At 68.3% G+C, this 57,671-nt stretch carries 44 protein-coding genes and 2 pseudogenes (2 of these 46 only partly in view); 21 read left to right on the top strand and 25 right to left on the bottom strand.

All coding sequences use genetic code 11. The features are described from left to right. On the top strand, positions 1-423 hold the end of the coding sequence (locus AB0B64_RS37295) for a protein kinase (RefSeq protein WP_357953879.1). 894 nt of this gene lie to the left of the window's left edge; only the last 423 of its 1,317 coding nucleotides appear in the window; the start codon falls outside the window, past its left edge; the stop codon is at positions 421-423. 180 nt (positions 424-603) lie between these two features. Here the strand turns inward: AB0B64_RS37295 and AB0B64_RS37290 are convergent, their stop codons facing one another. The 10 genes from AB0B64_RS37290 to AB0B64_RS37245 all read right to left on the bottom strand — a co-directional run bounded on the left by AB0B64_RS37290 (position 604) and on the right by AB0B64_RS37245 (position 9,822). Further along, positions 604-1,044: a hypothetical protein gene (locus AB0B64_RS37290; protein ID WP_358183491.1), complete on the bottom strand. Its 441-nt coding sequence runs from the start codon at positions 1,042-1,044 to the stop codon at positions 604-606. A gap of 41 nt (positions 1,045-1,085) precedes the next feature. Next, positions 1,086-2,267, bottom strand: coding sequence for a hypothetical protein (locus AB0B64_RS37285; RefSeq protein WP_358183488.1), 1,182 nt, complete (start codon positions 2,265-2,267; stop codon positions 1,086-1,088). Beyond that, positions 2,264-5,197 (bottom strand): ATP-binding protein, encoded by a 2,934-nt coding sequence (locus AB0B64_RS37280; RefSeq protein ID WP_357953872.1) that lies wholly within the window; start codon positions 5,195-5,197, stop codon positions 2,264-2,266. Before AB0B64_RS37280 ends, AB0B64_RS37285 begins: the two co-directional genes overlap by 4 nt. A gap of 16 nt (positions 5,198-5,213) precedes the next feature. Next, positions 5,214-6,296 (bottom strand): hypothetical protein, encoded by a 1,083-nt coding sequence (locus AB0B64_RS37275; protein ID WP_357953870.1) that lies wholly within the window; start codon positions 6,294-6,296, stop codon positions 5,214-5,216. Positions 6,297-6,631: 335 nt separating this feature from the next. Then, the gene (locus tag AB0B64_RS37270) at positions 6,632-7,276 is read right to left on the bottom strand and encodes a hypothetical protein (RefSeq protein WP_358183485.1); all 645 of its coding nucleotides are present in this window, start codon (positions 7,274-7,276) and stop codon (positions 6,632-6,634) included. 197 nt (positions 7,277-7,473) lie between these two features. Beyond that, a complete protein-coding gene (locus tag AB0B64_RS37265) occupies positions 7,474-7,605 on the bottom strand; it encodes a hypothetical protein (RefSeq protein WP_357953864.1) in 132 nt (43 codons plus the stop codon). Between the two features lie 220 nt (positions 7,606-7,825). Then, on the bottom strand, positions 7,826-8,443 hold the full coding sequence (locus AB0B64_RS37260) for a response regulator transcription factor (protein ID WP_357953862.1): 618 nt from the start codon (positions 8,441-8,443) through the stop codon (positions 7,826-7,828). Continuing rightward, positions 8,440-8,811, bottom strand: a complete 372-nt coding sequence (locus AB0B64_RS37255) for a hypothetical protein (RefSeq protein ID WP_358183482.1) — start codon at positions 8,809-8,811, stop codon at positions 8,440-8,442. Before AB0B64_RS37255 ends, AB0B64_RS37260 begins: the two co-directional genes overlap by 4 nt. Positions 8,812-8,816: 5 nt before the next feature. Then, positions 8,817-9,473 carry a histidine kinase gene (locus tag AB0B64_RS37250; protein WP_357953858.1) on the bottom strand — a complete coding sequence of 219 codons (657 nt, stop codon included), beginning with the start codon at positions 9,471-9,473 and terminating at the stop codon, positions 8,817-8,819. 103 nt (positions 9,474-9,576) lie between these two features. Continuing rightward, the gene (locus AB0B64_RS37245) at positions 9,577-9,822 is read right to left on the bottom strand and encodes a hypothetical protein (RefSeq protein WP_357953856.1); all 246 of its coding nucleotides are present in this window, start codon (positions 9,820-9,822) and stop codon (positions 9,577-9,579) included. A gap of 65 nt (positions 9,823-9,887) precedes the next feature. Between AB0B64_RS37245 and AB0B64_RS37240 the strand changes: the two genes are divergently transcribed. Together AB0B64_RS37240 and AB0B64_RS37235 are read left to right on the top strand one after the other, a co-directional pair. Further along, positions 9,888-10,223, top strand: a complete 336-nt coding sequence (locus tag AB0B64_RS37240) for a hypothetical protein (protein ID WP_358183479.1) — start codon at positions 9,888-9,890, stop codon at positions 10,221-10,223. Between the two features lie 90 nt (positions 10,224-10,313). Further along, positions 10,314-10,577, top strand: a complete 264-nt coding sequence (locus tag AB0B64_RS37235; protein ID WP_357953852.1) for a hypothetical protein — start codon at positions 10,314-10,316, stop codon at positions 10,575-10,577. Between the two features lie 228 nt (positions 10,578-10,805). Here AB0B64_RS37235 and AB0B64_RS37230 read toward each other — a convergent pair whose 3' ends face one another. After that, positions 10,806-11,027, bottom strand: coding sequence for a hypothetical protein (locus tag AB0B64_RS37230; RefSeq protein ID WP_357953850.1), 222 nt, complete (start codon positions 11,025-11,027; stop codon positions 10,806-10,808). Here AB0B64_RS37230 and AB0B64_RS37225 point away from each other — a divergent pair. Together AB0B64_RS37225 and AB0B64_RS37220 are read left to right on the top strand one after the other, a co-directional pair. Further along, the gene (locus tag AB0B64_RS37225; RefSeq protein WP_358183476.1) at positions 11,017-11,394 is read left to right on the top strand and encodes a hypothetical protein; all 378 of its coding nucleotides are present in this window, start codon (positions 11,017-11,019) and stop codon (positions 11,392-11,394) included. The genes AB0B64_RS37230 and AB0B64_RS37225 overlap by 11 nt on opposite strands. Positions 11,395-11,815: 421 nt before the next feature. Then, the gene (locus AB0B64_RS37220; RefSeq protein ID WP_358183473.1) at positions 11,816-14,212 is read left to right on the top strand and encodes a DUF4132 domain-containing protein; all 2,397 of its coding nucleotides are present in this window, start codon (positions 11,816-11,818) and stop codon (positions 14,210-14,212) included. 414 nt (positions 14,213-14,626) lie between these two features. Here AB0B64_RS37220 and AB0B64_RS37215 read toward each other — a convergent pair whose 3' ends face one another. The 3 genes from AB0B64_RS37215 to AB0B64_RS37205 all read right to left on the bottom strand — a co-directional run bounded on the left by AB0B64_RS37215 (position 14,627) and on the right by AB0B64_RS37205 (position 22,446). Beyond that, complete coding sequence (locus AB0B64_RS37215; protein ID WP_357953844.1) at positions 14,627-14,764, bottom strand: hypothetical protein; 138 nt, start codon at positions 14,762-14,764, stop codon at positions 14,627-14,629. Positions 14,765-16,147: 1,383 nt separating this feature from the next. After that, positions 16,148-20,782: a hypothetical protein gene (locus tag AB0B64_RS37210; protein WP_358183470.1), complete on the bottom strand. Its 4,635-nt coding sequence runs from the start codon at positions 20,780-20,782 to the stop codon at positions 16,148-16,150. Positions 20,783-21,330: 548 nt separating this feature from the next. Further along, positions 21,331-22,446, bottom strand: coding sequence for a hypothetical protein (locus AB0B64_RS37205; RefSeq protein ID WP_358183467.1), 1,116 nt, complete (start codon positions 22,444-22,446; stop codon positions 21,331-21,333). A 201-nt stretch (positions 22,447-22,647) separates the two neighbouring features. Between AB0B64_RS37205 and AB0B64_RS37200 the strand changes: the two genes are divergently transcribed. Both AB0B64_RS37200 and AB0B64_RS37195 read left to right on the top strand, forming a co-directional pair. Then, positions 22,648-23,553, top strand: coding sequence for a bile acid:sodium symporter family protein (locus tag AB0B64_RS37200; protein ID WP_357953951.1), 906 nt, complete (start codon positions 22,648-22,650; stop codon positions 23,551-23,553). A 68-nt stretch (positions 23,554-23,621) separates the two neighbouring features. Next, the gene (locus tag AB0B64_RS37195) at positions 23,622-26,858 is read left to right on the top strand and encodes a BTAD domain-containing putative transcriptional regulator (RefSeq protein WP_358183464.1); all 3,237 of its coding nucleotides are present in this window, start codon (positions 23,622-23,624) and stop codon (positions 26,856-26,858) included. Here AB0B64_RS37195 and AB0B64_RS37190 read toward each other — a convergent pair. Beyond that, positions 26,798-27,040 carry a 2TM domain-containing protein gene (locus AB0B64_RS37190; protein ID WP_358183461.1) on the bottom strand — a complete coding sequence of 81 codons (243 nt, stop codon included), beginning with the start codon at positions 27,038-27,040 and terminating at the stop codon, positions 26,798-26,800. The genes AB0B64_RS37195 and AB0B64_RS37190 overlap by 61 nt on opposite strands. 147 nt (positions 27,041-27,187) lie before the next feature. Between AB0B64_RS37190 and AB0B64_RS37185 the strand changes: the two genes are divergently transcribed. From AB0B64_RS37185 to AB0B64_RS37175, 3 genes are all read left to right on the top strand, one after another. Continuing rightward, entirely contained in the window at positions 27,188-27,985 is a 798-nt protein-coding gene (locus tag AB0B64_RS37185; protein ID WP_358183458.1) for an alpha/beta hydrolase, read from the top strand. A 92-nt stretch (positions 27,986-28,077) separates the two neighbouring features. Then, positions 28,078-29,700: an FAD-dependent oxidoreductase gene (locus tag AB0B64_RS37180; RefSeq protein WP_358183455.1), complete on the top strand. Its 1,623-nt coding sequence runs from the start codon at positions 28,078-28,080 to the stop codon at positions 29,698-29,700. 74 nt (positions 29,701-29,774) lie between these two features. Beyond that, complete coding sequence (locus AB0B64_RS37175) at positions 29,775-30,284, top strand: DUF4188 domain-containing protein (RefSeq protein ID WP_357953830.1); 510 nt, start codon at positions 29,775-29,777, stop codon at positions 30,282-30,284. A 45-nt stretch (positions 30,285-30,329) separates the two neighbouring features. Here AB0B64_RS37175 and AB0B64_RS37170 read toward each other — a convergent pair. Further along, a pseudogene (locus tag AB0B64_RS37170) lies at positions 30,330-30,533 on the bottom strand (glycosyltransferase family 39 protein); the annotation flags it as partial. A 377-nt stretch (positions 30,534-30,910) separates the two neighbouring features. Between AB0B64_RS37170 and AB0B64_RS37165 the strand changes: the two are divergent. The 7 genes from AB0B64_RS37165 (at position 30,911) to AB0B64_RS37135 (ending at position 40,357) form a co-directional block, all read left to right on the top strand. Then, entirely contained in the window at positions 30,911-31,906 is a 996-nt protein-coding gene (locus AB0B64_RS37165) for a LacI family DNA-binding transcriptional regulator (protein WP_357953826.1), read from the top strand. Between the two features lie 504 nt (positions 31,907-32,410). After that, complete coding sequence (locus AB0B64_RS37160; protein ID WP_358183452.1) at positions 32,411-33,577, top strand: hypothetical protein; 1,167 nt, start codon at positions 32,411-32,413, stop codon at positions 33,575-33,577. Between the two features lie 23 nt (positions 33,578-33,600). Then, positions 33,601-34,851 carry an extracellular solute-binding protein gene (locus AB0B64_RS37155; protein ID WP_357953822.1) on the top strand — a complete coding sequence of 417 codons (1,251 nt, stop codon included), beginning with the start codon at positions 33,601-33,603 and terminating at the stop codon, positions 34,849-34,851. 37 nt (positions 34,852-34,888) lie between these two features. Next, positions 34,889-35,950, top strand: coding sequence for a sugar ABC transporter permease (locus tag AB0B64_RS37150; RefSeq protein ID WP_358183449.1), 1,062 nt, complete (start codon positions 34,889-34,891; stop codon positions 35,948-35,950). Beyond that, on the top strand, positions 35,940-36,788 hold the full coding sequence (locus tag AB0B64_RS37145) for a carbohydrate ABC transporter permease (RefSeq protein WP_358183509.1): 849 nt from the start codon (positions 35,940-35,942) through the stop codon (positions 36,786-36,788). The genes AB0B64_RS37150 and AB0B64_RS37145 overlap by 11 nt, the downstream gene beginning before the upstream one ends. Continuing rightward, positions 36,785-38,563: an alpha-galactosidase gene (locus AB0B64_RS37140; RefSeq protein WP_358183446.1), complete on the top strand. Its 1,779-nt coding sequence runs from the start codon at positions 36,785-36,787 to the stop codon at positions 38,561-38,563. Before AB0B64_RS37145 ends, AB0B64_RS37140 begins: the two co-directional genes overlap by 4 nt. A 78-nt stretch (positions 38,564-38,641) precedes the next feature. Next, the gene (locus AB0B64_RS37135; RefSeq protein ID WP_358183444.1) at positions 38,642-40,357 is read left to right on the top strand and encodes a right-handed parallel beta-helix repeat-containing protein; all 1,716 of its coding nucleotides are present in this window, start codon (positions 38,642-38,644) and stop codon (positions 40,355-40,357) included. Positions 40,358-40,391: 34 nt separating this feature from the next. On the opposite strand, the gene AB0B64_RS37130 is transcribed toward AB0B64_RS37135, so the two are convergent. The 3 genes from AB0B64_RS37130 to AB0B64_RS37120 are packed head-to-tail and all read right to left on the bottom strand — an operon-like array spanning position 40,392 to position 47,652. Then, positions 40,392-43,178: a hypothetical protein gene (locus AB0B64_RS37130; RefSeq protein ID WP_358183441.1), complete on the bottom strand. Its 2,787-nt coding sequence runs from the start codon at positions 43,176-43,178 to the stop codon at positions 40,392-40,394. After that, complete coding sequence (locus tag AB0B64_RS37125) at positions 43,175-46,327, bottom strand: DUF6493 family protein (protein ID WP_358183439.1); 3,153 nt, start codon at positions 46,325-46,327, stop codon at positions 43,175-43,177. Before AB0B64_RS37125 ends, AB0B64_RS37130 begins: the two co-directional genes overlap by 4 nt. Continuing rightward, on the bottom strand, positions 46,324-47,652 hold the full coding sequence (locus AB0B64_RS37120) for an SWIM zinc finger family protein (protein WP_357953807.1): 1,329 nt from the start codon (positions 47,650-47,652) through the stop codon (positions 46,324-46,326). Before AB0B64_RS37120 ends, AB0B64_RS37125 begins: the two co-directional genes overlap by 4 nt. A gap of 191 nt (positions 47,653-47,843) precedes the next feature. On the opposite strand from AB0B64_RS37120, the gene AB0B64_RS37115 reads away from it, so the two are divergent. Both AB0B64_RS37115 and AB0B64_RS37110 read left to right on the top strand, forming a co-directional pair. Continuing rightward, a complete protein-coding gene (locus tag AB0B64_RS37115; RefSeq protein ID WP_358183435.1) occupies positions 47,844-49,433 on the top strand; it encodes a flavin monoamine oxidase family protein in 1,590 nt (529 codons plus the stop codon). A gap of 14 nt (positions 49,434-49,447) precedes the next feature. After that, the gene (locus AB0B64_RS37110; protein ID WP_358183432.1) at positions 49,448-50,077 is read left to right on the top strand and encodes a Rid family hydrolase; all 630 of its coding nucleotides are present in this window, start codon (positions 49,448-49,450) and stop codon (positions 50,075-50,077) included. A 75-nt stretch (positions 50,078-50,152) separates the two neighbouring features. Here the strand turns inward: AB0B64_RS37110 and AB0B64_RS37105 are convergent, their stop codons facing one another. The 4 genes and pseudogenes from AB0B64_RS37105 to AB0B64_RS37090 form a co-directional block, all read right to left on the bottom strand. After that, entirely contained in the window at positions 50,153-53,317 is a 3,165-nt protein-coding gene (locus AB0B64_RS37105) for an amidohydrolase family protein (protein WP_358183429.1), read from the bottom strand. 159 nt (positions 53,318-53,476) lie between these two features. Next, complete coding sequence (locus AB0B64_RS37100) at positions 53,477-53,809, bottom strand: iron-containing alcohol dehydrogenase (protein WP_357953949.1); 333 nt, start codon at positions 53,807-53,809, stop codon at positions 53,477-53,479. Between the two features lie 30 nt (positions 53,810-53,839). Beyond that, a pseudogene (locus AB0B64_RS37095) lies at positions 53,840-54,281 on the bottom strand (iron-containing alcohol dehydrogenase); the annotation flags it as partial. Between the two features lie 119 nt (positions 54,282-54,400). Further along, a complete protein-coding gene (locus AB0B64_RS37090; RefSeq protein WP_358183427.1) occupies positions 54,401-55,285 on the bottom strand; it encodes an intradiol ring-cleavage dioxygenase in 885 nt (294 codons plus the stop codon). Positions 55,286-55,369: 84 nt separating this feature from the next. On the opposite strand from AB0B64_RS37090, the gene AB0B64_RS37085 reads away from it, so the two are divergent. Together AB0B64_RS37085 and AB0B64_RS37080 are read left to right on the top strand one after the other, a co-directional pair. Next, positions 55,370-56,017: a TetR/AcrR family transcriptional regulator gene (locus AB0B64_RS37085; RefSeq protein WP_357953798.1), complete on the top strand. Its 648-nt coding sequence runs from the start codon at positions 55,370-55,372 to the stop codon at positions 56,015-56,017. Positions 56,018-56,082: 65 nt separating this feature from the next. Further along, positions 56,083-56,259: an FAD-dependent monooxygenase gene (locus AB0B64_RS37080; protein WP_357953796.1), complete on the top strand. Its 177-nt coding sequence runs from the start codon at positions 56,083-56,085 to the stop codon at positions 56,257-56,259. Positions 56,260-56,309: 50 nt separating this feature from the next. On the opposite strand, the gene AB0B64_RS37075 is transcribed toward AB0B64_RS37080, so the two are convergent. Together AB0B64_RS37075 and rraA are read right to left on the bottom strand one after the other, a co-directional pair. Continuing rightward, positions 56,310-57,260 carry an alpha/beta hydrolase gene (locus tag AB0B64_RS37075; protein ID WP_357953794.1) on the bottom strand — a complete coding sequence of 317 codons (951 nt, stop codon included), beginning with the start codon at positions 57,258-57,260 and terminating at the stop codon, positions 56,310-56,312. 93 nt (positions 57,261-57,353) lie between these two features. Then, positions 57,354-57,671: the 3' portion of a ribonuclease E activity regulator RraA gene (rraA, locus tag AB0B64_RS37070; RefSeq protein ID WP_358183423.1), read on the bottom strand. The gene runs 162 nt beyond the window's last position; the window shows 318 of its 480 coding nt (coding positions 163-480); its start codon lies off the right edge, out of view; it ends in the stop codon at positions 57,354-57,356.

Below are 57,671 nucleotides of genomic sequence, written 5' to 3'. Positions count from 1 at the left end.
ATGAGCCGGCTGAGAGATGCCATCTTCTACTGCGTCGGATGCGGTGAACAGAATATCTACGACATGGATCGGATCAGAGCCCACAACGGCGACGCCGGTCTCTGCTGGTCGTGTCGCGGGCCGCTGCAAGTACCGCCGCGCATGCGGATCGGAAAGAGCGTCGTGATGCTCAACCACGACGCGCGGCTGTTCCGCCACCATATCGACGACTCAAAGGGGTACGACTTCTCCGCGTCCGTGGCGGAGGTCGTCCAGCATCCCAATCGTCCCACGGTCTGGGGCCTGAAGAATCTCTCCACCGAACACTGGGCCACCTTCCCCAAGGACGGCGCGCCCCGACAGGTCAACCCCGGCCAGAGAGTCACGTTGGCCAGTGGCACCCGCATCCATATTGGCGGCACTGACTGCGAGATCCGCGTCTGAGCCTCTCGTGTTTCGCAGTGTGTGCCCAGCAGAGCAGGAGGTGAAGCCGTGACGTAGCGGTGGATCTTGTTCGTAAGCTCGTCGTCGCCTGCCGGTGAAAGTCCGGTCCGGGTAGCCGCCAGGGGGCCCGGTAGCAGGCTGGCGGCCTTGTCTGGAAACGGGCGGGGTCGAAGCCCAGCGTCAAGAGCCCTGAAAGAGGGGGAGCGACGATGCGGTCCGTAGCATCGACTCACATGGTGGTGAAGGCCGCCGGACGTGATTTTCGGCCTTCGCAAGGCTAGTGCCTTCGGTGAAGGGGGGACTGGGAAGGCGCAGAAGTAGGTCTCGCCATTGTTGGAGGGTGGGCAGCAATGCGCGGGCGTCGCCACCAGCATGAATGACGGCATCCAATGTCCTGGCGAGATCGCGCTTCTGTCCAGGAGCGAGCGGCTCTATCGGTTGGGCGTAAATACTCGGAATGATGTGTGCAATCAAACCTGTAATGTGCGGATCATAGTCATCGAGATCATCCCATTCATAGCTTACTAGAGAAGATGGGTTCATGTTGCTGGCTCGGGCAGCGTCGACGAACCAGTAGAGCTGGCCAAAAGTCAATCTATGTAAGCGTATTGTGATGAACATGCTGCTCCTTCTAATAGCAGTATCCGGATCGATCTTCCTCATTATTTAAGGTCGAGGGCGCCGTATCCGGCCTTACGGGCGTGCATCTGCAGGTCGTCGAGAGTGACGTCGGCATCCGGTTCGAGCTGCCGGCAGACGCGTTCGAGGAACGTCGTCACGTTTGTAACGGTGCGGCGAGTCGCCGTGGCGTAGGCCAGGACCCGGTTGAGGACGGCCTTGGTCCGAGTAGGGGCGTCGTCGCACCACAGTTGAAGGACGTGGCTCCGCGGAGCCACATACGAGCCGAGCATCGTCAGGGAGAAGGTGCCTTTCTCCTTTGCCTCGATCGTGCCGTTCACATAGCGGGAGGGCGGAAGGACGAGCCGGAAGCCGTAGTGGTCGACCCAGGAGAGTGCCTGCGGGGCGATTTTTCGTTCGCGCATCCACTCCGCGAAATGGTCGCGTGGCTGCTCGGAGTCGGCGCTCTCCATCACGTGCGTGGCCGTCGGCCAGGAATTGAGGATCCCCTCCAGGTGGCGGTCACGCAGTTCGGCGACGCCGGAGTAGATGAGTGTCCTGAGCCGCTGGCCGTCGTGTGCCCTGATGGCGTAGCAGGGCAGGAATGCCCGGCCCACCTCCAGAACCTCAAGGTTGAGCAGTTCATCGGGCAAGTCGTACTCGCCTCGGTCGGGACGTCGGGCAACTTCTGCGACGGTGCTGGGGCGGAATCCGCAGGCTTCGGGGAGGAGGCGGAAGGTCCGCTGGGCGTATGCGGCGTCCCGGTCGAGGATTCGGACGCCGTGGGCGTAGTGGGCGGTGCGGAGCGGTCCGCATTGCACGCCGTCGAAATACAGGCGCAGCCGCTCCTGCTTCTCGGTGTAGCGGCGGTCGTCGCGGACCGACCGCAGGCCGCGCTCGGTGAGGGAGAGGGCGTTGGCGCTGCCTTGCAGATGGCCGATGCCGCCCAGGAAGCGCAGGACCCGGTCGACCATGTGCTCGGAGACGCCCAGGAACGCGGCGATGTCCTGGAGGCGGGTGAACCCGCCTTCGGCGATGGCGAGGCCGACGTACCGGTCGAGGAGGTCGAACGGGCCGCGTTCCTCGATGGTCGCGGAGAGCTCCGCGGCGTGCAGGGGGAAGGCGAGTGCGTGGATTCGTAGTGGCCGGGTGCCAGGCAGGTCGGCGGCGTGTTCCAGGGCGCGGGTCTGGGCGTAGAGGATCGTGTCGGTTGACGTGCTGTTCATGGGTTCTCCCCGAGGCGTCGCATGATCTCGCGGTAGCCGCGCAGGTCGCCGGAGGTTCGTACGTGGTCGTGCAGTGCTTGTGCCAGGTCGCGGAATCCGGAGTCGGTGGCGTTGAGGAGGGTGGTGAGGTCACCGACGAGGATCAGCCGCTGCTTGGCCCGGGAGAAGGCCACATTGGAGCGGCGAACTTCGCTGAGGAAGCCGACGTTGCGGTACGGGTTGCTGACCGTGAACCCGAAGAGGATCGTGTCGTGCTGGCCGCCCTGGAAGGAGTCGACGGTCGCCACCCGGCGGGCGACGGCGGTCTCGTCGCCGATGCGCTGGGTGAGCAGCGAGGTGACCAGTCCGATCTGGGCCGCGTAAGGGAGAATGACCGCCCAGTCATCGGACTGCGCGTGATAGTGGGCGGCCATGAGCGCCAGCAGTCTGGCCTCGCGCTCGTTGAGGCGGCTGTCTTTGGGCCAGGGTTCGTTCGCGCGGGGTTTGCGGTCGCGCCGCTCGCGCTCCGGGAGCTCCGCAGTGTCGACGAACGCCACGGGAGCGGTGAACAGGTCGTCGTGGTGGACCCGTCTCACGTCGGTTTCCAGGAGACCGCCGTAGAAGTGGCGGGAGATGAAGCGGGCCAGGCTTTCGGGCATCCGGCGCTGGAAGCGCAGCAGCTCCTTGTTCTCCGGGGGCGTCGCGGGGAACAGCAGCTCGAAGGCGCTGTCGGTAATGAGTCGGGCCAGCCCGGAATCGCCGGGGTGCTCCGCCCCCGCCCAGGCCACCAGCCGCTGATCCGGCAGTGGCGGAAGCTGGACGTGGTCGCCGACGAGGACCGCCCTGCGTGCCCGGACCAGCGGAACGAGCAGATCAGCCGTGCTGATCTGGCCGGCCTCGTCGACGATGGCCACGTCGAAGTCGACGTCGTCGAGATGCTCGCTCGTCGCCGTGCCGATGCAGGTCGCGCCGATCACGTCGGCGTATCGGACTAGCTCGCCGTACAGCTGCTCAGTACGCCGTTCGAGTTGTGCTCGCCAGGAGGTCAGGAGATCGAGCCGGCTGCGCATCAGCCCGAGTGCCGAGCCCGCCGCGAGCAGGAACGCGGCCAGCCTCGCCGGGTCGGCACTGATCTCGGGCGTCTCGCCGTTGAGCAGTCCGCGCAAGGACGTGGCGACCTTCGCGGCCCGCTCGGCGCCGGCTCGTTGCCCGGTCAGGTCGCGTTCGTGAGCCCGGCGGGCGGCCACGAGGCCGGGATGCGCGGCACGGACCTGGTCGAGCTCGGCCGCCAGCCGTGCCTGGTCCTGCGCGATCAGGGCCAGCGTCCGGCGGATGCCCTCGGACTCGGCGGCCGTCGCGGACCGCTTCTCTTGGAGGCGAGTGAGCCGCCGCCGGAAGAACCGGCCGACCAGCGGGAGGTCGGCGGCCTTGTGGGCCCTGCCCAGTTCGCGGTCGAGTCGGTCGAGGGCATGGACATGTTCGGCGAGCAGCTCTTCGTGGCGGCGCCCCTCGTGGTCCAGGGCGGCCGTCCGCCCTCGGAGGTCGGCGGTCACGAAATCTTCACGCTCGGCCAGGGCGGCGGCGCTTCGCCGAACGTCCGCACCGGCCTCCTCCAGACGCCGCAGGTCCTGGGTGAGCTGCCGGTACAAGGCATCCGCCGGACCATCCGAAGCCGCCGCGGCGTAGCGCGCGAGGACGGGCTCTGTCCGCTCGGCGATGCGCCGCTGGAGTTCGACCGCCCGCGCCTCGAGCATCAGGTGTTCGCAGCCCGGGGTGATGCCGTCTTCCCTGCCGATCCGCAGGACCAGCAGGTCTTCCGGCAGGTCCTGGAGCACGTTGTCGACCGCTCGGTTGGTGTAGGACGAGATGAGGACCTTGCGCTGCTCCTCGGCGCAGGCCAGGACGACCTGGCGGATGGTGTGCGTCTTGCCGGTGCCGGGCGGGCCTTGGATGAGGGCGAGGTCGGGAACGGCCAGCGCCTTGTGGAAGGCGCTGAGCTGGCTGGCGTCCAGACGCTCCCGGGGACGGCGCCCAAGGGCGGGGGCGAAGGGCTGGAAGCGGCGGTCGACCAGCGCGGTCAGGAGCTGCGGATTGCGGGCGCGGCCCTCCCGAAGGATCTCGATGGCTGCCCGCTTCTTGTCGTAGGCGATCAGGTTGGGCGATTCGGCGAAGGCGCCGCTCTCGGGGATCCGGCCGAAGTCGACGGGCCGTTCGAACCGCACTGTCGCCACGCCCTCGTCGATCCGCTCGATGCGGCCGCGCAGATCGGGCTCGCCGTCGATGTGCACGCGAGTGCCGGCCGTCAGCCGGTTGGCGTCGATGAGCTGGAAGGCGTGCACCGACCGCGCGGAGCGGCGGGTCGCGGCGACCGGGGTGACGCGGTGGTACGGGACGAGTCGGCTGGCGTCCCCAGCCGAGGCCTCGATCCGCCGTCCCTGATCTACCAGTGTGGCGAGTTGGTCGAGAAAAGCGGTGTGGGAGGCCCGTACTGTGGGCGTGGGCACTTGGCCGGGCGGCGAGGTGAAGCCGGTGGCCCAGGTGGTCTGGATTGCCAGCCAGCCGGAGGAGTGCTGCAGCTGGGAGGGATGGTCGAAGACCCGCCATCGCCCGGCGCGCAGCAGCAGGCCGCCGCGCACGATCTGGTCGTGGTCGCTGAAGTGCATCGGATGGATCCCGCCGATCCAGTAGCCGCGCGAGTCCTGGGTGGGGAAGAGCATGAGCGCGTACCGGCCGTCGACATAGATCTTGAGGAAGTCGTCCCGGCCCTCCCGGCCGCGTTCCAGACGAGCGGGGATCAGATTCTGCGATCCGGCCGCCCACAGGTCGTGGCGGATCCCTTCCAGCCCTGGCAGGAGCGGATGACGCTCGCGCTGCCCGACCAGCTTGCCAGGGAAGTTCTTGGACCAGATCAGACCGACCTCGACGCCGAGATCGGCGACCTTTCTCTCCACGGTCTGCTCCTTCGTCTCAGATACGCAGTCCCGCGCCGAGCTCCGCGATGTCTCCCCGCTCAGCCGGATCGGGGGAAAACGCGCGGTCGAGGGCGCGGGCGAAGCGCTCCGGGACGGCGGGGTTCAGCACCGCCGCCGAGACCAGCGGTACGGGCGGGCGTCCGGTTACCGTCACGTGGATCAGCTCGGCCAGACGGCGGACGTCCTCGGCGGGCTCGGTGGGATGGAGGAACGCATCGCCGGCGTCGCGGAGAAAGAGCGCTCCACTTCGGTCAGCCATGATCGAATCAGGTTCGAGGGAGCCATGGGCGAGGCCTTTGGCGTGCAGGGAAGCCAGCCCTGCGCAGAGTCCGGCGGTTCCGGCGGCCAGGACCCGCACGGCCTCGGACTCGCGGCCTCGGCCGGCGTAGAAGTGGGCCAGGGTGGTGAACGAGGGGACCGCGGTGACCAGCATCGCCGTCTCCGCGGTCATGGACGCCGCGACGGGCGGCGGCAGGCCGGGGAGTGCTTCGGTGAGCAGGCCGGCCTCGGCGGCCAGAGCGGCGCGGCATTCCAGGGTCTCGGAATTGGGCCACCTGGCGTTAATCCTGCGGATCCAGACGTGACGGCCGTCCGGCGCGAAAGCGAACGCCCGAGACATGATCGCTCTGCCGTCCGCGGACCTCTCCTCCTCAGGATCGCCCGCGATCCGGTAGGCGACGGCCCCGATCTCTACGATCTTGCCGAGGCCTGTCGGCTCTTCGTCAAGCGGCTTGTCCGGCTCCGGCCGTGCCCGTTCGACGACCACCCACCCCTCATGCTCGGCCTTGATGGCGCGCAGATGCTCATCCGGCCACAGGCCCGGCTCTTTGTCGATGGTCCGGTGGCAGCTCGGGCACAGCAACATGAGGTTGCCGAGGCCATCGACTTCCGCCGGCCTGGCTGCCTCCCGGCGAGGCCCGTCCGGGGAGTTCGGCGCGATATGACCCATCTCGCCGATGTGGTGGGTGCCGCCCTCGATGTCCAAAGATCTGCGGCATATGGTGCACCGTCTGTCGGTCGCGTCGAAGAGCGCTCGTCGGATCTCGTTGGGGATGTGCTTGCGCTGAGTTTGCGCCACCCGAGGATGCTAGCGACTGCCGCTCCCAGACGACGGCTGTCCGCAAAAGTGCGTCGCCTCCGAGCATCCAACTCGCGCCGCGAAGATCATTGAATTGCGTACGGGTTGGAGCACGAGCCGAGCACTGCGACCGTCATCCATGAATGGCGCCAGCATGCCTGGAGCGCGGGGATCCATGCCGAAAGCCGCGATGCAATGATCGAATAGGTTGTCAGCCGTGCTCCATACGTGCTCGCTCGCACCAATCCTGCACACTCCATGATCCATTTGCCACCTCCGACTGCTGCGGGAAGAGCAGCGGCCCCTGCGCCTGCCGAAAATTCCATCCATGCAGGTCAAGCCGCTTGTGAGTGCTCATGGAGGACGCCGCCGAGCCGGTCTCGTCGGCGGATATTCAGGTCGATGATTCGCTCTGGATCCGTGATCGGATCGGGTACGGTGCGCAGCGGGGCCGCTTGGTTCAGAGCTTCGTGGGTGTCGGTGCTGTGTTCGTATTCGCGCAGGGCGTGCCGCAGGTGGTGTTCGTTCCAGATGAGGCAGCGGTCGAGCAGTTCGTGGCGGCAGGACCGCACCCACCGCTCCATGATGGAGTTCATCCGCGGCATCCGGATACCGGTGGGCACCGCCTTGATGCCGGCTTCGGCGAGGATCTCGTTCATGAGCGCCGGGAACTTCCCATCCCGATCTCGGAGCAGAAAGCGCGCCCGGCAACCCGCATCGTCCAGATCCATGACCAGATTCCTGACCGCTTGAATGACCCAGCTCGCGCTCGGGTGAGCGGTGGTGCCGAGCACGCGGACACGTCTGGTGGTGTGCTCGATGCCCGCCAGGATGTACTGGCGTTGCCCGCTGAGAGTGACGGTCTCGATGAAATCACCGGCCAGCATGGCGTCGGCCTGCGAGCGCAGGAAGTCGGCCCACGTGGTGGACGCCCGCTCGGGCGCCGGATCAAGACCTGCCTGCTTGAGGATCTCCCACACTGTGGACGGTGCCACCCTTTTCGGCCGGCAGATACGGGCATGGTGCCGTCGCATCAGGTAGCGGTGCCATCGCAGGACGGTGTCCGGCCGGACGAGGTGCCACAGCCAGCGCAGAACCTCGCGCGGCAGCGACGTCAGGAGCGCGGCAAGAAGGCTCGGTCCTCGGGCGCGAATCTCACTCTGGTGTCGGCGCCGAGTTAGCGTTCAAGGACGGCGATCTGGTGACGCAGGATGAGAATCTCCACGTCCTTGTCCCGGTTGCTCATGGGGAGCAACCGCAGCGCGGCGAATGCGTTCGTGACGATCAGGTAGGCCAAGCGAAGGAGCACAGCGGATCATCCTGCCGTACGTGCTTCAGTCTCTCGGGCGACCGGAGCTCGCGTACGCTACGCGAGGCCCTCGCAGAGTCATGACCTGGGCGGATGTAATTATCGGCAGGCGCAGAGCCCAGGGCCTCCGGCCATATCCGCCCTCGCGGTGCTCAGCAGCCCGGGGCGTCACGAGGCCGAGCGAGTCGCTGCGCAAGCGAGATCACGCCCCAAGGGGGCGTCACAGCCAGCCGCGGTCGCGAGCGGCCCTCGCGGCGTCGTGCCGGGTTGCGGCACTCGTCTTCTGCATCGCGCTCGAGAGATAGTTGCGCACGGTGCCGGGCGCGAGATGCAGCCGCCGTGCGATGTCCTTGACCGAGTAGCCTTCGCGCGTCTCACGGAGGGCGTCGGCCTCGCGATCGGTGAGCGGGGAGTCGTCGACGACGGATGCCTCGAGCACATCGTGCGCGATCCAACGCCGCCCGGTGTGCAGTGTGCGGATGACCTCTGCGATGTCTTCCGGGTCGGCTCCTTTGCTCATGAAGCCCAACACCCCGAGCTTGAGTGCGCGTCGCAGGACACCAGGACGCGCGTGCCGGGTGAGCATCAGCACGCGCTGCTCGGGTCGCTCCGCCCTGATCGCAGCGACCGCCTCGAGGCCGTCCATCCCGGGCATCTCGAGGTCGATGACCAGCACATCGGGTCGGTGTCGCAGCGTCACGGTCACGGCGTCGGCGCCGTTCTCGGCCTGCGCCACGACCTCGATGGTCCCGTCGAGCGGGAGCAGCGCCGAAAGCGCCGCACGCAGCAGATGCTCGTCGTCGGCCAGGACGATCCGGATCGGATCGGCGTTCGTCATCGCGCATCCTCCTTCGCGCGGTCGGCGGGAACCGGATCGATCCGCGCGGCGACGACGAACCTGCCCGGTGGCCACTCGATCCGCAACGTGCCACCGGCGCTCTCCACGCGCTCGCGCAGGCGCGCGAGCCCCCGCAGCGGAGAGCCGGCAGCGTCGATCACACCGTCGTTGGACACCTCCACCGCGCCTGGCGACGCCGTGATCGTGACGATCGTGGGGCGCGCATGGCGAAGCAGATTGGTCGTGGCTTCGCGCAGCACGTGCGCCAGCAGAGGATGCGCAGAGGTGCCGGTCCCGTCATCGAGCCGTGCCTCGACGGCGATGCCTGCGGCCTCGCACAGTCGCTTGGCGTTCTCGAGCTCGGCCACCAGGTTCAGCTCGTAGCGCGCGTACGCCAGCGCCCGCGTCTCGGTGATGGTCTCGTCGGCGAGCCGAGACGGATCTCGCCGAGCTCCGTCTCGGCTCGGTCGGGGTCGGCGCGCACCATGCGGTGGGCGAGCGCGGCTTTGAGTTTGATCACGTGCAGCGAATGGCCCTGGATGTCGTGCAGGTCGCCGGCGAAGCGCATCCGCTCGTGCGCGACAGCGAGCTCGGCCTCCGTCTCCTTCGCACGCTCGAGGCGCCGCACGACCAGCCAGGCCTGCTCGCTGACGAGGATCACCCCGGCGATGAAGAGCGTTCCGACGACTGGGGTGACGAGGTACGCCGCGGCGAGTTCCCAGGTGGCCGGGTGGAAGAAGAACGAGCTCGCGCCAATCGCCGCGACACCCAGCGCGAAGGCTACGATCCACAGCTTCCAACCCTTCGTCCGGGCGAGCAGGAGCGCACCCACCAGCGACACCGGGACGAAGCTGATGGGGTTGGACGTGGTCAGGGCGCCGATGATCCACGCCGCCATGGTGATCATGAGTGCGAGGAGCGCCTGCCGGGGATACCCGTCCAGGCTCCATTCGCGCAGCACGCCGAGGGTGAACAGGAAACTGACCGCCATGGTCAGCCCCTCCCACCAGGACGTCGCCGTGAGCACCACGCCGAGGACGCTCAGCGGCGCGATCGCGGCGACGCGGTGACCATCACCACCCGACGCATCCGTGTATCGGTCGGGGCGTCGTCCTGCGCGTGGTCGTCGATGGTCAGATCCGCTTCTCCGCTTCCCGTCGCTTGATCGCGCGGCCGACGAAGGGCTTCACGATCAGCGCCGCGACGAGGAGGCCGAGCGCCACATAGTGTAGAGCCCCATTGCAGGTGAAGAACCCCGTGATGCTCTCAGGAAGCGTCGTGAAGAGGCCGAAGTCGAAGTAGTACAGCCCGATGTAGGCGAGGAAGACGGTCGCGGACAGGAGGATGACCGCGGTGAGCACCAGGTCGAAGATCTTCATAGTCCCTCCACGATCGCGTCCGTGGCCGGCCGGGGTAGTGACGTGGTGTCACATCATCCGGTGACATGCCGCCACTGCACGCGCGGCGGACGCTGGGATGCGATGGGGGCATGGCATCCCAGTCGGCTCCTATCGAGCACCCCGCACACAAACCGTTCTGGCGCCGACCCTTCCGGGTGATCCGCGAGAACATGCGCGCCTATATCGTCATCAACGCGGCCGCCTACGGCCTCGCCATCATCGGGTTCGTGATCGGACTCGTCTTCCCCGACCTCAGCGCGGCACGGTCTGCGTCCCTGGAGGAGGACGGCACCGGTGAGCTGGTGCGCTGGCTGGTGAACACCCGCCGCTTTTCGCGCTCACGATCCTCGGGGTCAACCTCTTCCGGCTCAGTGCGCTGACCATCGTGCTTCCGTCACTCATCGTGCCCTTCGCGGGGCTCGCGTTCTTCGGCTACTGGTCGGTCGAGACCGGCATCCCCCCAGGGGTGGGTGGCACTCATCCCCCACTCGCTGACCCTCGTCGTCGAGTTCCAGGCGTACGTGCTTCTTCTGCTCGGCGCGTACCTCCTGGGCCGGTACTGGCTGTTCCCCCGCACCATCGGCGCGCAGAACCGACGCCAGGGCTATGTCCGAGGCCTGCAGCGGATCGGCCTGCTGGCGCTGCCGGCACTCGCGCTGCTCATCGTCGGCGCGGTGTGGGAGGCGTACTCACTGCGGTACTTCGTACACCCGCTCAGTCAACTGCTGCTGTGATCCCACCGGCAGACCGGGTGCTCACAGGCCGCCCGCGCACGCCGGTGGCCCTCAGAGGAGTCGCCATATCGGTCACGGCCTGGTTCTCCCAGGGCGTGCCGTGACCGGACCCGGTGTCCGCGACCTTGATCGCGGACACCGGGTCTGACCGGGCGGGGCTCCGCCGTTGGCTGTCCGTACATCACCGGCACTGGTGCATGGTGACGAGCAGGGCGTGGTGCAACACCTTCACTGCCGGAGACCGGTGCGCGAGGACTCTTCGACTCGGGCGATCAGGCGGCTGTTGTAGACGGCGTGGTCGAATCCGGGGCTGTGGTGGGTCCCGTTCGTGATGTCGCGCACCAGGCTGGCATACACCTCGCCCACGTTGCTGGACGCGCCCTTCCAGATCTCGGCGGCGGTTGGGCCGATACCGGTGGGGACGGGGCTGTCGGGCGCGGTGAAGTCCACGCTCGACCACCCCGCGGGCGTTCAGATGATCCGGGACTTCCCGGACGGAAATCGTGCCAGTGTCCACCAGCTTCACCTGCGGCCAGAGGAGTTCCGCGCGCGCATCAATTTCGGAGATGTCACCGAGAACCGCTTCGATGACATCCAGAACGTGGCCCGCCGCGAGCCGGCCCTGCAGGCCGATCGCCGTGTGGAGCGAGCAGGCCGCGTCAGCCATCTCTTCCGTCTGCGCAACGGTCGCGCCCAGCGGAGACTCCGAATAGACGGCCTTGTTCGCCGCGAGGACCGCGAGGACACTGCAGGGCGCGCTTCTCCACCAGCGGAAACTCCAGCGTGGCGGCGCCATGTCGCAGATCGTGCAGCCTGAGCTGGTGGAGCTGGATCCGTCCCAAAGGTGGGGTGAGGTAGAGCCGGATGCGCTGGCGCTGCCCGTCCTGGCGCGTACCTGCACTGCGATGCCAGCTGCCGTTATCTGTTGCCGGCCTTCGCAGGCCAGGGCTGCCGGTCGGTGAGCAAGCCGTACTGGAAGGACTCACCCGGACACTCCGCGAAACTGCCAAGCGCGCATTGGTCAGCTCCACGAGTGAGGCTAAATGTCGGTGCCCGTTGATAACTATGGCCCATCACGTTGACCGACCGACGACGATGGAGCCCCCCCATGGCCACGGCCACCTTCAGAGACGAGAGCGCTACCCGCAGGTGCTCAGCCGAGATCCCCCTTCCCGCTCGGCCCGACGTGAGCCCGGCGCGCGAGCTCGTCCGCCTCGTGCCGCGGACCGGAGGCTGACATGGGCGTCCTCGACAATTTTCCCAAGTCCCAGGGCTACCTGCTCAACTACCGCATCGAGGGGCTGCCGCGTGAGCTGTTCGCTTTGTACGACGCGGGCGGGCGGCCTGGCGCCGACGAGGCCGGACGGAGGGCGTTCGGGATGTGGGCGCAACTGCGGCTCAGCCTGGGTGACAAGGGCGGCCGCGAGTACCCCGAGGAGGTGCTCCAGCTGGTGCGTGAGGTGGCCGATGGCGACATTTCCTGGACGTTCGAGGACACGCGCCTCCTGTGGGAGATCGCCGACGCGCTGTCGAGTTGCGGTCACACCGGCCACGCCGAGCTGTACCGGATTCCGCTGGCCGCCATCGCGACGCTCGGATACCCCGAGCGCCGTCAGATCCTTGATGACGTGCCGCCGTGGCACCCGGCCCACCGCAGCCCGGGCCGGGCGGCGTTACGCAAGGACCTGGAGCGCGTCCTGACCGAACCCCCGGAGCACGGGCCAGCCGGGGTCGTGCGCAGCCTGGTCTGGGACGGCGACCCCATCGCCCGTGCCATGGCAGGAAAGTACGCCGTCCGGCTGACCGACCCCGCCGTGCTGCCGCTGCTGAAACACTGGCGCAAGGCCAAGGCCAACAGGCCCAGCGAGCCCTGGCTCGCCAAGGTCCGCACGCTGCTCACCGACGACGGGGTGGCGGTGCTGCGCGAGATCCTCTCCCGCGTGGCCACCCACCGCGAGAGCCGCGAGCCCGGCGGCAGGGTCTTCCTCGCTCGCCGCACGGCCCTCCCGCTGCGCGGCATGCTGTGGACCTGCGAGGTGATCGACGCGCCCTGGGTGTCCACGCTGCTCGGCGACGTCGCCACGAACTGCGGCATCGGGCGCAACGGCACCGGGGGCGCCGCCGTCTGCCGTAACGAGAGACTGGCCAACGCCGCACTGAACGTGCTGGCCAAGCGGGGCGGCCTCGACAGGGTGGGCGTACTCGCGCGCGTGCGAGCCAGGCTGCGCAGACCGGCCCTGCTGGCGAAGGCGTCCGATGCCCTCGACGCGGTGGCCGTACAAGAGGGGCTGAGCCACGAACAGCTCGTCGACCGGACGGTCCCGGCCTTCGGGCTCGGCCCCGACGGGGTCCGGGAGGAGCAGGCCGGCGACTGCGTCGTCCGGCTTGACGTCGACGGGCCGGTGCTGCGGTTCGTCAACGCGTCCGGGCGCGTCGTCAAGTCGGCGCCCCAGTCCATCCGCGAGGATCCAGTGCTCGCCGATCTCAAGGCCACGCTGAAAGACCTCAAACGCACGCAGGCCGCTGAGCGGCTACGCCTGGAGCAGATGCTCATCGTCGAACGCGAGCTGTCCTGGCAGGAGGTCGAGCAGTACTTCTTCGACCATCCGGTCACCGGCCCCTACACCCGCGCCCTCATCTGGCGGCTCCCCGACGGGTTCGCCGGGCTGCCGGCCAGGGATGGCGGCGGCTGGGCACTGGCCGGCGTGAGCGGCGAATCCGTGCGTCCGGGCGCCGACACGCCCGTCCGGTTGTGGCACCCGATCCTGGAGAGCGCCGAGGGGGTGCGCGGCTGGCGCGACCACCTGCTGGAGCGGGGGATCAGGCAGCCGTTCAAGCAGGCGTTCCGCGAGGTCTACCTGCTCACCCCTGCTGAGGAGCGCACCCGTACCCACTCCGACCGTTTCAAGGGTCACTTCGTGCGCTACGGGCAGGCCAAGGCACTGCTGGAGCAGCGCGGCTGGAGCAAGCTGTCGATCGGTCACTGGGACTACGAGTGCGGCGGCGACATAGGGGCGGCCGTCAAGACGCTCGCCGGCTGGCAGGCGACCTGGGGCATGCGGGTCGCCTCCGACCCCGCGCAGGATGACTGGGGCACGGCCTCCTGCGCCGCCACCGACGCGATTCGGTTCCGCCACGCGGATCGTCCCGGCGACGCGCCGCTCACCGAAGTGCCGCCGCTGGTGTTGTCGGAACTGCTGCGCGACGCCGACCTCGCCGTGGGGGTCGGGTCCTTGGGGCTCGACCAGCAGGCGGCGGCCGGGCACGACGGCTACTGGCAGTCGTACGGGTTCGGCGAGCTGAGCGAGACCGCTCGCACGCGGCGTGACGCGCTGGCCCGGTTGCTGCCCCGGCTGAAGATCGCCGACCGGGTGGAGCTGACCGACCGGTTCCTGCGTGTGCGGGGGCAACTGCGCACCTACCGGATTCATCTGGGGTCGGGCAACATCCTGATGGAGCCGAACGACGCCTACCTGTGCATCGTCCCGGGCCGCGACCGCTCCGCCTCATCGGTGTTCCTGCCGTTCGAGGAGGACGGCGGAATGTTGTCGGTCATCTTGTCGAAGGCGTTCCTGCTGGCGGACGACACCAGGATCAGCGATCCCAGCATCACCCGCCAGCTCGTCCCTACCTAGGCTCGATGCCTTCGAGGGTGAAGGCGCGGTTCCAGTCGCGCACACATTTCGGCCCGAAGCCCTCCGTGGTGTTCAGCGAAGTGGTGCGGACGTCGAACGTGCCCGTGGCCGGGTCGAAGCCGAACGAGTCGGCGTCGTCCCCCTTGGCGTTGAAGGAGCCGAAAGCCGGGGTTGAACGTCTTGACGTTCAACCCGCTGGCGCCGGTGGTGTAGGCGAAGCCGCCGGTGTCGATGCTGACCGAACGCGTCAGCACGCTGTTCACCGGCACGTAGACCGAGTTCGGATTCTGCCAGATCTCGGCGGCGTCGTTGCAGTCCGTGGTGCCGACGGCGGTACAGGCGCGCCCTGCGCGTCGGACGGGACGTACCACTCGCGGATGTGCCGTCGGCATCCCGGTCGCCCCACCAGGAACGTCAGGGCCCGAGCACCGCAGCCAGGGCCTCCCTGTTCACCCCCACCACGATCAGTACAACCACGATGATGACGGTCCGCAGAAAGCGTCCCCAAGGCTCGGGGATGGAGGCCGTGCCGCTGAGTCGAACGGTAATCACGTTCGGTCCTTTCGCCGATTTTTCTTGTGAATTCAGCGCCAACCTGCCAAACGTCCGCAGCGAGCTGGGCTGATAATGCCAAATTGTAAGTTGGCCACTGCAGGGCTGGCAGGTCCGGCTGTCACGACTTGTAAGATCATCGGCGCATTGCCGCGCCGGGGATCTTGTCGTTACAGCCCATGAGATTACTCCATTATCGGCGCGCTTGGAGGCCATTCGCCCAGTCTTTGTCCATCCGTTCGGAATTTGTAGAAACTGGGCTCTGACCTGCGATTATGTGATAAATATTCAATGGTACTACCTCGGTGAGCACGGTTAGCGGCCCCCGATAGATGGTCTCCCATCTAGAAGGTTGGAATACCCGTGGGATTCGGGGTATTCCGAAGAGGGATGATAACTACCCCGCGCTTTTATCGGTGCGGAAACGTCCGGTCGATTAACGTCTGAGTCCCCGGTCCAATTCGCGTAGGGCGAGGGCTGGGGAGTTGGTCTCATCAAACGGTGTGGTTGCGGGTGGCGCATCAAGCCTGGTTTGGTGGCGGATCGGCCACTGCGACCTCCAGTCGTATCCGCCGACAATCCGGAGCGCTCTGCGGGGTCGCGTTGCATCGCCAGATGTAAAGAATGAGGCGTAGACAGTTGCTCATGCTGTGTGTGTTGCCGTAAGTGTAATTGTGAAATGCCAGGTCAGAGGCGCTTTGTACGTGATGGGCCCCGCGTGAGGGTACTCGATCCACCTCGTGGAGACTCGGATCGGGGAGTAGTTTTGCCGATGCCGGAGTGGCGGAGTGGCCGCCCAGGAATCACCAGGTATTCAGCCAGGCTGAAGCCTCGCGTCACGTTGTGTTGCAATCCCTGATCATGCCTGCAATGACGGGTTTTCGGCTGATGGATCGCAGGTCGTTGAGGCCGGTCACGTCGCGGGCGGGCTGCGTTGCGATGTCCGGGGCGCTGTTCCGGGACTGGTGCGGCCGGCGCCCGTTATAGGGAGCAGGTATTCCTGGAGCACGTATGCCAGGTGGTGTTCGCTGACGATCAAGATGCGGTCTCGCAGTTACGCGAGTTGGTGTGCCTCGGACACCTTGTGTAGCCGGTGCCGCACCGCTGCTCGACCTCGGCATCCATCATCATCTGCGCCATCCGCACGACCATCTTGCACAGCACATCGGGCGAGGCCTGCGTCAAGGGCTCGCCGGACCACTCACCCTAAGCAGGCAAAAATGTCCATAGCGGCCACTTCTCGTTCTCCTTCGTTTGCCTTCGACAGCTGTGAAGGATCGCGGAGTGACCGCCCTCATGTCACATTGATCTTCCCTTAAGGGCACGAAGGTGACGAGTAGCTTCAAACAAGTACATCACTCCCGTGGATGCTAACTTGGGAGTTCAAGTCGATTCGTCCAACTCCGGGTCTCCTTCGGCAATGCGGGAGAGGGAGAGAACCTGTCCGTGGCGGCGAACTCCGGTGAGCCGTACCCCGGCGAGCGCTTCGGCTCCCAGTGTGCGCAGCGGGTCGGCGATGAGTCGAAATAGAGGTGCGCACTCCTGCCCGGTGTCCTCCAACCCGGAAACCACAACCAGGATGTACTTCTCCCGCTCCAGGATCGCCCGCTCGAACTCGTAATCGGTGAGCGTGACGGCGTCAGGTTCTATCCCAGAAGCTGATTTGATCTCGTAGTAGACCTGGTCGGAGTCACGGGCGTCGGCTCCAACTCGTCGGGTAGCCCGTAGATCCTCAACAGTCAGCCCCTTGCCTTCCAGGTACGACCTGAGCAGGTGGAAGGCCACTGTCTCGGTCTCACCTGTGGTGAAGCTCGGCGGAACCGCTGTGTAGTTGGGAGCATGTCCGCCGAAGCCGCGGCTGGGGGTCACTAGCGAGGGATTTCCCCCCTGACGGCTAAACGTGGAGTGTGGCGCGGTAGCCGCCTGCGGCTCGGCGGGACCAACGGGCTGGAAAGCGGCGGGATCGATCAATCGACGTTCAGGTGTGTCGTCTGGCGGCGTTGGCCGCGGAGGGGATGGGAATGGGACACCGGACGTCTCTGGAACCGTCTCCATGGTGTTTGCGGACGACTCCTGAAGTGGAGTAACCAGTTCAGGCTCCGTCTCGGGGACCGTTTGGGCTGCAGCGCGCTCGATGCGTTGCGCATGTTGCTCGGCGGCCCGCGACGCCTGTTCGAGCCGCCCGGGCTGGTCCGTCGTCGGCAGAAGTGGGAGCGCTCGAGACGTGGTGTCGTCGGTGACGTCCTGCCAGGCCCCGACCCATGTCGCGGCGATGTTGTAACTCTCCATGGAGAACAACGCGGCGATCGCGGCTCCAACCCCCTTAACGCGGGCGAGCTCGTGTTCGCCGCGTACGTAGAGGATCGGGGATTCGCCGTTGAGGAACGCTGACACGGGCAGCGCCGGAGACATCTGCCCATTCGCCAGGCTGACCTGGATGGCCAGATCGGGGGCGACATAGACCTCGGCTGTCTCGAGCCATTCCCAGCTCACTTCCGGGGCGGGCGGTGGGATAGCCCGGCGTGTCAGTTGGTCGCGGAGGTGCTTGACCGAGAGCTGAAAGAGTCGGGTCTCCGTTGGGGCACTCCACCCATTCCGCACGGAGGCCTCGACCACGACCATGTCGCTCGCTTCCCGCTCGTGCACATGAGCCTGGTGTAGCAGCTCTCGGAACTGGTCGAGACCGATCCCAGGTTGCCAGGTGGGCACGTGCCGGCCCAGCTCTCGGGCGATCCCCTCGTGGGACACCGCGTAGACCGGGCGGCGGGTCGTCCAACTGCTGGTCGTCCGCAGCGGCAGCCTTCGCAGGCTCTTCGCCAGCTCAGGTGAGATCTGTTGGGTCTGGGCCAGGTCGCGCTCCAGCAGCCGTAGACACTCCAGGTGAATTCGTTCGTTCGCTGGCGTGGCAGGCTTCTTGGAGATGGTGCGGAGGATGCGGATAGCGTCGTGGACGGACGGCTGCGGGATCCTCAATGCCTCCCACAGCTCGTCGCATCCGCCGGCCTCCAGGACACAGGGAAGCTGGTCGCCGAAGATCTGCGCTCCTCGACGGACGACTGTGGGACGCCGCCACCCATGCTGGGTGAGTACCAGCTCTCCCGAGACGCTGAGAGCGTTCCTGATGATTTTGACTATCTCCGGTTCGGTGGTTCTGCCGTAGGCGAATGACGAGTTGCTCGTCCTCCGCGCCACCGCGACCACCTCGGCCAGTGCCCGATAGACCAGCAGCGCTTGAGCGGCCGTTTCCTCGGGCACGGGTCCCTGGCCCGTCCCGTTCTGCTCGCGCAGGAACCGCAACCGCTCGATCAGCTTGGGTGTTTCGGCCTTCCCTTGTATCCCCAGTTCAGCGGCGACTTCTGGGCGGGGGAGCATGTTGAGCTCGGGGTGGAGGTATTCCTCGCGTTCCTCACCGAGAACCGCAACATTGCTGGGACTACGCAGGGCGAGGTCCATCGGTCGACAGGGGTCTTCTCGGCAGTTGTCGAGCCAGGCGATGGTGCGAGCTTCCCAGACCCAGAAAGCGGCGACAGCGCCGTCCCGCTGCCAGCCGTTATAGGCATGAGCGACATCGACCTCCCATGGGCTTCGTCGGTCCCAGGACTGCCTGAGAGCGCTTTCTTGGTTCCAGAGCTGGTTGAGGAGTTGCAGGGCCGCGGCAGCGCGACGGCGGCGCCGCGCACTATGTTGTTCGTCCGCAATGTCCGACAGCACACGCTGCAGATCTGGCGAGTGCCGATCGCTGAGCGTGTAGAGAGTCAATCCAGGCTTAAGGTTGCTAATAGCCTTCGCCCTGATGTCGCAGGCTGGGCTGCCTGGGATGTATGCGTTCGCGTAAGTTCGAGCGTCCTTGTATGAGGGACCTCTAGTGGAGGCCAGGGGCAGGAGCCGTGGTGCAGTTTCGGCGCCGAGACTGCGGAGGAACTGGGTGGCGCTCATGCTTTGACGTGGCGTCTCCGACCGGAGGAGTTGCACGTAGCGGGCGTCGATCCAAGCCAACTCCGGTGTGGCAGCCGCAGCGACGGAGAATGCGTTCCGGTCGTACGCGCTGGGCAGATACGCCTTGTGGGGCGTGACAAACACCTCGCTGGTTGCCCCCTCCGGATCGTGGACCTGGGCGCGCAGGGCGATGGCGCGGCCAACATCGGGGGCGAGTTTGTCCCAGTCCGCCGCGGACATGTTGGGAAGCGCACTCCACAAGGCATGGAGTTGCTCATCCGTGACTTGTTGCGGTGCTCGCCCGGTCTGCCTGCCGAGCGCGGCCAGGCGGCGGACTGCCTCCACCGCGGCACCGGTGTCGATTACGGTGCTGACCTCGCGTAGCCAAGACAGCACCTTCCTGGCGTCCCCGGAATCAGCGTTTAATGCCTCATGGAGCCGGACCGACCAGCCGAAGGCATCGGCCAACGGTGCCGGGCACAGCGTGAGAACCGTGCCGTCATTCGCGGACGGAGGGCGAAGCCGGTTATCGTCCGCATCGACGACACAGGGCAGCCGTAGAAGGTGATCTCCGAGTTTCGCGGTCAGGCCGAGCGCGGTCAGCGCGATCACGAACTCGACCGGCCGAGAGGTCTCCTCGAGTAACGGAAGCGCATCAGCGACTTCCACGTCGGGAGAGTATCCCCATTCGTCCTCAATGACGGTGCGCCAGCGACCGCTTGGGTCTCGCGCTTCCAAGGGGAGCATCGCCGCGCGGTCGGCCAGCGCGGCGGTCTCAGCCGGGGTCAGGAGACCTGCCCGCTCCAGTGCACGGGATTCGAGGGCGCTTTCCAAAAGGGAAAGCCGCCCAGCTTCACGGGTGTCGAACGTGACCTTGCCTGGAAGGTCGTCGCGAGAGCGTACGAGCAGGTCCTCCTCGAGTGCATGAACTGCGGCTGCTGTGCTCCTCTCCTCTTCGTCCTTACGCGGAACAAGGGCCCATGTCGCAGCGGGAGCATCGTGGAATCGGTCGGCTACTGCGGCGACCCACATCTCTCCAATCATGGGAACCAAGGCAGCGTTCCAGGGTGTATCGGCCAGGTCCTGCCGGGCACTCACCGGATCGAATGGGGCGCTGACCCTCACGGGGTGGCGGAAGGCGAGAAGAGGGAGCCCCGCATAGAGCATCCCGGCTTCTTCGTGCCCGTCCGCGAGAGCAACTGTGATCGGGACGGTCTCCCCTTTGGCCTTGCCCTGCCGTTCAACGGCGGGCGACGGCGGGGCGCCGTGGTAGAGAATCCAAGTCCGTCCGTCGGGGGCCTGGGCGCGTTTGCGCTCCACCGGGCGTTCTTCACCCGACAGAGCCGCTTGGATGGGCGGGAGGGACTGCAACGCCAGATGGAGGACCGCCACCTGCATGTATTCCTGGTCCAGAACCACTATCCGAGAGACGCTCCGGAGGAAGAGCAGCGCCGAATGATCCCAGCGACGTACCCAGGCGAGGATTTCGTCACCAGTGGCGACATCGTCGGGGAGCGGGATGTGGAAGAAAGTCCACCTGTCATCTCCCATCGCCTCGGGAAAGTCCTGGGGAGGCATCGCCGCGATGCTGAACCCGTCGAGGCAGGCGTGATAGGGGCTGGAGTGCACTTCGCGTATGGAAGAAATGGCCTCCAAGGTCATCAGCCCGATGCCGAACTTGCCAGTCTGATCCGCGTTTGCCGTCTTGGTGCTGCGCCAGGGCGCGACCATCGCCAGCAGATCCGCAAGCCTGACCGGTCGCCCGTTGTGTGAGACGGTCAGACCGTCCGATCCTCGGTAGATCCGGATTTCCGTAGCCCGAACGTCATCGGCGTTCTGGATCATCTCCGAGAGAAACTGAAGCCGGTCGTTGGACAGGTTGGCAGCCCCTAACCGACTGCGGTCAGCCATCTCGTGCGTGATGTTGTCTGCGTTGCGAATGTGCTCGCCAAGGAAGTCGACAGCCCAGGCGGCGGCCTCGCTGTCCTCCGGCAGATACCTTTCGCCGGCAGCGTCCAGATCGTAGACGGCACGTGCGGCCGCCCGGGCGCGATGAAGTTTCGAGTTCTGGTTAGGGTGCACGTGCCTTCCCGCTGAGTCGAGGAGAAGAGGCTTGCGCCTACGACCCAATCGCAGGGCTGATGGTGACCATAGCGTCCATCACTGACATTTCTGGGCCAGGCGGCCCGACGACCGCCGCCACCTGGCAACCGCACAGGAGAGGCTAGGCGGAGCGGCACTCTCGTGCGGCTCCGCGATCTGCCCGGCCGATCAGATGTCCTGCAAGAGCCCGGCGTCGATGATCATGTGAGGCGAGTACCAGAGGCCCTTGTCCGGGCCGCGGAGTTTGGTGATGCCCTTGGGCCCACAGGCGGTTGGGGGCGACCAGTTCGGGGACGGCCCGTGGCGGGTGGGTGGCCTGTCGGCGTCGATCGGCGAGCGGTTTAGCGATCTCTTACATACCAGGTGAGAGCCACTACACGAGTATTGGCACGGCACAGGATAATTTCGGCAGGGGCAATGTCGGTCATGTGAGCTGCCTTGATCGGTACTGCTGGTGGCCGCGCGGGCGGGAGGCCACGACGTACTTAGCGTTCTGGGTTCGCGACTGGTAGACGTTCTCGGTGGAGTCAGCCCCGCATCCGCTCGACCATGAGCACCCGGTCTGCCTCCGCCTCGGTCGCGGCGCGGACTTCCACGAAATCGTTCTCGTGGCGCAGGATGGTGACGATCCCGGTCAACAGCGTGAGCCTGCGGATGCGGTCACGGGTGATGACCTGCCGGTCGACCGAGAACACCTCGGCATGGGCGTTGTCGTCCTTGCCCCACGTCCAGGCGCGTCCGCTGACTCCGGGAGCGGGCCTGAGCAGCACGGTGCGGACACTGGAGGGCTCCAGCCGGTAGGTGGGCGCGTTGTGCGGGTTCAGCTGCCTTCCGATGCGCATGCTCATCTGCAGTTGGACGGCGTATCGATCGAGCTCTGACTGTGGCCAGGATTCGATGTTTGTGGGCAGGTTGCCGAGCATGTCCTTGCGCAGATCGCCCAGCGTCTCCTCGATGCGCTGCCAGGCGTCGACCGTCTCGTGAGGGATGAGGTGATGGCCTCTGACCTCGTCGCGACGGACACGCTTGGGTCGGGTAGGAGGGGAAGGCCGGAAGGGCACCCTGACCGGAGGCTCGGGCGCAGCAGAAAGATGCAGTGCGGGCCACTGCGCCGACTGGGAAAGGGTGGAGTCGGCGGTCAGGGGGAGGACGTCACGCATCCTTTGGGGATCCCATCCGGTCGCCTCCGTTTCCGTGCGTAGAACCGGTTCGGCGGCATCGGCCAGCGGCCAGAAGCGCAGCAGCCACGCCTCCTCGACGGCCTCGGTCACGCTCGCGTCGTAGTCGGCCGGTTGAGTGCGTACGGGCCCGGTGTAGGCGCGCAGGCCGTAGGCGAAGAACGGCGGGCCCAGCAGTAGGGCGTGTCCCGATGGGCTGTCCATGAGACCGCAGAGATGCGCCGCTCCGCCCGGGCTGAGGTAGACGACTTGCCCGGCATCGTTCCAGGGCCCGCCGGGTTCGAGGGGCTCAGCGTCCCATGCCTCCATCCGCACACGCGCCATACGCGCTCGAGTTTGGCTCTGGATCCCGAGTTGCCCGAGCGCGTTCCCGCCGGGCTCGGCCAGCAATGAACCGACCTCGGCCTGCTCCTCGGGCTCCCGGCTGAGCCCGGATCCGTCATGAAGGTCGAAGCGGCCGTACAAGATTGGCACATCGTCCTCGACATCTCGAAGCAGCCCGGCCATTTCGCCCCTCCGAAGTCGATCACGTGCTGGTGGATCGAGACCCTAGCGGCCCAGGGCGACAATCTGCGGCTTGTCCTGGTCTTTTGCATGATCGGCCTGGAACAACGACAAGCCTTTGGTCCCTACCAGGAATTGTCAGTATGCCCGAGAATGTCCGCCATGGGCTCTCCATTGATCTTGGCCAGTCTGCCTTCTGCCATCGGCATCGTCATGCTCGGCCTGGGCCTCAGCCTGACCGTGGACGACTTCTGGCGGGTGGGTCAATATCCGAAGGCGGTCGCGGTCGCGTTGCTGTGCCAAATCGTGCTGCTGCCGGCGATCTGCTTCGGCCTGGTGCTCGCCTTCGGGCTTCCGCCGGAACTGGCAGTCGGGATGTTGCTGGTCGCGGCGTCGCCCGGTGGCCCCACGGCCAATCTGTTCAGCCACCTGTTCGGCGGGAACGTCGCGCTGAATGTCACGCTCACCGCGATCAACTCGGTGCTGGCCGTGATCGCCCTGCCGATCGTGGTGAACCTCTCGGCCGGGTATTTCTTGACCGACTCCGGCGGGGCCGCCCTCGGGCTGCAGTTCGACAAGATGTCGCAGGTCTTCGCGATGGTGCTCGTACCGGTCGCGGTCGGGATGCTCCTGCGCGCGTGGGCGCCTGAGGTGGCGCGGCGGCTCAACCTCCCCGTTCGGGTGCTGTCGGTCGTGGTCCTGGTCGGGGTCATCTACGCCGTGTTGTACGCGGAGCGGGCGAACCTCGTCGACTATTTCGTCTCGGTCGGGTTGGCCGCGTTGGCTTTCAACATCGTGAGCCTGTTGATCGGCTACGGTGTGCCGCGCCTGGCGGGCGTCGATCACCGCGCGGCGACCGCGGCCGGGTTTGAGATCGGCATCCACAACACCGGGCTCGCCATCACGGTCGCGCTGAGCCCGACGCTGCTGAACAGTGCCGAGATGGCGATCCCGGGCGCGGTGTACGGCATTGTCATGTTCTTCACGGCGACCGCGTTCGGCTGGTTGATCAGCCGCCGAGCTCGAAGGTCGGTCGGCCCTTCTGCGGCCAATCCCGGGCCCATATAATCGGTGCACGCTGCGGTGCGAAACGGGTCGTAAGCTGACAAATTTGTCATGTCCATCCGGGAGTCGACGTGACCGGGCCAGCCCATCCCGTTCGGCACGACGGTGAAGGTCCGCCGACCGGTGCTGGTTCGCTGCGACTGCAGATCCTCGGTTCGTTGCGGCTGTGGCGCGATGGCGCCGAACTGGACACCGGCCCCCGACAGCAGGCGCAGCTGCTGGCTCTGCTCCTGGCGCGCGTGGGCCATCCGGTCAGTACGAGAGAATTGATCGACCTGATGTGGGCCGATGACGCCCCCGCCAGCGCGCTCAATCTCATCCAGAAGTACATCGGGGCGTTGCGGCGGGTGCTCGAGCCCGCGGTCCCCGCCCGGGCAGCCGGTACGTACCTGCACCGCCGCGGCAACGCGTACGTGTTCAGCGCCGGCTCCGGCACGCTGGATCTCGTCACGTTCCGGGAACTCCTCAACGGCGCCCAGGCCGCCCACGCCCAGCAAGCTCGCGAAGTGGCGCTCGACGACTACGTCAAGGCGCTCGGCCTCTGGCGTGGCCCCGCGGGGGATGGATTGTCCTATGGATCGACCGCGATGCCGATCTTCGCCGCCCTCGACGACGAGTTCTACGCCGCCTGCGTGGCAGCGGCCGAACTGGCGGTGTCGTTACGCCGACCGGAGCGGGTGATCCCGCCGTTGCAGCTGGCCGCGTCGATGGCACCGTTTCACGAACCCGTACATGCCGGCCTCGTCACCACCCTCGGCGCCGCTGGGCGGCAGGCGGAGGCGCTGTCAGCGTTCCACGCGGTCCGTGACCGCCTCGCCGAGGAACTCGGCATCGACCCCGGTTCGGCGTTGCAGGCCGCGCACCTGCGCGTGCTGACGCAGAGTCCGACGTCGCCGGTGGTGACGAGCACGGAGAGCGAGGGCGACCGCGCACCGGCGAGGCAGCCGGCCGGCCTGGTCGGCCGGGACGAGGAACTCGGCGTGCTGCGGCATGCCATCGAGGCGGCGCTCACCGGCCGCACCGGGCTCGTCATCGTCGAGGGCGAACCGGGCTCGGGTAAGACGCGCCTGCTGGAAGAGGCCGCCGCCGGCGCGGACCGGCGTGGCGCGCTCGTCGTCAGGGCTTCCTGTTTGGAAGGCGACGGAACACCGTCGATGTGGCCATGGGAGCAGGCGCTCGCCGTCGTCCTCGACAGCCTGCCCGTGTTGGCGCGCGAGAAGTGGCTGGCCAGTGAACTCGGGCGCCTCCTCGAATCTCGAGACGATGACGCCGGGCCGCCGGTTTCGGGCGGCCGCGCCCAGTTCCGCCTGTACGAGCAGGTCGTCACCTTCATCGGCCAGGCCTCGGCACAACGGCCGATGCTGCTCGTGATGGATGATCTTCAATGGATCGATGCCACCTCGCTCCAGTTGTTCAGCCATCTGGCGGCCCGGCTACCCACCGGCACCGCGATCATCTGCGCCCTTCGCGACCGCGCACCCACACCCGGCCCCGACCTTTCGCGGGCACTGGCCGCCGCCAGCCGGTTGCCCAGCCACCGCAGGATCCAACTCGGCCCGCTCAGCCTGACCGACGTGGCCGAACTCATCCGCCGCGAGACCGGCCACGAACCCGGCGCGGACATCGCCCGCAACATCCACGTTCGCACCGCCGGCAATCCTTTCTTCGTCCGCGAACTCTCGCGGCTCCTCAGCGATAGCGGCGCGCTCAGCGATCGTGGCGCGCTCAGCGGCGACGACGCATCGGCCCGGGCCGGGGTGCCGTCCACCGTACGAGACGTCGTCCGCGATCGGATGGCGAGCCTCGACGACGGCGCCCGCCACCTGCTGCGCGTCGCCGCGCTGATCGGCCGCGAGGTCGATCTCGGTCTCCTCGCCCGCGCCGCCGGTGCCGACGTCGTCGACTGCCTCGAACGCCTCGAACCGCTGCGCGCGCTCGGCCTGCTCGAAACGGGGCCGGAGAACCCGTTCTCGTGGCGCTTCGCGCACGACCTGGTTCGCGAATCGATCATGGAGACAACGGAACAACTGCGGGCCGTCCGGCTGCACCTGCGTGTCGCGGACGCGCTCGAAGAAAGCCAGGCGGAGGACGAGTCCATCACCGAACGCCTCGCCTTCCACCTGTCGGCCGCCGGCCCCCTCGCCGACCCGGTTCGTACCGTGGAAGCGCTGAAACGCGCCGGTCGTCGCGCGGCGACCAAGCTCGCGTTCGCCGCCGCCGATCGGCACCTGGAATCGGCCGCCCAGATCGCGCGGACCGCCAAGCTTCCCGAACTCGAGCTCTCCGCCCTCTCGCTGCTCGCGATCGCCCCGCGCCGGCAAGCCGGGTTCGGCGGCACGACGTTCGATCTGCTGGAGCGTGCGGAGCACCTGGCCCGCCAACTCGGCCGGGATGTGGACGCCGCCGGCCTCCTCTTCGCTCGCCTGTTCGGGGCCTACACCTTCCTGGAGTGGGACCGCGTTCGGCTGGTCCGCCGGCTGTACGAGCAAGGGGAGGCGTCCGCCGATCCAGTCATCCGTGTGTACGGCCGGCAAGCCTGGGGCCTGCACCAGTGGGACATCGGCGACATCGGCGCGGCATACCGATGCCTCAGCGAGAACAACCCCGCCCTGCTCGACGGGGTCGTCTCCGCGCACAGCGAGACCCCGATCCGGCGTGACGTCTCGGGTGAGTGGCCCGGCTGGCACGCCGTCGTGACGGCATTACATGGTGACGTCGGGACGGCGGAGACCATCATCGACAAGTGGAACGGCCCCGACGACTCGTACGCGGTCGCGACCTGGGCCTACTACACCACGATCATCGCTTCGATGGCCGGTGACGCGGGCTGGGTGATGCGCACGATCGAGCGGTGGATGGCCGTGGGCACCGGCCGCGCGGCCATCCAGCAGGAGCACTACATACGGCTGAACTGGTACTGGGCCCGTGCCCTCGTCGGCGATGACCCGGCCGTCATCGCGGCGGAGGCCGACCAGCTCCTGGCCGGGACGATGGTCGACCCGCCGCGGTGGGGCGTCGCCTACCATCACGCGCTGATCGCCGAGATGTGGCTGGCCGCGGGGATGCCGGACGAGGCGGGCATCGCCCTCGATCGAGCGGACCAGGCCCTCGACGCCTACGGTCAACGCTACGCCGAAGGACTTGTCCTGCTGCTGCGGGCGCGCCTGCTCCACGCCCGCGGCGAGCCCGCGGACGTCGTACGAGCCGCTGCGGAAAAGGCCCGCGACCGGTCCCATGAACGCGGGTCTCACCTGTTCGCCCGCCGTGCCGAGAAGTTCCTTGCGGTATTCGGCCGGGGCGGCGAGTAGACGCTCCAGGTGTGAAAGCCCAGCCCGATGCCCCAAACGACTATCGACCACACCGGCCAGAAGTGGCTTCTCGAGTCGTAGCGAGACCACACCACGACCTGGGCCAGATTGGACAGGACATAAAGAGCCAGGTGAATCCGTAGACCCCACTTCCTGGCCGTCTCGCTCTTCTGTGTGTTCATGCCCGCAGGCTAGATCGACGTACTTGTCAAAGACTGAGGCGTACTTCCCGAAGACTGACCTACCGGGTTCAGCGATCGTCAACTATTCGAGATCTACTCTGACCTGCAATCGAGGTGCCAATCGCAAACCTTTGAAAGGACCACGCTATGACGACGACCCGCCGAGCGGTGCTGGCCGGATCCGCCGCGGTCGCGACCGGTGCCCTGCTGGGGACATCCGAGGCGCAGGCGCAGCCCCGGCCGGGAGCCAAGCCCAAACCCACCGTGGTGCTCGTGCACGGCGCGTTCGCCGATTCCTCCGGCTGGAACGACGTCAGCGCCAGGCTCATCCGCGAGAACTATCCGGTGATCGCCCCGGCGAACCCGCTGCGTAGCGTGGCCGCCGACTCCGCCTACTTGGCCTCCCTTCTCGCCACGCTCAGCGGCCCGATCGTCCTGGCCGCGCACTCATATGGCGGAATCGTCATCACGAACGCCGCGACTGCTAACCCGAACGTGAAAGCGCTGGTCTACGTGGCCGCGTTCGCCCCTGACGAGGGTGAATCGCTGCTGGATCTGCAGAACAAGTATCCGGGAAGCAAGCTCAATGAGGCGGCGCTGGACTTCCGTCCTTATGGTGATGGGCTCGTCGAGGGATACATCAAGAAAGAGGTATTCCACGACGTCTTCGCCAGGGACGTGCCGAGGGCGACCACCAACCTGATGCAGGCCGGCCAGCGGCCCGCTGACACGCGCACGCTCGGAGAGCCGTCCGGCGCCCCGGCGTGGAAGACCATTCCCTCCTATTACCTGATCGCCAGGAACGATCAAGTGCTCCCCGTCGCGGCCCAGCGGTTCATGGCGCGGCGGGCCGGGTCACGGGTCCACGAGGTCGGCGCCTCGCACGTCGCGATGATCTCGCAGCCCTCCATGGCCGCCGACCTCATCAAGAGCGCCGCGCGCTGACGTCTCAAGGGGACGGCGACGTTCGAGCCGGCGGCCGGTCCCAGTGATGTGGCGTGTCCTACTGTTCCGGCCCGGTACGACGGAGGAACTACATGAACGACGGTACGGCGCGGCGCGGGCCGGTCCTGAACGACGAGCAGTTCCGCCGGCTCGCCGCGTACGGGGAGGTGGAACACGCCGAGGCCGGTCGGGATCTGTACGTGTCCGGCGACGACTCCTATGACTTCTTCCTGCTCCTGACGGCGACCGTGGACATCGTCCGGGACGCGACGGCGATCGAGCCGGAACGTCTGATCTTCCACGGTGGCCCCGGCGACTTTCTCGGCGAGCTCAACCTGCTGACCGGTCAGCACGTCTACCTGACCGCTCGGGTGGTGTCCGCCGGGACAATCGTGCGGATCGGGGCGGCGAAGCTGCGCCGGGCCCTCGCCGAACAGGATGACATCGCCGACCTCGTGCTGGCGGCGTTCCGGGAACGGCGCGAGGTCATCCGCTCGGCCGCCGGCGACGTCCTGGAGATCGTCGGTCAGCCGGAAACCGCGGCGACTTTGGAACTGCGCACCTACGCGACGCAGCTGCTCCTGCCCCACACCTGGCGCAGCGCGACCTCGCACCCAGGACGTTCGCTGATGACAGCGGCCGGGCTCACGGCAGACGACCTTCCGGCGGCGATCGTCGGTGGTTCGGTGCTGCGGCGCGCGACGTCAAGAACGCTCGCGGAGCTGCTCGGCCTCATCTACCGGGCCGACGAATATCCGGTCGATCTCGTCGTGGTGGGCGCCGGCCCGGCGGGGCTGGCCGCCGCCGTGTACGGGGCGTCCGAAGGCCTCGTCACCGTGCTGCTGGATCGAAGCGGGCTCGGCGGCCAGGCCGCCAAGAGCGCCCGGATCGAGAACTACCTGGGCTTTCCTCACGGTGTCAGCGGTGCGAACCTGACCCGCCTGGCGATGATTCAGGCACTCAAGTTCGGTGTACGGATCCACTCGCCGTGCGCGGTGACCGGTCTCGATCTCTCCGACGATCGACGGCCGACCGTCCTGCTGGAGGACGGCGTACGCATTCCGTGCCGCGCGGTGATCGCGGCGACCGGAGCCCATTACCGTCGTCTCGACATTCCCCAGTGGGCGAGGTTCGAGAAGTCCGGCTGCATCCGGTATGCGGCGACCGAGCTGGACGTCCGCGAGTACGAGCATCACCCGGTGGCGGTCGTCGGGGGCGCCAACTCGGCCGGGCAGGCAGCCCTGTCCCTCGCCGCCCACGGCGCGACGGTGGATTTGATCGTGCGCGGCGCCGATCTCGAGGCTGGGATGTCTGCCTACCTGACCGACCGAGTCCGTGCCCATTCGCGGATCCGCACCCACACTGATAGCACGGTCCGCGAACTGGCCGGAGATGGCACCCTCACGTCGATTGTCGTCGAGAGGCCGGGCGAGCGGCCGGAACGGCTGGCTTGTCACGCGTTGTTCTGCTTCATCGGAGCCGACCCCGTGTCGGGCTGGCTGTCCGGCGTCGCCAAGGCCGACGACGGCTTCGTCCTCACGGACAGTCGGCTTCCCACCGGCTCGTCCGGCCCGCGGCTTCCGTTCCAGACGAGCGCTCCCCGGGTCTTCGCGGTCGGCGACCTCCGCTCGGGCTCGACGAAACGAGTGGCCACGGCCGTCGGCGACGGCGCGAGCGCGGTCTCCTCCGTACACGTGGCGCTCACCGGCGACTGACATGTCCATCGCCCGTCCTGACCTCCATTGAACCGACCAGCCCATGCGCGACCTGCGCCCTTAAGGAGCATCAAATGCCAACCCGCGTGAACCGGCAGACCGTCGATCTGTCCGCCTATCCAGACCTCATCGTCCTTTACCTCGGCATGCGAGTGAATCGCCTGTACGGGATCCGGACCTTCTTCAGCTTCGGCCGGAAGATCAGCGGGTCGGTCGCGGGCAAGCCGGACGGGCTGCTGCTGCACGAGCCCGTGTACTACTCGTTCTTCCCGATGAACATGGGGATGCGCCAGTACTGGCGGGACCTGCCGTCGCTGCTCGCCTTCGCCCGGTCCGAGCCGCATCGGGAGTGGTGGCTGGACTTCCTGCGGGACTCGGGCGGCACCGGTTTCTGGCACGAGACGTACTCGGTCAGGGGTGGCATGGAGGCCGTCTATGACGACGTTCCCAAGCCGCTCGGGTTTGGCCGGTTCGCCGGAATCAGGCGCGCTCGTGGACCCATGTTCGGTTCCGCGGCCCGGTTGGGACGCTCCGACGACGGCGGCAACCCGGTCCTGAGCGAGACGGAGCTCTACGAGTCCTAGCCGGCGAACTGTGTCCGGGCCCACCAGCGCCAGGGCGCTCACCAGCGCGTACTGGCGAGCTTCCTGAGCGTAACAACTCACCACCGGCAACAGCGCGTAGATCAAACCGGCGAACAGCCCTGTCGCGGATGAAGCCACCCGACGGCCGAGCGCCGCGAGAACGGCTGTTCCTACAGCGGTGGCGACCGCGGACGGAAACCGCATCGCGGTCTCGCCCGTGCCCGCGAGTGCGGAGACCATGTGGAGCATCACGTAATAGAGGCCATGCGCCAGGTCCATGTGGCGTAGAACTGTGGGCAAGTCTGTCAGGGGACGGCTGGCGATCGACACCGCTACGGCCTCATCGGCCCAGTAAGAGGGACCATTGATCCGCCACAGGCCGAGAACCATGGCGATCACGGCCGGAACAGCGACGACCCACACGGAAGCGCCAGGCGCCCGCACTCTCGACATGTCCCCCGAAGCAGGCTGGCGCCCAGCCGGGCCGACGTCCGTCTGGTCGGCCACCACCCCGTCACGGCAGGTCCAGGACCGACACCATCGCCGCGGTGTTACTCAACTGCCCGCGCGGCAGGTCTGGCCGTATAGTGACATCACGCGTCGTCCGTATCGATCAAAAGGGAGCTATGGCCAAGGTCGGAATCAGTGACGTCGCCGCTCGTGCCGGGGTCAGCGAAGCGACCGTCAGCCGTGTGCTCAACCGTCGGGGCGTGGTCGCCGCCGGCACGCGCCGTGTCGTGGAGGACGCGATCCGCGAGCTGGGATACGACCGCGGCGGACAGAGTCAGCTCGTCATCGTCCTGACTCCGGGCCTCGCCCAGCCCTTCTTCGGGCGGCTCTGCGAGCTGATCGAGTCGGCGTTGGCGCCCCAGGGGTTCAAGGCCGTCGTGTGCTCCACGACGGTGGGCGGGTTGCAGGAGATCGACTTCATCACCTCCACCATGGATCTGGGCATCGCGGGCGCGGTCTTCGCCTCGGCGAGTAACACCCTGATCGGCGTGGACCCGGCGCCATACCGGCTGCTGCAGGAACGCCAGATCCCGTTCGTCTCGATGAACGGCGCGATCGAGGGCCTCCCGGCCCCCAGCTTCTCCACGAATGACAAAGTGGCGGCGGCGCTGGCCGTCGAGCACCTGTGGAACCTCGGCCACCGCGACATCGGCATGATCGTCGGCCCGGTGGGCAACCGGCCCAGCGAGCGGCGCCTCGACGGTTTCGTCGAGGCGATGAGCTCACGTGGCGTGGATGACCCGCGGCGACTCGTCGCGCGCCAGGTCTACAGCGTCGAGGGCGGAATGTCGGCCGCCGAGACCCTGCTCGACCAGGGTGCGACCGCGATCGTCGCCGCGAGCGACTACATGGCTCTGGGTGCGATTCGTACGGCGGGGCGCCGCGGTCTGTCCGTGCCAGGCGACGTGTCCGTCGTCGGCTACGACGACTCCCAGATCATGGGATTCGTCGATCCGCCCCTGACGACGGTCCGGCAGCCGATCGAGCGGATCGCGCAGGCGATCTCCGCCACCATGGTGCATCTGGTCAACAGGCGGCCGGTGCCGGCGGGGGAGCTGATGTTCGACCCCGAGCTGATCATTCGCGGCTCGACGGCCGCCCCACGCGCATAGATAGTCGCCGATCGCGGCTCAGCGGGCTGGTCCGCTGCCGCTCGCTGATCGCCTGATTCACCGGATTCGCCCGATGCCGCCAGTGTGATGGCATCGGCGATCGTACCTGCTCGCGGGGTGTGTCCTCCGCTGATGGCTGCCCAGACCATGGGGGCTGCCTGCCACCATGACGGGCTGCCGAGCCCACGATGGGCCCGCCCTGTCCTTCGCGACGCGGGCTCCTTGAGCGTGTGGCCGTCCTGTAACGCACTGCGTTGCCCTACTGTTGACGTGTTTATGACGTGTATGTAACACTCCCTTTTCATGACGAAGCAGTCACCACCTGCGGCGCATGCCACACGGTCCGGCCAAAATCACCCACCATGGCACCTTCGGGTTGATTCGAGCATGCACGATCTTGTCGAATCTTTCATTTGGGCGTCACGTCGTTCGCGTGAGTGGGTTCAGACCGGACGGGACCCGAGATATCTCCCGAGTTACTGGGCCGGTTTGACGGACCGGCCGATGTTCTATTCGAGAGACCTCGCCCACCAAATGCTCGGCGCGCATCTGCTGGGACTGGACGCGGAGAACCTTTCGATGCTCCGGCATTTCGCCGGATCGTCGAACGGCGCCCGCGGCTGGTATCCGTTGTGGGCCTTCGAGTTCGACGGCACGCCGGCCGCCATCGACTACCACTCGGATGACGACTTCGTACGAGAGGTCCCGGCGCCATTCGAACTCGTCGAGAAGGCGGTCGAGCAATATCGCTGGACGACGGACGACCGATTCCTGCTCACTCCGGAGATCGCGGCGTTCGTACGCAGCACGATGACGTCGTTCGTCGACGCCCATGATCCCCTCGGGACGGGTGTCGCCGGCGAAGGCGGCAGCGGGGACATCTTCCGCGGAACGGCGACCTACAACGAGGGGGAGCGGCCACCGCACCTCCTGGTCGCCGCCGACGGGATCGCCAGCCAATGGGCGGCGCACCTGGCGCTCGGCTCCGTCACCTTCGACGAAGAGTTCGCCGCGTGGAATCGTGCGCGGGCCGAGCAGTTGGCCGAGCACTTCTCGACATCGTGGTGGTTGCCCGGCGACCAGCACTACACCGCGGGCTTCACCGCCGACGGACCGACCGGCGGGTTCCGGCTGGAGAGCACCTGGTTCCCCGCACTCAAGGGGATCATGCGCGACGACCAGCGCTCGAGCGCGCATCTCGACTTCCTGCGATCCGGCCTCGCGGCGACGCCGCCGACCAATATCGAGGCATTCACGTACCTTCCGGAGGCGTTCTTCCGGTACGGATGGGACGACGAGGCGTTGCGCTGGATGCGATACCTCGCGGACTCCAGGGCGGACTATCCCGAGGTCCCCTTCACGCACGTCGCCCATGTCGCGGTCGGCCTGACCGGGCTGGAGCCGGGCGCCCAGGAGGGCGTCGTCCACACCCGCTCGCATCTGCCGGCCGGGGAGTGGATCGAGGTCGGAGATGTTCCGGTCGGTGGTTCCGTCGTCGGGCTGCGGCACGAGGCCAGGGAAGCCACCGAGTTCGAGGTGACCGGCGGACCAGGCGTGACCTGGACCTCCACCTGGGACGACGGGCACGTCACCACGGTCGACGTGCCGAACGGTTCACGCGTACGCGCGGCTGCCGACGGCAGCGTCGTCGTGCTTCGCGGGCAGCGATAGATCACTGACAAAGGAGACCCCCCTTGCACCGAAAGGCACTCGCTGCCGTCACCGCCGCCTCGTTCCTCGCGCTCGCCGCTTGTAGCAGTGAGACCAGTGGTGGAGGAGGCTCGGCCGGGACCACCACGATCAGTTACGCCTTCTGGGGGACCACCGACGAGGCCGCCACCATGAAGGCGATGATCGCGGCGTTCGAGAAGGCCAACCCGACGATCAAGGTCGAGCCCAACTGGATCCAGAGCGACTATGAGCAGAAGCTCCAAACGTCGATCGCCGGCGGCGACGCCCCGACCGTGGCGGAGATCTCAGACACCTCGCTGCCGAGCTTCGCCAACGCCTTCAAGCAGGTCGAGGTCGACAAGAGCGTCTACTACTCCCCGGCCGTCCAGAGGGCGGGGACGTTCGGCGGGGCCGACTACGCGGTGCCCTTCGTCGCGAAGAGCAAGGTCTTGGCCCTCGGCAAAGACGCCTTCGACAAGGCCGGCGTCGCCGTCCCGTCCGGGACGACGCCGATGACGACCGCGGACTTCGTGTCCGCGGCCAAGAAGTTGACGTCGGGATCGGGCGCGAAGAAGGTCTATGGCTCCGCGCCCCTTTGGTACGACGGCTGGCTGATCGCGGAGGGCGGCTCGTACTACAGCGCGGACGGCAAGCAGTGCACCATGGGCAACGCCGACGGGATCCGCGCCGCCCAGACCGTGGTGAACGCCGTGAAGACCGACGGCTTCGCGCCCAACCAGGCCGACGCCCAGGGGCAGGACATGTTCCAGTGGCTCGCCGACGGCAAGGTCGCGATGCTGCCCGACTTCGGCCCGTGGAACATCGCCAAGATCGCCGCGTTGGACTCCTCGAAGTTCCTCATCGTGCCGTTGCCCGGCAAGGGCGAGCCCATGGAGGTCGACAGCCTGGGCATCGCGAAGGACGCGAGCGAGGCGGAGACCGCCGCGGCGAAGACCTTCACGAAGTTCATGAGCTCGAGCCCCGACGCGCAGAACCTCCTGGCGACGACGAAGTCCGCGCTCGGCATCCCCGTCATCGAGGGATCGCTCGACGCCTTCAAATCCATCGCCCCGAAGGTGAACCTGCAGGCCTTCATCGACGCCGTCAAGAACGCGGTCACCACGCCCGCCGTCAAGGACAAGGTGCGGATCGAGAGTGCCTTCTCAGGTGACCTGAACTCACGCACCGCGATCGGGTCCGGCACCGAGGATCCGGCCGTCGTACTGCCGCAGCTTCAGGCCGAATGCCAGAAGTTGCTGGACGCGGCGCAGTGACGGTCACCGAGCGGATCGCGTAGAGGGGGATCGCGGCATGTCAGGCATCGTGGATGGGCTGTCGGGATTCCTCGAACGGCTGCACGTCGACGAGGGGCTCAGGCCCATCCTCTCCCTGGTCATCATCTTGGCCATCGTGTTCGGCCTCATCGGCGCCGGCCTGTGGGGCGCCCTCCGGGCGCGCTGGATCTCGCGGAACACCGCCGCGTTCTGGCTCTTCGTCTCCCCTTGGATCGTCGGCTTCGTGATCTTCACGGGTGGGCCGATGGTGTACTCCCTGGTCCTGTCCTTCATGGACTGGGACCTGATCGATCCGGCGAAGTTCACCGGGCTCGCCAACTACAAGGAAGCGCTCTCGGACCCCGCGCTCGGTCAGGCGATCAAGGTCACCCTGACGTACGCCGTCGTGAGCGTTCCCCTGCAGACGCTGCTCTCCCTGGGTGTCGCGCTCCTGATGAACGTCCGGGTCCGCGGGGTCAACGTGTTCCGGACCATCTGGTACCTGCCCTCGCTCGTGACGGGAGTGGCCCAGGCGGTGCTGTTCATCTGGGTCTTCCACCCCAGTTACGGCCTCGTCAACGGGGTGCTCCGCCTGTTCGGCGTCGACGGACCCAAGTGGCTCTTCGACGCCGACTGGGCCCTGCCCGCGGTGATTCTCATGAGCCTCTGGACGGTCGGCGGGAACATGATCATCTATCTCGCCGGCCTGCAAGATGTGCCGAAGAGCCTCTATGAGGCGGCCTCGATCGACGGCGCCGGGCGCCGGCACTCGTTGTGGCACATCACGCTTCCCCAGGTGAGCCCCGTCATCTTCTTCAACGTGGTCACGGGTCTCATCGGTGCGATGCAGACCTTCACCCAGGGCTACGTGGTCACGCACAACGGGGGCGGCCCGTCCGACTCGCTCCTTTTCTACGTCCTGTACCTGTACCAGAACGCGTTCTCCTTCTTCCAGATGGGATACGCCTCCGCCCTGGCCTGGATCCTGTTCGCCATGATCATGGTGCTCACGGCGCTGGTGTTCCGGGGGAGCGCTTTCTGGGTCTACTACGAATCGCAACGGCCGAGGGAGCGGAGGCGGCGTGTCCATGTCAGCTAGCGCGGAGGGGGCGCGACCTCGGCCGCTCGGGCCCAAGGTCTTCGCGGTCACCCTGCTCGTGGTCGGGTCCGTCGTCTTCGTCTACCCCTTCCTCTGGATGATCGCGACCGCGCTGCGGACGCAGGCGGGCGTGTCGCAGGGCGGGGTGTCGCTCTGGCCCATCCAGTGGCAGTGGTCCAACTTCTCCGACGGTCTCGGGTCGTTTCCCTTCTGGACGTACCTGCGCAACTCGGTGCTGAGCACGCTCGTGCCGGTCGTCGCGGTGGTCTTCTCGTCCTCGCTCATCGGGTTCGCGTTCGCGCGGATCCGGGTCCGGGGCTCCGGGGTGCTGTTCGCGATCGTGCTGTCGACGATGTTGCTTCCCGGAGAGGTGACGATCGTCCCGCAGTTCATTCTTTTCAAGAATCTCGACATGATCGACACGCTGTGGCCGATCATCGTCCCGACCTTTTTCGGCTCCTCGTTCTTCATCTTCCTCTACCGGCAGTTCTATCTGCGATTGCCGGACGCGCTGACGGATGCCGCCCTCATCGACGGCGCGGGCTGGTTCCGTATCTGGTTCTCGATTTACCTGCCGCTTTCCCGGCCCATCGTCATCGCGACCGCGGTGCTGCAGTTCATGTCCTACTGGAACAACTTTTTCCAGGCCGCGATCTATCTTTCGACGGAGCGGTGGAAGACGTTGCCGCTCGCCCTGACGGGTTTCCAGTCCGTACACGGCACGAACACTCCACTGCTGATGGCCACCACCCTGGTGGTGACCTTTCCCTGCGTTCTTCTTTTCTTCTTCGCGCAGCGTCACATCATCGGCGGAATATCATTCACGGGGATCAAATGACGGAAATAGAAACGCCTGCCACGGGTGCCTCCTGGCTACCGGGGTGGACCCACTCGGAGCCTGAGGCGCCTGTCCCGCTGGGCGCCGATCACTCCGGCGCGGGGCTCCTGCTGCGGGCGACGCGGCCGGGTGGCGTGCGCGAACTGCGGGGCGGAGTCTTCGAGGTCGTGTTCCGCACGCTGGGCGAGCCGCTCAGTCTTACCGTGACGATCCCCGCGACCGACGCGGGCGCGTGGTGGCGTCCGGGCAGCACCGAGCCGCACGCGACAATCCCGCCGTCGTGGGGGGCGCCGGTCGACGCGACCGCCCTGCGGGGCCTTCCGCTCGGGGCTCTGCTCGGCTCGCGCGACATCACCCGTCTGGTCTACGCGGTCGACACCGGCTGTAGCGAGACCCAGGTGCTGGCCGGCCTGGTGGAGGAGACCGCCGACTTCGTGATCAAGATCGCTGTCGGCGGCTCTGGTACGCCGGGCGACGTGCGGCTTCTCCTGGACGTGTCCGGCGGCACCTTCGCGCAAGCCGTTCCCGATGCGGGGCGCTGGCTCCAGGGGGAGGAAGGCCATCGCGTGGCGCCGGGGGCCGCGGACCCGGTCCTGTGCACCTGGTATTTCGCGCACCAGCACGTCACGGCCGCCACCGTACTCGCGCAGGCCGATCGCGCGGCCGCGATGGGGTTCGGCACCGTGATCGTCGATGACGGCTGGCAGACGAACTCGCACGGCCGCGGATACGGATCGTGCGGCGACTGGGAGGTCGCGGAGGACAAGTTCCCCGATGCGGCCGGCCTGGTCGAAGCGTTGCGCGCCCGAGGGCTGCGTACCGTGTGGTGGATCGGCACACCGTTCCTGGGCTATCGGGCGAAGGCCCGCGACCTGGGGCTTTCGACGCTGCGCGACAAACCCGAACTGGAGGCGGAGGTCCTCGACCCGCGAGACCCCCTCACCCGCGCCTACCTGGTCGGGCGGATGGAAGAGATCATCGCGCGGACGGGGGCCGACGGCCTGAAGCTCGACTTCCTGGAGGAGTTCCAGGACCAGGGGGCGCCGGGGTCCGTGGCCGCGGCCGTCGACACCGTGTCCGAGATCGTCGACAGGCTACGAGGGCTCGGAGCCGAGCCGTTGATCGAGTTCCGGGAGCCGTACATTCATCCGGAGCCAGCCCGGTACGCCTCGATGATCCGCGTCGGCGACTGCCCGCTGAACGCCGTCCAGAACCGCGTCGGCATCCTCGACCTGCGCCTGAGCCGGCCCGGCACGCCGATCCACAGCGACCCGATCATGTGGGCCGAGGGCGACAGCCCGGAGCGGGTCGCCCATCATCTGATCAACTCACTGCTGGGCGTACCGCAGGTCTCCGTGGACCTGACGCGGCTTCCCGATGGCCAGTCCGAGGCGCTCACTTTCTGGCTCAGTGTCTGGCGGGAGCACCGCGACCTGCTGCTGCACGGCCGGCTGGTGCCCGAGCGCCCCGAACTGATGTACCCGGTGGCCCGCGTTCACGACGGCGGGCGGCACTTCGTCGCGAGGTACGCGCCGCACGCCATCCAGATTCCGGCCGGCGACTGGACGGAACTGCTGGTCGCGAACGCCGACGACAGCTCCCCGATCCTGCTGAACGAGGGGGACGAGGTCAGCGCCGGCTTGGAGATCTGGGACGCCAGGGGGCGGCGGGTCGTCGACGGGGACATCGTTCTGGCCGCCGGACCCCACGCGCTGGCCATTCCCTCCGGCGGGCTCGCCCGGTTGCGCCGGGCCCGTTCGATGCCCTCGACATGACGGAGGCGACCTGCGGGCCGGGAGCCAGGCCGCACGCACGGCTGGTGCTCGATTTCGTCGGCGAGGGGGTCTAGCTCGGTGCTGGCGACGCTGGACGTCACCGACTTCGGGGCGGCTCCCGGCAGCCGCTCCGATGCCGCGCCCGCGGTCGCGGCCGCGCTCCGGGCCGCCAGTGCCGTGGCGGGGCCGGTGGTCCTCCGATTCCCTCCGGGCGACTATCACTTCTGGCCGGACGGCGCTCAACGACGCGAGCTGTACGTCTCCAACACGGTCGGGGACGATCCGCGGTACCGCGAGAAGACGATCGCCGTACTCGTCGAGGCGATGGACGATCTCGTCATCTCGGGGGAGGGCGCCCGCATCCTGCTTCATGGGCTCCAGACGACCTTCGCCGTCATCGACTCGCGGCGGGTGCGCGTCGAGGGACTCGAGTTCGATTTCGCGGTGCCGACGATCGTCGACGCCACAGTTGTGGACGCGGGCGTCGAGGCGGGGCGGGCGTACCGGGTGATTCGGGTGCCCGAGGTCACGCTGTTCTCCGTCGAAGGGCGCTCGATCCGCTGGCACGGTGAGGCCCTCGGCTCGGGCGCCGTCGCCTGGGAGGGCCGTGACGCGCTCGAGTACACGCAGATCCATGATCCGTCCGCCCACAGGACGCGGCGCGGCCCGAACCCGCTCTTCGACGACGTCCGGTCGATCAAGGCGGTGGGGGACCGCGAGATCCGCATCGACTACGACCGCGGCGAGGAACCGGCCGACCTCGGTGTCGTCTATGAGATGCGCCTGACGACACGTGATCATCCCGGCGCGCTCGTGCTCGACAGCTCCGGCGTGAGGTTGTCCGGGCTGCGTTTCCGGTTCCTGCACGGCTTCGGCGTCGTGGCACAGGCCAGCCGTGACGTCACGATCGAGGGCTGCGAGTTCAGAAGCCCACCGGACAGCGGGCGGCACACGGCGGGTTTCGCCGACTTCGTCCAGTTCGGCGGATGCTCGGGAGTGGCGGCCGTTCGCGACTGCCTCTTTGACGGGCCGCACGACGACCCGATCAATGTGCACGGCACCTACCTCCGCGTCGCCGATCAGCCTGATCGCCGCACGCTGGTGCTCGAGTACGCGCATCCGGAGACGGCCGGGCTCCCGCAGTTCTCGCCCGGCGACCTGGTCGAGATCGTCGAGCGGGAGACGCTCCAGCCGATCGCGACCGCGACGGTGGAGCGCGTACGGCAGCCGAGCGGGCGGGACCGCGCCCACCCGCTCAGGGTCATCGTCCTGACCGTCGGCTCCGAGCTGCCCGGCGACCTCACCGGGCGGGCCGCGGTGGAGAACGTGACCCGGACGCCGGCCGTACACATCGCCCGCAACGTCTTCCGAAACGTGCCCACGCGCGCCGTGCTCGTGACCACGCGGCGTCCGGTGGTCATCGAGGACAACCGGTTCGAACGCCCGGGAATGGCCGCGGTCTACGTCTCGGGCGACGCCGCCGAATGGTGGGAGTCCGGGCCGGTACGCGATCTGATCGTCCGCGGAAACGAGTTCGTCGACCCGGGTGGGCCGGCGATCTTCGTCGATCCGCGGACCGACTCCGCGTACCCGGTTCACCGTGGCGTGGTCGTCGAAGGAAATCGTTTCGTGCTCCGTGACGTCCCGGCACTCGACGCCAAGAGCACCCAGGGCATTCGCTTCAGGGACAACAGCATCGCGCGCTCCGGGCCGGAGGCATGGGACGTCGTCCTCCGATCGTGCACGGACGCGGACATCGATGAGCCGACGCTGAGGGTCACCGATCTTGGATGAGCGACACCAGCGGCCACCGCCGTCGCTGAGCCGATCAGGCCTCCCGGGTCAGGAACTGGTGGAGGCTCCGGCAGGCCCGGGTCAGCGAGGTCGAACCGCGTTTCCTCGCGTGAGCCGTCACCTCGGGGATCTCGCCCCGCGCGCCGGCCCACATGGCGATGTCGGTGGCCAGCACGACGGCGTCGGTGTGCGGACGCTGGGCCCGCTCGCCCTCACCCGGGAGGAAGGAGGCCAGGAAGTGGCGCAAGATCGTCCATACCTCGGCGTGCGCGCCCTGCTTGGCGGCCAGTTCCAGTGAGGGCAGCGCGGGGCCGGCCTCGTAGCGGGTGCGGCGGCCCAACAGGCCCAGCAGGCGGCCCGTCTCGGCGGCGGGGAGCGCGCCCTTGGCCGCCAGCTGAAGCAGTGAGGGCACCGCGTCGTCGCCCTCCACGGTGAGGAAGTAGGCCAGCACCAGGGCCGTCGCCGGTCCGGACGCGCCTTCGGCCAGGGTCAGGTCGCGGAGGTCGTCGATCGCGATGTCAGGCGGGTCGAAACGGTCGATCAGGCCGAACGCCAGATGGGCCGCCGCGAGCTCCCGGTGGTGGGGCGTGATGCCGGGCCAGAAGTCACGTGACAGGCGCCGAAAAGGGCGCATCTCGGGCGCGGTCAGCAGGGCGTCAATGTGGGCGAGACCGGTGGGCTCCACTGGTCGCCAGCTCACGTTGGCGATGCCGCGCTGGTCGAGGACACGGTCGTCGTAGGGCACGACGTGGGAGCCGAGGTCGAGGGTCCAGGCCAGCTCCACCTCCGGGGGTGGGGGCGCGCCGCGCTCGAACCAGCGGGCCACCACCGCGGCGGCCGCCGAGCCGATGCCCTGCGCGCGTACGGCCAGGTCGGGGGCGGGATCGGGTGGGAGGCGTAACAGAGCCTGTTCCAGATCGAGCGGGAGCGGTTCGCAGCCGGAGTGCGCGCACATGGCCAGGCGGTCGAGCAAGGTCTCGGGATCGAGGTGGCCGTCGGCACGGGTGGGGGTGGCCAGCAGGACCGGGGGCAGGGCTCCGGCCTTCGCCGCGCGCAGGAGTTCGTCGAGGCGGGACAGGAGGAAGGCGTGGGGGCGGGCGCACTCCCGCAGGCGGGGGAGGCGGTTCCAGGGGGCGGGCGCGGGTCGCGCCGTCGGGTCGTAGAGGTCGGTCTGGACGTCGACCGTCCGCAGCATCTCCTGGAAATAGTCGGGCATCTCGTGGAGCGGGACGACCGTGCGGAGGCCGGGGAACAGCTGGAAGGCCGTGGCCGCGACGTTCACCATGCTGTCGTACAGGGCCTCCCCGAGACCGCCGGACAGGCCCTGCCCCTCGAAGATCGTTTTTCGGTACGACGGGCGCTGCCTCGGCGGACGAGACATGGGCGGCCCTGGATCTTCGCCGGGGTTGACGAGTTCCCTGGCCAGCGCGGTGCACCAGTCACGCGGGGACTGCCACGTCGGCCAGTCGTAGAGCACCGGCCGCAGGTGTTCGCCGAACCGCCGGGCCAGCGTCTCCTTCAGGGAGTCCGGGTTCGTATGCGCTTCTCGCGTGACCGCCGCCAGCCACGCCTCGACGTCGATCCAGCCGATCTCCTCCGGCGGGCCGCTCTCCAAGCCGGAGGTGGGGAACGGGCCGGGGATGGTGGCCTCCGGCAGGCGGCCGGGGGTGAAATCGCCGGTCCAGCCTTCGGTGAAGCGCTCGAGGAGTTGCCGGGCTGAGGCCGGGGGCAGCAGTTCGGCCGCCTCCAGGATCGGCGCGGGGTCGGTGAGGTGGCCGGCGTGCTTGAGGGTGAGGGTGACCGCGCGGTCGCGTACCTCGTGAGAGGTGTGCGCGTACGCATTGGTCAGCGCGGTGACGTGGTCGGCCAGACGTTCCGGGTGATGGCGGAGGTCGCGGTCGAGCCAGGTCAGGCCCTTCACCGCGAGCTTGGCCTCCTGGCGGAAGGTCATCGCCTCGATGGCCTCGGCGACGTCCGCCGGGTCGAGCCGTGCTTGGCGTACCTGCTGCCAGGCCAGCTCGGCTACCGGGCCCGGCGCGGCGGGCAGCAGACGCAGGTAGTCGCGCAGCCGCCCGGCCGACTCCTCTGGCGTGGGCGCCACGAGCGTGTGCAGCCGGACGAAGAAGCGCAGGTCCCGTACGTCGCCGCCGAGCAGGAAACGGCTCACGCAGCCCGTGATGATCTGCTCGCGCGGCAGCGTGCGGGCGGCCAGGGCCAGCCAGCGGGACGGCTTCGGGGTGAGCGTCTCGTTGACCAGTGCCCGGCCCGCGCCGGCCGCCTCGAAGATCTTCGGAAGCAGGTGGGGCGTCAGCGGGTCCTTGGCCACGCCCACCGCCGACAACCAGGCCGCCACCAGCGGCTCGTGGTCGGGTGGGGTGGCCTCGCCGTCGCGCAGCAGCGCCAAGGCCAGCGGTACGATCCGGTCGTCGGGGCGGCGGATGCGGCGCGCGAGCCGTACGGCCAGATCGGCCCGCCAGGCCACCGGGCGACCGGAGAGCGCCTTCACCAGCCGGTGCGGGCTCGGCGCGCCGGACCAGCGGGGATTGAGGTCGCGCTTCATCAGCCAGGTGGTCGCCCCGGCCGGGCCGGGAATGGTCGCCGCGCCCACCATCATCAGCACCTCGGACCGCCCGGTGACCTGGTCGAAGGCGTCCCAGTCGGACAGCGGGCCCTCGCGGAGCTCGGCGAGCAGGCTCGGCAACTCGGCGGCGACGGTGGCCCGCTCGGCGTCGGTGAGCTTCGGCAGCCGCGACGCCAGGCCCTCGGCGTCGTGGTGCAGCACGAGATTCCTGATCTCGGTCCGGATGTCGTCAGAAGTCATGACGTGGCTCCGGTGAGCTGGGCGTGCAGGCGCTTGCACTCGTGGACGAAGCGGATCGTCCGGCGGCTGCGCGCGAACTCGGCGACGACCGGGATCTCCCCGCGCGCGCCGGTCCAGCGGGCCACGTCGGTGGCGAAGGCGACGAGTTCGGCGTGGGTCACGGTGATGCGCTGCCCCTCGCCCGGCAGTATCCCGGGCAGCAGGGCGCGCAGGATGCGCCACACCTCGTGGTGGCCGCCGGCGTCGGCCAGCTCGGTCAGGGCCGCGACGGCGGAGCGGGTCTCCAGCCAGGTGCGGCGCAGCACCAGTGCGAGCTGGCGGCCGATCGCCTCGGCGGGCAGTTCGCCCCTGGCGGCCATGCTCAGGACCAGCGGGATCATGCTGGGCACGTTGTCGGCCAGGAGGAAGGCGAGGATCACCGCCGTGGACTCGCCCATCGGGCCCTGGGCGATCTCCAGGCCGGTGATCTCCGCCGGAGCCAGCCACATGCCCCAGCCGCCGCGTGGCATGAAGGGCAGGAAGTTGACGGCCACGACCTCGCGGTGCGAGGGCAGCATGGCGGGCCACGCCCTGAGCGAACCGCCGAACTTGTTGTGCGTCCAATCGAACGGCTGGCGCAGCAGCACCTCGTCGATCAGCCGATGGCCGGTCGGGGCCGTCATCCGCAGCACGGGCTGCAGCCTGACCTCGGTGAAGTGTTCCGGTTCGCCGTCACCGAACTCGACCATGGACGCGCCGACCATGTGGCGCCACACGTGGCCGCACTCGGGATCGGCCATGCCGTCACCGGCGAGCCAGCGGGCGGCTGAGCGCGCCGCCTCCGAGTCGACCTTGGCGGCCCGGTCGGCCGCGGCCTGGTGGCTGCCCCGGGGCAACCGCAGCAGCGCCTGCGCCAGATCGGCCGGGAGCGGCTCCACGCCGGCGGCGGCGCAGGTCTCCAGCCGGTCGATCAGTACGTCGGGGTCGAGGTGGCCGCTCATCCAGGTCGGCGTGGCCAGCAGCACCGGCGGCAGGGTGCCGTCGCGGAGGGCCTCGGCGAGTTCCGCGTAGCGGTGCAGCAGGAAGTCGTGGGGCGGGGAGACGTGATTGGGGTCGGGCAGGTGGTTGCGCCGCCGCCACTCGTCGTTCTCGGGCAGCGCCTCGGGCATGAAGGAACGCAGCCGGGGCGGGATGAAGACGACGGTCACCTGCACGAGCGGCTCGTTCGGGCCTGGCGGGGGTACCTGCTCCTCCGCCCGCATCGCCGCGATCCGGGCGGGGTCCACGCCGAGTTCGGCCATGCGCTCGTAGGCGCGGTCGAGGATGAAGGACGGCATGGCCTCCACGGAGTCGTCGTACAAGACGCCGGGCCTCTTCCGCGCCGGACGAAGGTGATTCGGCGGTCCGTCGTCGGCGGGGCAGTCGTACAGGTGGATCCGGCCCTTGGTGAAGGGGATCTGCCGGTCGCCCTCATGGGCCACCGCCCCGTCCGGGCCGTCGTCGCTGGTCCAGGTGATGGAGAAGACGCGCAGTGGGGCGTCGTCGTCGAGGTAGCGGCCAGGCCGGTAGCCGCCCACAATGATCCCCCGGCGCCCCGGCTCCGGGTCGGGCTCCTCGCCACGGGTGAGGGCGCGTACTCTCACGGAGTGGCTTGCGTCGTCCCAGAACTTCTCCGGCTTGATCGGCGGTAGCTTCGGCACGCTGCCGGGGTTCACGAGCTCGGCGGACAGCGCCGACTGCCAGTCGTCGGGGTCGAGACGCACCTTGCTGGACCGCCATTGGCCCCGGTCCTGCTCGACTTGGGGCGTGAGCTTGCGGCGCAGCTCCGCGCGCTCGTCGGCGATCCCGGCGACGAAGGCCGCCAGCCAGTGCTCCTGGCCGATCCAACGCTCGTGGTAGTCAAGGGAGACCGACGGCTCGGGGAACCGTCGCGCCTCCGGCGGCTCGGGCAGCGGCGGGAACTCCTTCCGCTCCAGCACTTCCTCGACCGGAGTCTCCCCGCCGAACCGCTCGGCCAGCTTCGCGCCCAGGTCGGCGGGGAGGTGGCGGACGCCGTCGAGGATCGCCTCGGCGTGGTCGGCGAACAGGCCGGCGTGTTTCAGGGTCAGCTCGGCCGCGCGGTTGCGCACGTCGAAGGACTTGTGCGCGTACGCCGTGGTCAGCGCGGTCACGAAGTCGGCGGCCGCCTCGGGCGTGGCCCGGATCGCCCGGTCGAGCCAGCGCAGACCGGTGGCGGCGAGCTTGGCCTCGTCCCGGAAGGTGAGCGCGTCGACCGCCTCGACCAGGTCGGCGTGGTCGATCGGCATGGCTCCGCGTACCTGCCCGGCGGCCAGCTCGGCGACCGTGCCCGGGGCCGACGGCAGCAACCGCAGGTAGTCGCGCAGGCGGGACGCGGACTCCTCGGGCGTGGGGTCGAGCAGCGTGTGCAGCCGTACGAAGAACCGCAGGTCCTGCGCCTCGCCACCGCGCAGGAAGCGGCTCACGCAACCGTCGAGCAGCTGCTCCCTGGGCAGCTCGCGCACGGCGGCGGCCAGCCAGCGGGTCGGCCGGGGCTCCAGCCGCTCGTCGCGGAGGACGCGGCCCGCGCCGTCGGCGTCGAAGACACGAGGCAGTAGTACGGGGGTCAGCGGGTCATCGGCCACGTTCGGCGCGGCCAGCCAGGCGGCCACCAGCGGGTCGTGGTCGGGTGGCACGGCGCCGGACTCGCGCAGCAGTGCCACGGCCAGCGGCGCGATGCGGTCGGCGGGACGGCGTACCCGCTGGGCCAGCCGGACCGCGACATCGTGGCGCCACTCCAAGGGGCGGGTGGCCGCCACCCGGCAAACCTGGGCGACGTCGAGGTCCTCGGCCCAGCGGCGGTTGACGTCGCGGCTGGTCATCCACGTCACCGCGGCCGCCGGGCCGGTGATGACGCCGACACCGGTCAGCAGCAGCGCGCCGGCCAGTTTGTCGAGCAGTTCGCCGACCTCCCAGGAGGCATCCTCCTCGAAGTCGTCGGGATACTGGGCCCGCACCTGCTCGGTGCGGGCGCGGCGCAGCTCCTTGACGAAGCCGGGCAACCGCCCGCCCAGCTCGGCGCGCTCCTCCTCGGTGAGCGTGACCAGCCGGTCGGTCAGGCGGGTGACCTGGTTGCGAGTGACCAGGTCGCAGATCTCCGTCCAGAGGGTCATCGGGAGACCTCCACGGCGGCGCGGGCGACGATCCGGGCGGCCAGCACGTGTTTGCACGGCCCGCGGGAGCCGCGATGGTCCCACCACCACTCGCAGGTGCAGGAGCCGTCGGTCAGAGAGACCCGGCGCGCGCCACCCGAGGTGTGGACGGTGGCCAGCTCGCCTTCGAGGCGTACGGCGCCCGCGTCAACGAGCTTGCGCGCCTTGGCCAGCCGTGGGTTGAGCAGGAGCACGTTGTCCTTGTCATAGGGCAGCTCACGGTGGAAGTGGGTGGCCTCCGACAGGTCGTAGCCGACCCGCCCGGCGACGCCGAGCTGTGTCAGCGCGGCCCGCACCCGATCGGCGGGGATGCCCGCGCGGTCGGCCAGCAGGCCGATCTCGATCTCGGGCTCGAAGTTGAGCAGCATGCCCACCACGTCGGCGTCGTTCTCGGCCTCGTCGGTGGCCAGGTCGTCGAGCACCGCGCCCTCGCCGGAGAAGCCGCGCCAGCGCTCGGGCGAGAGGGTGAGCGTGTAGCGCATGCCCGGCAGCTCCAGCTCCCAGGCGCTGGAGGCGCCCTCGGCCGGACCGTACACCCGGAGGGACTTCGCGAAGCGCAGCAGCGGCAGGAGGGTGGCGAGCCGGTTGGGGCCGGCGAGCTGGACAGCGCCCGGAACCTGACGGTCGGAGGCCTTCAGCTCACGCCCCGTCTGCGCCACCCATACCGTCTCTCTCTTGGGCAGCCCGCGCAGGAACCGTACCGCCGCCATGCCGGTCAGCTCACCGCGCTGGTCCATGCCCGAGGCGATGACCTGCACCTCGGCGAAGCCGCGTAACCAGCGCTCGGGCAGCGGCACCTTCTTCTCCACCACCGCGCCGTCCATCGTGGTCACGACCAGCTCGTCGAGCCCGACCCCCAGGTGCAGCGGGTCCCGCGCGCCGATGCGCGCCAGAGCCTCCCGGAGCGGCGCGTTCACGTCGACGTTGGTGGTGCCCCGGTCGAACACCTCGCCGTCGAGCGCGCCGCTCAGAAGATCAAGCCGGGCGTACACGCCGCCACAGGCCGAGAACGACTCGAACCGCAACCGGTCTCCATTGCACGTCACCACCGGGTCGCGCACCCAGCCGGGCCGCGCCTGCGGCTGGTGATAGCGGGCCAGCGCCACATCGGCGACGCCGAGCAGGGCCGCCGCGGCGGGGGCCGACTGGGTCACCACGCCGCTGAAGAACCGGGGGGCCACGGCCGGGCCGGACAGGGCCCGGCCGCCGGAGGTCGCCAATCCGAGACGACCGTCGACAAGGGAGGAGGGCGCGGCGTAGGTGTACGCCTGCGTCGTTGAGGTCATGGCCGGGACACTAGATCGCCCCACCGACAAACCTGTGGGCATCCATTGACGCTCACGCGGAACGCGAGACCCAGAAACCTCACATTCCCCTATAAACACGATGATCAGCTTGAAACACGCAAACAACACAACAAAGGACGACCAGCAACAGAACCCCCCAAGACTCACCTCCAGCAAAATCTTGGAGGTACGTGTTGGGGTACAGCAGACGCGATTTCCTGTCCGCCGTCGGTGTTTCCGGCGGTGCAGGGGCGCTCTTCGCGACCATGGGCGCGCTCGGCCTCGCGCCCACCGCCGAGGCGGCCGCGAAGGAAACTTTCGACCCGCCGCAGCAGTCCGACTTCTCGCTCACCGGGAGGTCTGCGAAGAAGGTGGTGATCCTCGGCGCGGGGATAGCCGGTCTTGCCACGGCGTACGAGTTGGGCAAGGCAGGCTACGACTGCACAATCTTGGAGGCGCTTGACCGGGTGGGCGGCCGGAACTGGACCATCCGCGGCGGTGACCGCGTGACCGAGCTGGACGGCTCCTCACAGGTCGCGAAGTTCAGTGACGGTGTCTACCTCAACGCGGGACCGGCCCGGCTGGCGCAGTGGATGGTCACCATGGACTACTGCCGCGAGCTCGGCGTGGACCTGGAGGTCTTCACCAACTCCAACGCCCAGGCCTACATCTACCACCAGAACATGCAGGCCCCCGTCCGCTGGCGCACCGCCAAGGCCGACGTATATGGGTACGTCTCGGAGCTGCTGTCGCGGGCGACCGACGCGGGGGCGCTGGACGCCGCGCTCACCGCGCAGGACAAAGAGCGGCTGATCGCCTTCCTGTCGAGCTTCGGGGCGGTGGGGAACAAGGCGAGCGGATTCAAGTACTCCGGAGGCGACCGCCGCGGCCACAGCGTGAACCCGGGCGCGGGTGAACAGCCGGGCACGCTCCTCGAGCCGGTGCCGTCGCTGTCGGAGGTGCTGGCGAGTGGCGTCGGGCAGCGGTTCTCGTTCGAGTTCGGCTACGAGCAGGCGATGCTGATGTTCCAGCCGGTGGGCGGCATGGACGCGATCCCGCGGGCCTTCGCCGGCAAGATCGGGCGGCAGCGGATCCGGCTGCGCGCCAAAGTTACCAAGATCACCGATCTGCCGGACGGCGTGGAGGTGGAGTACCAGGACCGCCACGGCCGTACGCAGAAGATCAAAGCGGACCTTTGCGTCGCGGCGATGCCCCCGCACATCCTCGCCAAGACCGCGCACAACCTCGGCCCGGACGTCCAGGCCGCCCTCGCCACCCCGACCGCCACGAACGCGGGCAAGATCGGCCTGGAGTACCGCCGCCGCTGGTGGGAGACCGACGAGGACATCTACGGCGGCATCACCGCCACCGACCTCGACCTAGCCACGATCTGGTACCCCTCCTACGGGTACGGCACCTCGCGCGGCATGGTCGTCGGCTACTACAACTTCGGCGCCCAGGCCGACGCGTACGCCGCGCTGAAGCACGCGGACCGCGAGCGCCGCGCGATCGAGCAGGGCATGAAGATCCACGGCGCGAAATACCGCGACGAGCTGGCATCGTCGGTGTCCATCGCCTGGAAACTCCAGCCGCACATCGAGGGCGCCTGGGTGGGCTGGCCGTCCCGGCAGGGCGCGTACCAGCTCCTCAACAGACCGGCCGGGCACGTGCACTTCGCGGGGGACTGGCTGAGCTACATGATCGCCTGGCAGGCGGGTGCCCTGGAGTCCGCCCGCAAGGTCGTCACCGAGCTGCACCAGCGCGTCATGAGCACCTCCTGAGAGGACACCTCCGCATGAAGATCCGCACCATCGCCCTCTCCGTGGCCGTCGTCCTCGTCCTCGGCACCGGTACGGCCGCCGCCAACCCCACCTGGTCGCTCCGGCCGCAGGAGGTCAAGCCCTTCCTCCCGGCCGGCACCACCAACCCCTCGATCGCCGACGGTGTGGCGCTCGGCAAGCAGGTGGCCTCCTACACCGCCAGCGGCCTGGGCCCGGCGGCGGCCAACACCGGGGCTCCCGCCGACTCTCCCGAGCGCTACGTCGACTTCCCCGGGGCTACCTTGCCCCCTGGCGTCACCATCACCGAGGCCCAGGCACTCAACGTGCTCAAGCGCATCAAGGCGAACCTCTCCGCCGCTGGGCTGGGCCTGGCCGACGTCGTCTCCATGCGCGCCTATCTGGAGAAGCCTCCCGGAGCCGAGTCGGCCGACTTCACCGGTTGGAACCGCGCCTACCGTCAGTTCTTCGCCAACACGGACCTGGCCACCGGCCAGCCCGTACCCGTCCCCCTCGGCACCGCGCCCCCCGCCTCGCCCATGGAGGTCAACCCGGCCCGCCCGGCCCGCGTGACGATCGAGATCGCCAATCTCCCGGTCGCGGGCTGGCTCGTCGAAGTGGAAATCGTCGCCGCCTACAAGCACTGACCACAAGCACTGACCACAAGCGCTGACCACAAGCACTGACCGCCGCACAGGGTCGCAGGCGTGTGATGCGCGCGCTCAGTGGTCGTGGCAGCAGGCGACCCGGGCTGCCTCGAGTTCGGCGGGGTCGTTCCACCAGTGGCTCGCCGCGCTCTGGTGCACGGGGACGCGGTCCTTGACCTTGCCGGAAGGTGCGGCGGCCGCGGGTGTCGCCTGAGTGGTGGAGGAGGACGGATAAGGCGCGAGGAGCTGCTCGACGGTGTGGTGCCTCCCGCCGACGACGACGGCGGTGACGTTGGCGGCGTCCTCGATGCGGGACAGCGGGTCGCCGTCGATGATGGCCAGGTCGGCGTACATGCCCTTGGCGATCCTGCCCAGCGGGAGGCCGAGGTAGGTCCCGGACGTGCTGGTCGCTGAGGTGAGCGTTTCCCGCGGGGTCAGGCCGTACTTGACCATGGCGCGCAGGTTCATGTGCAGGCTGATCCCGAGGTGATCGATCGGTGCGTCGGTGCCTGCGGTGACCACGCCGCCGCCGCGGATCATCGCCGTGAGCTGCGCGACCTGGTTGGCGAGGTTCGTCCGGATCACCTGGACCGCCGCCGGGTCGGCGGTCTGGGCCGTGGTGACCGTCGCCCGCAGCGCGGCCATCCGCCAGTTCGGGTAGAGCCGGCGGACTCGTTCGTCGGTGACCAGCGAGGTGTCGTCCCGGTAGAGGGTCGAGGAGTTGAACAGCGTGGGGGTTCTGGCCATCTTCGAGGCGTTGAACATGGCGATGACGTCCGAGTAGGCGGAGCCGACGTTCGTGACGGTGCGTGAGTAGCCGAACCGGTTGGTGGCGCCGACATGCTCGGTCTGGTCGCCGCCCATGGCGATCGCCGGATAGTGGTAGTGCGAGCTGACCGGCTTGCCCTGGCGGTGGGCCCAGTCGATGACCTCCCTGTGCCAGACGACCGGCAGCCGTACGTAGCACTTCATCATGTCGTAGTCGAGGGCGGCGGCCCGCCGCAGTTCGAGCAGCAGCTGGTCGTGGGAGTACGTCGGGCGCATGAAGTTGTAGTAGATGCGCGGGCCGTCGATGGCCTCGCCCGTGCCCAGGTAGCGCGGTGCGAGCCGGGCGCCGGACTGCACCGACTCGCGCTCCTCGACCATGTGATACGCCGGTGAGCCAGGTGAGCGCGTCGTGGTGACGCCCAGGGCGAGCCACAGCGGACCCTGTCGCGATCCGTACGCGTAGCCCTGCATCTCACGGTGATGGTGGATGTCGATCAGGCCGGGCATGACGAACCTGTCGCGGGCGTCGATCCGGGCGCCGGGCCTGCCATCCCGGTGCGGTTCGATCGCGGTGATGCGCTGGCCTCGTACGATGATGTCGACGTCGCGGACGACGCTCTTGGAGACGCCGTCCCACATGCGCCCGGCGTGAATGACGACCTGATCGGGGCCGGTGTCGTTGCGCCAGGTCAGCTTCATCGGAATCGACCGGGCGGGCTTGCCGTCGAGGCGCACGCTCTTGAGACGTCCCTCGTTCAGGTAGAGGAGGGTGGCCGAGCCGCCCGCCCAGACAGGGGCGTCGGAGACCTCCCGGGTGACCTGACGGGCGCTGCCGGTGGGCCGTCCGGTCTTGTCGACGGGCAGGACCCACAGGAGCGATTCCATGGCGAAGGCGAGCATGGTGCCGTCAGGGGACCAGACGGGGCCGTCGTCGCCACGGGTCTGCAAGGACCGGTGTGGCGCGGGGTCGATGTACGTGCCGGCGCCCGTGGCCCGGTCGACGAGCAGGATCTTGGACAGTCCCTCACGGTAGCGTCGTGAGTACGGCACCACCGCGGCCAGCGCGAGAGTCTTGCCGTCGGGTGACCAGGTCGGGCGGCCTGGTTCGAAGGTGGCGTCGAAGATCTTCTGGAGGTCGCCGGTGGAGACGTTCACCGCCCACAGGGCGCCGTCCTGGTCCAGGTAGGCGATCTCCTTCCCGTCGGGTGACCACCGGACCGACAGGGCGGCCGAGTCGGTCAGATGGGTGATCTGCCGGTCGGCGCCGGTGCTCAGGTCGCGGACCCAGATGTTGAGGGTGCCGGTGCGGTCGGTGACGAATGCCAGTTGCCGCCCGTCCGGGGAGAAATCCGGGTCGGCTTTCCACCAGTGGTCACGGAAAAGCGGTTCCGGCGTGCCACCGCCGCGCATCAGATAAATGTCGTTGAGCGCGCGGAAGGCGATGGCGGACCCGTCCGGGGACACGGCCGGGCTGCCGATTCCGACGACGGGGAATGACCCGGGCTCGTCGAATACGCGGACCTTCTTCTTGTACTTCGGCGTCGTCGTCGTCAGGGCGGCGGTGAAGCCGATGGTGCCGACGGACGCGGAGTTGAGGCGGCGGACCTTGATGGTGCCCGCTGAGGTGTAGTAATAGCGTCCGTCCGGGGCGAACCGGGCACGGAACGGGAAGACTTCCTCGCCGGTGACGAGGGTGCCCGCGGTGCCGGCCAGATCATTGGCGCCCGAGTGGAAGAGGTGGTAGGCGAGGTCGGTGCCGTTCGGCAGCCAGGACGGCTGGTGAATGACCTGTCCGGCGGGGACCGTGACCGCGGTGGCGCGCGTGCCGGTGGCGACCTCGATGACGTCGATCCTGGTGTCGGCCACGACGAACGCGATCTTGCTCCCGTCGGGTGACCAGGCCGGCTCGTACTCCTCGACGGGGGTGTCGGTCAGGACGCGGGTCGCTCCGGTGGCGACGTCGAGCAGGTGGATCCCGTAGCTGCCCCCGGCGTCGGAGGAGTAGGCGATGGTGCGCCCGTCGGGGCTGTAGCGGGGCTCGCGGTGATCGAACGGGCCGGTGGTCAACTGGGTGATCGCGGACCCGTCGGGCCGGATCGTCCACAGGTTGAAGACGCTGTCGCGGTACGACTGGAACACGATGGTGCCGCCGTCCGGGGACCAGTCGGGCTGGGCGATGTCGTACAGATCGCTGGTCAGCCTGCGGGCGGTGCCCCCGGAGGCGGAGCAGACCCACAGGACACCGAGCAGGTCGAGGGCGAGCAGGCGGCTGTCGGGGGAGGGTGCGACGGCGTAGTCGGTACCGGAGACGACGGCTGTCTTGCCGGCGTTCTCCGCTACGCCTGCCCTCGCCGGTGCGGCCGGGGCGAGCAGGGCGGCACCGGCGCCCGCCAAGACGGCCCGGCGGGACGGGCGTGACATCGATCCGGAGGCGGAGGTGAACGCGTCGGGAGAAACCGGCGAGTGAGACATGGGGGGATTTCCACTCCACTATTCACGCATGGTCAGGTGGCCGTCGAGCAGAGGCGGGCTGACGCGTTCAGTGAGGGCAGTGGGACCTGGTTGACCAAAGTGCGTGCATAGGAATGTACATACGTCGGTCAACAGAATTGGTCAAGAGGAGCCGGTGGCTCAGCCTGAGTGATCGAGATTGGGAGGCTCGCCCGCCCATGCGGTACGCAGGAGTCCGGTCAGACCTTCCGCGGTGACCTCGACCGGGTTGGCGTACGGGTTGGCGAGCACCTCGTCGACGATCCGAGGGATGTCCGTCTCCGCCATTCCCAGCTGCCGCAGCGACCGCGGGGCGCCGAGCTCGCCGGCGAGTTCCCACAAGCGGCGCGTCGGGTCCGGGATGTCGCCGAGCGCGCGGCGCAGCGCGGCCACGGCCTGTGGCGCGCCCGGCTGGTTGTAGGCGAGAACGTGGGGGAGGACGACCGTGTGCGTGGGGGCGTGGGGAAGGTTCAGCGTCGTAGAGCACGCTGACCGGCAGGACGCGCGGGTCCCGGCCGGTGCGCTTGCGTCCGTTATCGGTCAGCCCCCAGATGGGCGTCATCTCCGAACCGGCGTAGGTGGTGGGGACGGCGAGGACCGGCAGTCCGTGGGCCAGGACGACCGCCTTGCCAAGGCCGATCGCCGAGCCGCCGCCGACGGCGACACAGCAGTCGGCCTCCAGCGCTCGGGCTCGGTCCCTGGCGAGGTCGGCGATCTCCAGCGGGACGTGCATGCGGGCTTCGGCCAGGAGACCCGCCGAGCGGTCTCCGAGCGCGTCGGCGATCATCCGCCCGGTGGACTCCTGCTCGGGGCCGCAGAGGACCAGCGCCCGCCGGTGTCCCAGGCGTTCGATCTCCTGGGGCAGCGACTTCACGGCGCCGACGCCGAAGACCACCCACACCGGATCGGTGGGCGGAGCCCCGATCTCGGTTCTGTGCCAGTACATCGAGCAGCAAAGCCGACCGGTTTAAGGCGCGCTCAGACGCTGGAGCGCCTTCCCGCGTGGGCCTTCACCCCCGGCGTAAACGCCGGAGCACTGGCCCACATCCCGGTAGATGAACGGGGTCACGGCCGGGGCTCCTCAGGTCGGAGCACCACGTCGAAGTGGACGGTACGGAACGGGTTGGGCAGGCCGGCCTCTGCCGCCCGGGCGGGGTCGTCGATGGTGGGGAACTCGCGTACGAGGCTGTCCTTCACACCGAAGACCGCGTCGGAGTCGATGTAGGGCGTGTCCGCGACGAACAGGTGGGTGACCAGGGGCCGGAAGCCGGTGGCCCGGACGTCGAAGTGCACATGCGCGGGCCGGTTCGGGTGGCGCCCGGTCGCCTGGAGCAGCCGGCCGACGGGCCCGTCGGAGGGGATCGGGTAGTGCCGGGGCACGATCGACCGGAACCGGAAGCGTCCCTCGTCGTCGGTGGTGAACAGCCCGCGCAGGTTGCGCTCGGGTTGCCGCTCGGGCTGCTGTACGTCGTAGAAACCGTCCGCGTTGGCCTGCCACACGTCCACGGCGGCGCCGGGCACGGGAGTGCCGTCCGTCGCCCTGACCGTACCGGTGACCAGGCACGGCTCGCCCTTCCCGTCCAGCGCGATGTCGGCGCCGAGCTCACGCGGCGGCGACTCGACCACGTGGAACGGCCCCTCCACGGTCGACTCCGTGGCCTCGCCCGCACGGTTGTTCATGGTCTCCACCAGCATGGACACGCCGAGAACGTCGGACAGCAGGATGAACTCCTGCCGGACCGGCGTACAGGTCGCGCCCACCTCGGTGAGGAAGCCGATCGCCGCCGTCCACTCCTCGATCGTGGGCTCGACGTCCTTCACGAACGCGTGCAGGTGCCGTACGAGCGAGGTCATGATGGCGCGCAAGCGCGGATCCGGGGTGTCGGCGAAGGTCGCGGCGACGATCTCGGCGGAGTGCTCCTCGCTGAAGTGCGCCGCAAGTGCGGTCATGTCGGTGTGATCCTCACGTGATGATGTGAACTAGTACTCCGGTTTGGCGCTTGAGATTGTCAACCATCTGGCTACACTTTCGCAGTGAGTAGTAGCGACGCGTCCCCGACGCCGGTTGCCCGCCAGGCACGCAGCCGTGAGACCCAGAATCGCATCTTCGACGCCGGCATCCGCCTCCTGGAAGAGGGCGGACCGGAGGCGCTGACCGTCGTCGCGGTCGCCGAGGCCGCCGAGGTCTCGGTGGGCAGCGTCTACCGCCGGTTCGGCGACAAGGAACGGCTGCTGCTGGCCCTCCAGGCCCGGTTCACCGACGAGTTGGCCGCGGAGTTCTTCCGGCGCCTGGTCGACCTCGACCTCTCGGCGGCGACGCCGCCCGATGTGGTGATCGCCGCGGCGGTGGAGGGCGCGGCCGGGTCGCTGCACTCCCATGCCACCTTGATGCGGGTGTTCATGCTGCTGGGCACCCAGAACCCGGCGGTCTTCGAACACGGTTCTGCCGTCAGTGTCCGGGGCAACCAGGTCTTTCGCGACACGATCCTGCTGGCGGCACCGGCACTGCGGCATCACCCGGACGTCGAGGCGGCGATCGACTTCGCCTATCGGATGATCTACGCGACCTGCGCCCACCGGATCATCCACGGTGAATACCTGGAGTCGCGCCGCCCCCTGCCCTGGCCGGAACTGGTCGACCAGTTGCGGCGAGCCGTCACGGCCTACCTGCTGAGTCGCTGACACAAGTGTGAACCTGCATTCACACTTAATGCGAACGTGAATTTACATTACTGGCGGGCGCGTGCATGAACAAGATCTTCGACGTCGCTGTGGTGGGTTACGGCCCTACCGGCATGGTCGCGGCCTCCCTGCTCGGGCAGCTGGGCCATGAGGTCGTGGTGTGCGAGCGGTGGCTCACGCGCCTGCCGTCCCGCCCAATTCGCCGGCCGTCGCGCAGATGGCCGCCACGAGCGCCACCGTGACGTCCGCGACTAGCGTCCGCAGCTCGGGGGGAGCGGTCCGGGTGCGGGTGTCAGGTCGTGCCCAGCGCCTTGCGCAGGACGTGGATGGCCTGTTCGACGGCGCCCGTGGTGGCGGCGGTCTGCCGGAGCGGGTTGAGCATCATGAAGTCGTGCAGGATGCCGTTGTAGCGCAGGCTCGTCGTGCGCACCCCGGCTGCCGTGAGCTTGCGCGCGTACGCCTCGCCCTCGTCCCGCAGCACGTCGTTCTCGTCCACGATCACGAACGCCTCGGGCAAACCGGTGAGCTCCTCCAGGGTCGCCCGCAGCGGCGAGGCGGTGATCTCCGCACGCCGGTCGTGGTCCGGCAGGTACGCATCCCAAAACCAGGCCATGGCCTTCGCGGTCAGGAAGGGCCCGTTGGCGAACTCCCGGTAGCTGTCGGTGTCCTGGGCGGCGTCCGTGACCGGGTAGTAGAGCGACTGGTGGACGAACCTCACGTCGCCGCGCTGCTTGGCCAGGATGGCCAGGGCGGCCGTCATGTTGCCGCCGACGGAGTCGCCCGCGACCGCGAGGCGCGCGGCGTCGAGCCCCTCGGCGGCACCGTCCCGGGTGATCCAGCGGGCCGTGGCGTACGCCTGCTCGATCGCCACCGGGTAGCGCGCCTCCGGCGAGCGGTCGTACTCGACGAAGACCACGGCGGCCTTCGCCCCGACGGCCAGCTCGCGGACGAGGCGGTCGTGCGTGCCGGCGTTGCCGAGGATCCAGCCGCCGCCGTGGACGTACAGAATGACGGGCAGCGCGCCGGTGGCGCCCGGAGGCTTGATGATGCGGACCCGTACGTCCCCGACCTCGGCCGGTACGGTGATCCACTTCTCCTCGACGTCGAGCTTGTCGATCGGGGCGGCCTGGATGTCGTCCAGGACCTTCCGGGCGCCCTCGGGGCCCAGTTCGTACAGGAACGGGGGCTTCGAGGTCGCGTCCGCGATCTCCTGTGCCGCCGGCTCCAGAATGTGCTCAGTCATGAGACGTCCCCCTGGTCGTCATGGATGCTCGAGCCCCCCGGGCTCACGTACCCGCAATCCGGGGGGCGAACGCACGGTCATCGTGACACGCGCTCAGGAGATCGAGGCGCGTGTCACGAGGATGCCGTCGTCATCACTGAACAGCTCGGCCCCTGGATGGAAGGTGACACCGCCGAAAGCGACCGGGACGTCACGCTGGCCAGTGCCCTCCTTGCCGCTCTTACGTGGATTGGCGCCCAGCGCCTTGACGCCCAGGTCCAGTTCCCGCAGGGCGGCGACATCTCGTACCGCACCGTTGATGACCACGCCGGCCCATCCGTTGGCGACGGCCAGGCCGGCGATGATGTCACCCATGAGGGCGGTGTGCAGCGAGCCGCCGCCATCGACCACCAGGACGCGTCCCTCGCCGGG

Source organism: Nonomuraea sp. NPDC049129 (assembly GCF_040648495.1).
Taxonomy (GTDB): domain Bacteria; phylum Actinomycetota; class Actinomycetes; order Streptosporangiales; family Streptosporangiaceae; genus Nonomuraea.
The sequence above is the reverse complement of the archived record's forward strand: the minus strand, read 5'-3'. Positions and strand labels throughout refer to the sequence as shown.

Excerpts from the sequence above, each read along its gene's own strand:
- AB0B64_RS37180 (WP_358183455.1), top strand. The coding sequence starts at position 28,078 with ATGAACGACGGTACGGCGCGGCGCGGGCCGGTCCTGAACGACGAGCAG.
- AB0B64_RS37185 (WP_358183458.1), top strand. The coding sequence starts at position 27,188 with ATGACGACGACCCGCCGAGCGGTGCTGGCCGGATCCGCCGCGGTCGCG.
- AB0B64_RS37220 (WP_358183473.1), top strand. The coding sequence starts at position 11,816 with ATGGGCGTCCTCGACAATTTTCCCAAGTCCCAGGGCTACCTGCTCAAC.
- AB0B64_RS37145 (WP_358183509.1), top strand. The coding sequence starts at position 35,940 with ATGTCAGCTAGCGCGGAGGGGGCGCGACCTCGGCCGCTCGGGCCCAAG.
- AB0B64_RS37260 (WP_357953862.1), bottom strand. The coding sequence starts at position 8,443 with ATGACGAACGCCGATCCGATCCGGATCGTCCTGGCCGACGACGAGCAT.
- AB0B64_RS37075 (WP_357953794.1), bottom strand. The coding sequence starts at position 57,260 with ATGACTGAGCACATTCTGGAGCCGGCGGCACAGGAGATCGCGGACGCG.
- AB0B64_RS37165 (WP_357953826.1), top strand. The coding sequence starts at position 30,911 with ATGGCCAAGGTCGGAATCAGTGACGTCGCCGCTCGTGCCGGGGTCAGC.
- AB0B64_RS37125 (WP_358183439.1), bottom strand. The coding sequence starts at position 46,327 with ATGACCCTCTGGACGGAGATCTGCGACCTGGTCACTCGCAACCAGGTC.
- AB0B64_RS37110 (WP_358183432.1), top strand. The coding sequence starts at position 49,448 with ATGAAGATCCGCACCATCGCCCTCTCCGTGGCCGTCGTCCTCGTCCTC.
- AB0B64_RS37200 (WP_357953951.1), top strand. The coding sequence starts at position 22,648 with ATGGGCTCTCCATTGATCTTGGCCAGTCTGCCTTCTGCCATCGGCATC.
- AB0B64_RS37290 (WP_358183491.1), bottom strand. The coding sequence starts at position 1,044 with ATGTTCATCACAATACGCTTACATAGATTGACTTTTGGCCAGCTCTAC.
- AB0B64_RS37140 (WP_358183446.1), top strand. The coding sequence starts at position 36,785 with ATGACGGAAATAGAAACGCCTGCCACGGGTGCCTCCTGGCTACCGGGG.
- AB0B64_RS37150 (WP_358183449.1), top strand. The coding sequence starts at position 34,889 with ATGTCAGGCATCGTGGATGGGCTGTCGGGATTCCTCGAACGGCTGCAC.
- AB0B64_RS37245 (WP_357953856.1), bottom strand. The coding sequence starts at position 9,822 with ATGAAGATCTTCGACCTGGTGCTCACCGCGGTCATCCTCCTGTCCGCG.
- AB0B64_RS37120 (WP_357953807.1), bottom strand. The coding sequence starts at position 47,652 with ATGACCTCAACGACGCAGGCGTACACCTACGCCGCGCCCTCCTCCCTT.
- AB0B64_RS37105 (WP_358183429.1), bottom strand. The coding sequence starts at position 53,317 with ATGTCTCACTCGCCGGTTTCTCCCGACGCGTTCACCTCCGCCTCCGGA.
- AB0B64_RS37090 (WP_358183427.1), bottom strand. The coding sequence starts at position 55,285 with ATGACCGCACTTGCGGCGCACTTCAGCGAGGAGCACTCCGCCGAGATC.
- AB0B64_RS37160 (WP_358183452.1), top strand. The coding sequence starts at position 32,411 with ATGTTCTATTCGAGAGACCTCGCCCACCAAATGCTCGGCGCGCATCTG.
- AB0B64_RS37285 (WP_358183488.1), bottom strand. The coding sequence starts at position 2,267 with ATGAACAGCACGTCAACCGACACGATCCTCTACGCCCAGACCCGCGCC.
- AB0B64_RS37190 (WP_358183461.1), bottom strand. The coding sequence starts at position 27,040 with ATGAACACACAGAAGAGCGAGACGGCCAGGAAGTGGGGTCTACGGATT.
- AB0B64_RS37175 (WP_357953830.1), top strand. The coding sequence starts at position 29,775 with ATGCCAACCCGCGTGAACCGGCAGACCGTCGATCTGTCCGCCTATCCA.
- AB0B64_RS37080 (WP_357953796.1), top strand. The coding sequence starts at position 56,083 with ATGAACAAGATCTTCGACGTCGCTGTGGTGGGTTACGGCCCTACCGGC.
- AB0B64_RS37130 (WP_358183441.1), bottom strand. The coding sequence starts at position 43,178 with ATGACTTCTGACGACATCCGGACCGAGATCAGGAATCTCGTGCTGCAC.
- AB0B64_RS37240 (WP_358183479.1), top strand. The coding sequence starts at position 9,888 with ATGCCGCCACTGCACGCGCGGCGGACGCTGGGATGCGATGGGGGCATG.